Below are 55,465 nucleotides of genomic sequence, written 5' to 3'. Positions count from 1 at the left end.
TGGTCGCGGCCGAGACGCCCGGCCGCGTCGTCGACGCGGGCTCGGCCGACGTCCACAGCGTCGTCGTACACGAGCCCGTGGGGGTCTGTGCGCTGATCACTCCCTGGAACTACCCGCTCCTGCAGGCGAGTTGGAAGATCGCCCCGGCTCTCGCGGCCGGCAACACCTTCGTCGTCAAGCCGAGCGAGATCACCCCCCTCACCACGATCGCCCTCATCGACCTGCTCGCCGAGGCCGGCCTGCCCGCCGGTGTCGCCGGCATCGTCACCGGTCCCGGCCACTCGGTCGGCGCCCGGCTCGCCGAGCACCCCGACGTCGACCTGGTGTCCTTCACCGGCGGACTGGTCAGCGGCACCAAGGTCGCCCAGGCCGCCGCGCCCACCGTCAAGAAGGTCGCCCTCGAACTCGGCGGCAAGAACCCCAACGTCGTCTTCGCCGACGCCTGTGCGACCGAGGAGGGCTTCGACACCGCCGTCGACCAGGCCCTCAACGCGGCGTTCATCCACAGCGGCCAGGTCTGCTCGGCGGGCGGCCGGCTGATCGTCGAGGAGTCGCTGCGCGAGCGCTTCGTCGCCGAACTCGCCCGCCGGGCCGCGAAGATCCGCCTCGGCCGCGGCACCGAGGACGACGTCGAGTGCGGACCGCTCGTCTCCGCGCAGCAGCGCGCCAAGGTCGAGGACTACGTCGCCTCCGCGCTGGCGGAGGGCGCCGTGCTGCGGACCGGCGGCAAGCGCCCCGAGCCGACCCCGGCCCGCCCCGCCGGCGGCTACTTCTACGAGCCGACCGTCCTCGACCAGTGCCACCGCGAGATGCGGGTCGTACGCGAGGAGGTCTTCGGGCCGGTGCTGACGGTGGAGACCTTCCGCACCGAGGACGAGGCCGTCGCCCTCGCCAACGACACCGAGTACGGACTCGCCGGCGCCGTCTGGACCGCCGACGCCGGACGCGCCCGCCGCGTCGCCGGCCGGCTGCGTCACGGCACCGTCTGGATCAACGACTTCCACCCCTACCTCCCCCAGGCGGAGTGGGGCGGCTTCGGCAAGAGCGGAGTGGGCCGCGAACTCGGCCCCGCCGGACTGGCCGAGTACCGCGAGACCAAGCACGTCTACCAGAACCTGGCGCCGAAGCCGGTGCGCTGGTTCGCGGGCTGACGCCGGCCCGCGATCCCGCAACCGAACGACCACCGGCCCCCACCTGGAGTCACACCCATGCCCGAGAACCACCACACCTACGACTACGTCGTCATCGGCGGCGGTACGGCGGGCTCCGTCATCGCCTCCCGCCTCACCGAGAACCCCGACGTCACCGTCGCCGTCATCGAGGGCGGCCCCAGCGACGTCGGCCGTGAGGACGTGCTGACGCTGCGCCGCTGGATGGGCCTGCTCGGCGGCGAACTCGACTACGACTACCCGACCACCGAGCAGCCCCGCGGCAACTCGCACATCCGGCACAGCCGCGCCCGCGTCCTGGGCGGCTGCTCGTCCCACAACACGCTCATCGCCTTCAAGCCGCTGCCCTCCGACTGGGAGGAATGGGAGCAGGCGGGCGCCAAGGGCTGGGGCCCGGTGCAGATGGAGGCGTACTACGCGCGGCTGAAGAACAACATCGTCCCGGTCGACGAGAAGGACCGCAACGCCATCGCCCGCGACTTCGTCGACGCGGCGCAGAAGGCGCTCGGCGTCCCCCGCGTCGAGGGCTTCAACAACAAGCCCTTCGACGACGGCGCCGGCTTCTTCGACCTCGCCTACCACCCCGAGAACAACAAGCGGTCGTCCGCGTCGGTGGCGTATCTGCACCCCGTGATGGACGAGCGCCCCAACCTGACGATCCTGCTGGAGACCTGGGCCCACCGGCTGGAGCTGGACGGCACCCGCGCCGAGGGCGTGCACGTGCGCACCAAGGACGGCGAGGATCTGCTCGTACGGGCCCGCCGCGAGGTCGTCCTGTGCGCCGGCGCCGTGGACTCCCCGCGGCTGCTGCTGCACTCCGGCATCGGCCCCCGCGCCGACCTGGAGGCGCTGGGCATCCCGGTCGTGCACGACCTGCCGGGCGTCGGCGAGAACCTGCTCGACCACCCCGAGTCGGTGATCGTCTGGGAGACCGACGGCCCGATCCCGGAGAACTCCGCGATGGACAGCGACGCCGGCCTGTTCGTGCGCCGCGACCCCGACCACGCCGGCCCGGACCTGATGTTCCACTTCTACCAGGTCCCCTTCACCGACAACCCGGAGCGGCTGGGCTACGAGAAGCCCGAGTTCGGCGTCTCGATGACCCCGAACATCCCCAAGCCCAGGAGCCGCGGCCGGCTGTACCTGACGAGCGCCGACCCGTCGGTCAAGCCCGCCCTGGACTTCGGCTACTTCACCGACGAGGACGACTACGACGCCCGGACGCTGGTCGACGGCATCCGCATCGCCCGCGAGATCGCGAAGACCGAGCCGCTGGCCGGCTGGCTCAAGCGCGAGGTCGCCCCCGGGCCGCACATCACGGGCGACGAGGAACTGAGCGAGTACGCCCGCAAGGTGGCGCACACCGTGTACCACCCGGCGGGCACCTGCAAGATGGGCGCGGCCGACGATGAACTGGCCGTTGTGGACCCGGAGTTGAGGATTCGAGGCCTGGACGGCATCCGTATCGCGGACGCCTCGGTCTTCCCGACGATGACCGCCGTGAACCCGATGATCGGGGTGCTCATGGTCGGGGAGAGGGCCGTCGACCTGATCGGAGGTGGTGCGTGATGAGTACGACCCTGGACACGACGACCAAGGAGACGGCCGTGGCGGAACCGGTCTTCTCCGTCGACGGCCTGTGGAAGGTCTTCGGCCCGAGGGCCGACCGGATTCCGGCCGACCCCGAACTGACCGCCCTCGACCCCGCCGAGCTGCGCGCCCGCACCGGCTGCACGGCCGCCGTCCGCGACGTCTCCTTCGACGTGCGCAAGGGCGAGGTCTTCGTGGTCATGGGCCTGTCGGGCTCCGGCAAGTCCACGCTGGTGCGCTGCCTGACCCGGCTCATCGAGCCGACGGCCGGCACGATCTCCATCGACGGCGAGGACGTCCGCGCCATGGACAGGTCCCGCCTGCGCGAACTGCGCCGCCACCGGGCCGCGATGGTCTTCCAGCACTTCGGCCTGCTGCCGCACCGCACGGTCATCGACAACGTGGCGTACGGCCTGGAGATCCAGGGCGTCGCCAAGGCCGAGCGCCGCGAGCGCGCCGCCGAGGTCGTCACCAAGGTCGGCCTGGAGGGCATGGAGCAGCGCCGCCCCGGCCAGCTCTCCGGCGGTCAGCGGCAACGCGTCGGCCTGGCCCGGGCGCTGGCGGTGGACCCGGAGGTCCTGCTGTTCGACGAGCCGTTCAGCGCCCTCGACCCGCTGATCCGGCGGGACATGCAGGAGGAGGTGATCCGACTGCACCGCGAGGAGGGCCGCACGATGGTCTTCATCACCCACGACCTGAGCGAGGCCCTCAAGCTCGGCGACCGCATCGCCCTGATGCGCGACGGCCGCGTGGTGCAGCTGGGCACCCCCGAGCAGATCGTGGGCAGCCCGGCCGACGACTACGTCCGCGAGTTCGTCCGGGACGTCTCCCGCGAGCAGGTCATGACGGTGCGCACCGCCATGCGCCCCGGTGACTGCGGCGGCCGCGAGCACCCCGGGGCCCTGGCGCCCGGCGAGCTCGTCGCCGACGCGATCAAGGTCGTCGCCCGCAGCGGCAAGCCGGCCTGCGTCGTGGACGACGGGCGCTGCATCGGTGTCGTCGACCACGAAAGGCTCCTCGGTGTCGTCGCCGGAACGGAGCCGCGGAAGGAGGCGGCGTGATGGCGACCCTCACCACGTCCGCCCCCCGGGTTGCCGTGCCCGCCGTCCTGAAACACCGGGCGGTGCACAAACTGCTGCTCCTGGCGCTGGCCGCGGCGGTCCTCGTGCCGCTCGCCGACGCCCGCTGGGCCAGCGGCAGTTGGCCCGCCGCCCTCACCGTCGACCTCACCACGCCGCTGACCCACGTCAGCGACTGGATCATCGACAACCGCGACAGCCACCCGCTGTTCCTGTACGGCTTCGGCTACGTCAGCAACGCGGTCGTCATCTCCGTACGCGCCGTCTACCTGGTCCTGCTGGCCGCGGGCTGGGCCGGCGTCACCGCGATCGGCGCCCTCGTGGCCTGGCGGGTCGCCGGCGTGCGGCTGGCCCTCGGCACCGCGGCGGCGTTCCTCGCCTGCGGTCTGCTCGGCATGTGGATCCCGACGATGCAGACGCTCGCCCTGATGGTGGTGGCCGTCCTCGCGTCGGTGCTCGTCGGCGTGCTGCTGGGCCTGGGCGCCGGGCTCTCCGACCGCCTGGACCGCGCCCTGCGCCCGGTCCTGGACACCATGCAGGTCCTGCCCGCCTTCGCCTACCTGCTGCCCGTCGTGCTGGTCTTCGGCATCGGCGTGCCCGCGGCCGTCCTGGCCACCGTCGTCTACGCCGCCCCGCCGATGGCCCGCCTCACCTCCCTCGGCCTGCGCGGCGCCGACAAGGAGGTCCTCGAAGCCGTCGACTCGCTCGGCGCCACCGGTCGCCAGCGGCTGCTGACCGCGCGCCTGCCGCTGGCCCGCAAGGAACTCCTCCTCGGCCTCAACCAGACGATCATGATGGCCCTGTCCATGGCGGTCATCGCGTCCGTCATCGGCGCCGCCGGCCTCGGTGACCGCGTCTACCAGGCGCTGGCGTCCGTCGACGTCGGCGCGGCCCTCGCCGCCGGCATCCCGATCGTGCTGCTGGCCGTCGTCCTGGACCGCGTCACCAGCGCGGCGGGCGAACACGCCGGCGAGGAGCGCGAGAACACCCGGAGCCGCTGGCTGTACGCGGCGGTCGCCGCCGTCGCCGTCGCGCTCGCCGGACGTCTCGCGGGCCGTCTGGACTGGCCCGGCTCCTGGACGCTGAACATCGCCGCCCCGGTGAACCGGGCCGTCGACTGGATGACCGCGCACCTCTACTCGGGCGTGCCCGTCGTGGGCGGCACCGCCGACTGGGCCGGCCACTTCACCACCTGGGTCCTCGACCCGATCCGCGGCGGCCTGCAGTGGCTGCCCTGGTGGTCCGTGCTGCTCGTGGTCGCCGCCCTGGCCTGGCTGATCGGCACCTGGCGCACCGCCCTGACCGCCGTCCTCGCCATGGCCGCCATCGGTGTCCTGGGTGTGTGGAAGCCGTCCCTGGACACCCTCTCCCAGGTGCTGGCGGCCGTCGCCGTCACGCTGGCGATCGGCTTCGCGACCGGCATCGCGGCGGCCCGCAGCGACCGCTTCGAGCGCCTGCTCAGGCCGGTCCTGGACGTCTTCCAGACGATGCCGCAGTTCGTGTACCTCATCCCGGTCGTGGCCCTGTTCGGGGTGGGCCGCGCGCCCGCCGTCGCGGCGGCCGTCGTCTACGCGCTGCCCGCCGTCGTCCGCATCACCACGCAGGGGCTGCGGCAGGTCGACCCGGCCGCCCTGGAGTCGGCCCGCTCGCTCGGCGCGACCCCCGCCCAGCAGCTGCGCCAGGTCCAGCTCCCGCTCGCCCGGCCCGCGTTGCTGCTCGCCGTCAACCAGGGCGTGGTCCTCGTCCTCGCCGTCGTCATCATCGGCGGCCTGGTCGGCGGAGGCGCGCTCGGCTACGACGTCGTGTTCGGCCTCGCCCAGGGCGACCTGGCGACCGGACTGGTGGCGGGGGCGGCGATCGTCTGCCTGGGGCTGATGCTCGACCGGGTGACCCAGCCGACCGAACGCCGCGCGAAGAAGGGAGCGTGACATGCGACTCCGCATCACCACGACCGCCGCGGTCGCCTCGCTGGCGCTGCTCACCGGCTGCGGCGCCGCCGACATGACCAAGCAGGCGTCCCCCTTCGCCAACGCCGGGGGCACCAAGAGCGTGACCCTGTCCGTGCAGTCCTGGGTCGGCGCGCAGGCCAACGTCGCCGTCGCCCAGTACCTGCTGGAGCACAAGCTGGGCTACCGCGTCGACACCGTCCAGGTCGACGAGGTCCCCGCCTGGGACGCGCTCAGCCAGGGCCGGGTCGACGCGATCCTGGAGGACTGGGGCCACCCCGACCAGGAGAAGCGGTACGTCGACGACAAGAAGACCATCGCCCGCGCCGGCGGCCTCGGCGTGACCGGCCACATCGGCTGGTACGTGCCGACCTACCTGGTCAAGCAGCACCCCGACATCACGAACTGGAAGAACCTCGACAAGTACTCGTCGCTGTTCCGCACCGCGGAGAGCGGCGGCAAGGGCCAGCTGATGGACGGCTCCCCGTCCTACGTCACCAACGACAAGGCGCTGGTGAAGAACCTGAAGCTGAACTACCAGGTGGTGTTCGCCGGGTCCGAGGCGGCGCAGATCACGCAGATGAAGCAGTTCGCCAAGGAGAAGAAGCCCTTCCTGACGTACTGGTACGCCCCGCAGTGGCTGTTCAAGAAGGTCCCGATGACCGAGGTGAAGCTGCCCCCGTACAAGGAGGGCTGCGACGCGGACCCGGCGAAAGTCGCCTGCGCCTACCCGCACACCCCGCTGCAGAAGTACCTCAACGCGGGCTTCGCGAAGAACGGCGGGAAGGCGGCGGCCTTCCTGAAGAAGTTCAAGTGGACGACCGAGGACCAGAACGAGGTCTCCCTGATGATCGCCGACCAGAAGCTGTCGCCGGAGCAGGCCGCGAAGAAGTGGGTGGACGGCCACGCCTCCACCTGGAAGGCATGGCTGTCCTGATCACACCCGCTTCCTCAGCTCACCGGCCATCCCCCGCAGCGCCAGCGCCGCCCAGCGCTGCAGCCCCGGTCCGAACGTGACGCGGGTGGCCCCGAGTTCACCGAGTTCGGTGGGCGCGGGGCCGCCCTCCGGCTTGCCGTACACGTTGATCGGCCCCTGGATGCCGGACCGCAGCAGGGGCAGTACGCCCGTCGGGGCGCCGATCGGATAGACGCAGTCGGCGCCCGCGGCGACGTACAACGCGGCCCGCTCGATGGCCCGTTCGGGATCGCCGTCACCGTGGGCGAAGATGTCGATCCGGGCGTTGACGAACAGCCGGTCACCTGCCGCGTACCGCACCTCGGCCAGCCACTCGGCGTGCGCGTGCGGGTCCTTGAGGGCGCCCCCGGCGGAGTCCTCCAGGTTGCAGCCCACGGCCCCCGCCTCCAGCAGCCGCTCCACCAGCTCCTTCGGCGCCAGCCCGTACCCGTCCTCGACGTCGGCCGACACGGGCACGTCCACGGCCCGGCAGACCCGTGCCACCGCGGCGAACATCTCGTCGGCCGGCGTGGCCCCGTCCGCGTACCCGAGGGACGCGGCGATCCCCGCGCTGGGCGTGGCGAGCGCCGGGAACCCGGCCTCCACGAAGACCCTCGCGCTGACCGCGTCCCAGGGCCCGGGCAGGACCAGCGGGTCGCCCGGCAGACGTCCCCTGTGCAGCGCGCGGAACGCTTCCACCTTGCTCACGGCGTGTTTCCCCCCGGCGGGATCCGGCGCGCGACCATCACCCGGTTCCAGTTGTTGATGGCGACGACCAGGGCGACGAGATGGGCGAGCCCGGCGTCGTCGAAGTGCCGGGCGGCGGCGTCGTACACCTCGTCGGGCACGAAGCCTCCCCCAGAGCCGAAAGCCTGGGAGGTGCCCCCAGTCAGGACGGTCACCGCCTCCGTCAGCGCGAGCGCGGCCCGCTCCCGCTCGTCGAAGACGTCGTCCCCGGCCTCCTCCCAGGCGGCCAGCAGGTCCAGCTGCTTCTCCGGCACGCCGTGCCTGCGGGCGAGGGTGAGGTGCATGTCCAGGCAGAAGGCGCAGTGGTTGAGCTGCGAGGCCCGGATGACGACCAGCTCGGCCAGGGCGGGGTCGCCGAGGCCCCTCTTCGCGGCGGCGCTCAGGGCCGACATGGCCTTGCCCACCGCCGGGTTCAACAGCTCCGTCCTGGCGCTCACTTGTACTGCCCCGGCTGGTAGTGGCCGACCTCGCCCCGGCAGGTGACGCCGAAACGGTTCCAGGCGTTGATCACCGCGATCGCGGCGATCAGCCGGGCCAGTTCCGCCTCCTCGAAGTGCTTGGCCGCCCTGTCGTACACCGCGTCGGGCACGAAGCCGTCCGTCAGGACGGTCACCGCCTCCGTCAGCTCCAGGGCCGCGAGCTCCCTCTCGGTGTAGAAGTGCGCGGACTCCTCCCACGCGCTGAGCTGGATGATCCGCTCGACGCTCTCCCCGGCGGCCAGCGCGTCCTTGGTGTGCATGTCGAGGCAGCGGGCGCAGTGGTTGATCTGCGAGGCGCGGATCTTCACCAGTTCCAGCAGCCGCGCGTCGAGGCCCTCCCGGGCCGCCGCGTCCAGCCGGAGCATGGCCTTGAAGACGTCCGGGGCGAGCGCGGCCCAGTCCAGACGTGGGGTGTGCTCGGGCGCGTAGGCCGCTGTGTCCTCGTGTGTGGTCATGCCCTCGACCCTAGGAGCGAGGCAGCCCAGGAGTATGGTCCAGTTCCATGCCGAAACCTTGGGCCACTCTGGGCGTGGACCTCCACCTGGAACCGGCCGGACCGGGGGTGCGCCGGGGCCTGACCGATGCCCTGCGCGAGGCCGTACGCACCGGCCGGCTGGCCCCCGGCACCCGGCTGCCCTCCTCCCGCGCGCTCGCCGCCGACCTGGGCATCGCCCGCAACACGGTCGCCGAGGCCTACACCGACCTGGTCGCGGAGGGCTGGCTGACCGCACGGCAGGGCTCGGGCACCCGCGTCGCCGAGCGAACGGTCGTACCCCCCACCGATGCCGCACCCCGGCACCGCCCCCGCTCCGGCCCCGCCCACAGCCTCGTCCCCGGCACCCCCGACCTCGGCTCGTTCCCCCGCGCGCAGTGGCTCAAGGCGGCCCGCCGCGCCCTCGCCACGGCACCGAACCGGGCACTCGGCTACGGCGACCCCCGCGGCCGCGTCGAACTGCGCACCGCCCTCGCCGGCTACCTGGCCCGCGCCCGGGGCGTACGCGCCGACCCCGAACGCATCCTGGTCTGCGCCGGCATCTCGCACGGCCTGCGCGTCCTGGGCGCGGTGCTGCGGGCGCGCGGCGCGAGCACGATCGCCGTGGAGTCGTACGGCCTCGACGCGCACTGGGACCTGCTCGCGGACGCCGGCCTGCGGACCGTGCCGCTGCCCTTCGACGAACGGGGCACCGATCCGGGGGAGTTGACCGACGAGTCCGCCGTGCTGCTCACCCCCGCCCACCAGTTCCCGATGGGCGGCACCCTGCACCGCGACCGGCGGGCGGCCGTCGTCGACTGGGCGCGCCGCACCGGCGGCGTGGTCGTCGAGGACGACTACGACGGCGAGTTCCGCTACGACCGCCAGCCCGTCGGCGCCCTGCAGGGCCTCGACCCCGACCACGTCGTCTACGCGGGCACGGCCAGCAAGGCCCTCGCCCCCGGCCTGCGACTGGCCTGGCTGGTGCTGCCGCCGGACCTCGCGCGGGAGGCGGCGCGCGCGAAGGGGCACATCGACACCTGCGGGGCGCTGGACCAGCTGACCCTCGCCGAGTTCATCGACTCCGGCGCCTACGACCGTCACGTGCGCGCCGCCCGGCTGCGCTACCGGCGCCGCCGTGACGCCCTCGTGGCGGAAGTCGCGCGCCGCGCCCCGCACGTCCACGCCACCGGCATCGCGGCCGGCCTGCACGTGGTGCTCCGCCTCCCGCACGGCACCGAGCAGCCGACGCTGCGCGCGGCGGACTGGCGGGGCCTCGCCCTGCACGGGCTGCGGCGCTACCGGCACCCGGCGGCGACCGTCGAACAGCCCGACGCCCTCGTCGTCGGGTACGGAACCCCGCCCGACCACGCCTGGTCGGGAGCCCTGGACGCCCTGTGCTCCGCGCTTCCGGAACACCCCGCCGATGAATGACCCGAAGGGTGCGCCCCGGCCGTCATCGCACCGGCTCCTCGCTGGCCGTCCGCACCCGGCGCACCGCCGTCTCCTGGCGCTGCTCCCGTATCCGCTCCACGGTGTGCTCGCGCAGGGCCCGCATCCGGGCCGCGGTTTCCAGCAGCATCTCGTCGTACTCGGCGGCCGGGTCGGAGTCGAGGACGATCGCGCTCCCGGCTCCGAGGTGCATCAGCCCGTCGGCGAACACCGCGGTACGGGTGACGATGTTGAGATCGGCGCCCCCGCCGCACCCCAGGTAGCCGAGCGCCCCGGAGTAGACACCGCGGGCCTCGGTCTCCAGCGTGTCGATGATCTCCATGGTTCGCGGCTTCGGCGCCCCGGTCATCGACCCGCCGGGGAAGCAGGCCCGCACGCAGTCCACCGCGTCCGTGCCGTCCCTCAGCCGCCCCTCCACGGTGGAGACGAGCTGGTGCACGGACGCGTACGTCTCGGTGGCCATCAGCCGGGGCACCCGCACCGACCCGGTGCGGCACACCCGGCCCAGGTCGTTGCGGACCACGTCCACGATCACCAGGTTCTCGGCCCGCGTCTTGGGGTCCGTGGCCAGCGCGTCCCGCAGCGCGGCGTCCTCCTCGGGGCCTTCGCCGCGCGGCGCGGTGCCCTTGACGGGCCGGGCCTCGGCCACCCCGTCCCGGGTGATCCGCAGGAACCGCTCCGGGGAGGAGCCGGCGACGTCGACGTCCCCGAAGCGCAGGAACGCGGCGTAGGGCGCCGGGTCGACCCGGCGCAGCACCCGGTAGAACTCGTAGGCGTCGGGCGGCGCGGGTAAGCGGGCCGCGTCGGTCAGGCAGATCTCGTAGCTGGTCCCCGCCCGCAACTCCCGTCGGCAGTCCTCGATGTCGGCGAGGTACCTCGCCCGGTCGCGTGCCAGCCACGGCTCCGCGGCGCCGAGGTCGGGCCCGGGCGTCGCGGACGTGCGCCGCGGCGGCCGTACGGTCTCGGTGGCGACGAAGCTCAGCTGGGCCAGCGCGCCCTCCAGCCAGTCCTCGGCCTCCCGCGCGCCCTGCGGGGTGTCCTCGGCGAGACAGACCGCGTAGGTGAACCTCTTGAGGTGGTCCACGGCGATCAGCCGGTCCGCGAACAGCCAGCACGCGTCCGGTGTTCCGGACGAGTGCCGGCTCGGGGAACCGCAGTCGGCCTTCGTCTCGTAGCCGAAGTAGCCGACATAGCCCCCGGTGAAGTCGAACGGCAGCCCGCCCGCGTCCACCCGGCGGCTCGTCAACTGCCGTTTCAGATAGTCGAAGACGCTCGCCGTGACCTTCCGGGTGGGCCGTCCGGGCCGCTCGATCTCGCACCGCCCGGCGTCGACGTCGTAGCGCACGAACTCCGCGAGCGGACCGCTGTCGTCCCCGAAGAACGAGAACCGCGACAGCCCCTCCTCGACGAGCGCGCTGTCCAGCCAGAACGCCCGCCGTGACGCCCCGTACATCCGGATGAACGCGGCCTCCGCGTCCACCGCCCCGGCGATCCGGCGGCTGTGCACGCGGTAGGCGGGACTCGCCCTGCGGGGGCGCGGGGCGGGCGGCGCGGGGGCGGGGATCGCCGCCGCGGCCGGGGTGACCGCGGTGTTCTTCGTACGCGGCCTGCGGGCCCGTACCGCGGTCATGTTGCGGAAGTTGACCAGCATCCGGTGGCCGTACTCGGTGAGCACCGACTCCGGGTGGAACTGCACTCCCCACAGGGGCCGGCTGCGGTGCCGCAGACCCATCAGCACACCGTCCTCGGACCACGCGGTGGCCTCGAGCGTCTCCGGCAGCGGCTCCCGCACGGCCAGCGAGTGGTAGCGGACGGCGGTGAAGTCCTGCGGCACCCCCTCGAACAGGTCCCGTCCGTCGTGCCTGACTCTGGACAGATGCCCGTGCCGGGGTCGCGGCGCGGGCGCCACCACGCCCCGCTCCCCGAGCGCGATGCCCTGGTGCCCCAGGGAGATCCCGAGCACGGGGACCACCGACTCGGCGAGCGCGACGGCGCTGAACCCGAAGTCGCGCGGCCCGGCCGGGTGCCCGGGCCCCGGCGACACCACCACGTTGTCGAATTCCGCGAGGCGGGCGGCCGGATCGGGGATCGAGTCGGTGGCGTCGTTCGGGACCACAACCGGTTCCTCGCCGTTGACCTCGGCGATCAGCTGGAACAGGTTGTAGGTGTACGAGCCGTGATTGTCGATGAGCAGGGTCTTCACCCGCCCACCTCCCTTGGTTCGGTCCGGACCTTATGCGGTCCGTCTTCTGTGCCGTCCGCGCAACGCTGGAGCGGTGGATCCAGCCATTTCTTGAAGAAAAGCTGCAGCTGGGGGCGTCAGAAATGACGAGCAGATCGAACAGCTGTACCGGCGGAAATGCCGTGCTCATGTCGATGAACCGGAGTTTCCATTTCGGTACTGGTCACGCCGTCCAGTACGGGTGAACTTCACGGATCGTTCAAATAGCGAACGAGATTTTTTCGGCTGTCCGTATCGTGACTTTTTATCGGCCTTGCAAATAAGCGGCCGCATTCTTCGTTTTCACGCGGTCTCCGTCCGCGTCTCCGCGGGCGCCTCGCCGAACCGGGCGAGCGCCAGTGCCGCCGCCACCGCCACGGCGAACCCCAGCACCGCCAGCCAGGTCAGCCCCTCCCGGGTGCGGTCGCCGAGCCACACCACGCCCACCGCCGCCGGCCAGAGGGTCTCGCCGATGACCATCCCGGCGGTGGCCGTGGTGACCGAGCCGCGCTGCAGCGCCGAGGTGAGCAGCAGGAAGGCCGCGCCGCCGCCGATCAGCAGGGCGTACGTCGCCGGATTGGCGAGGAGGGCCGACGGCGCGAGCGAGTCGATCAGCCGCACCGCCACCTCGACCACCCCGAACCCGAACCCGGCCCCCAGCCCCAGCACCAGATCCCGCCCGCGACCCGTCCACCGTCCGCCCACCAGCCCGAGCGCCAGCACCGCCACCGCGATCACCAGCACCGCCCACTTCAGGGCCATGGAGCCCTGGCGGTCGCCCTCCGCGCCCGACGCCAGGCCCAGCATCGCCAGCCCGGCGCACACCATGCCGACGGCACCCCACTCCAGCCCGCTCAGCCGCACGTGCAGCAGCCGGGCCGCGACCACCCCCGTCACCGCCAGGCTCGACGCCAGTGCCGCCGCCACCGCGTAGATCGGGATGGACCGCAGGGCCACGATCTGCAGCAGGAAACCCAGCCCGTCCAGCGCGAGCCCGGCCAGATACCGCCACTGCCGCAACGCCCGCAGCAGCAGCGCGGCCTCCCCGCCGCCGCCCCCGGTCGCCTCCCGCGCGGCGACCGCCTGCAACACCGTGGCCGTACCGAAGCAGACCGCCGCCCCCAGGGCGCACACCATCCCAAAGATCACAAAGTGACTGTAGGGGAGGGCTACCACAGCGGGGAGGGCTCGTCGAGCGCTCTTACCTGTCTCTAGGCTGTCCGCCGAACCGACATCGCACGGTCACATCAACGGGGAGAGACGAACATGGCGGACGCACGCCGGACACTGCGCTCGGGCACGGTCGTACTGGGTGGCATGGGCCTTCTGGCCGCCGCGCTCACCGCGTGTTCCTCCGATCCGGACAAGCGCTGCGTGGACCGCGACAGCTACAACCTGGCCAAGGGCTACAAGGTCGTCGCCGACAAGAACTGCACCTCCTCCAAGTCCTCCGTCAACGGCGCCTGGTACTACGAGGGTGACAAGAAGGGCGGCTGGGTCGAGGGCGGTTCCTTCACCAAGCCCCGCAAGTCCTCCGGCGGTTCGGGCCACGGCGTCTCCCGCGGCGGCTTCGGCGGCGGCAAGGGAAGCTCCGGCGGCTGAGGCACCCATGCGGCGACACACCATCACCCCCCGCCCGGGCTGGCAGCGGACCGTGGAGGAACAGGGCCTCGTCTACCCCCTCACCCGCCATCCCGACGGCTCCCTTCGGCCCTACTGGGACGAGAGCGCCTACTACTCCTTCACCCTCGACGAGGTCGAGGCCCTGGAGGAGGTCGTCGAGGAACTCCACCGCATGTGCCTCGCCGCGGCGGAGCACATCGTCACCGAGGGCCGCCTGCCGGAGCTGGGCATCACCGACCCCCGCGTGGCCGAGGCGGTCACCGAGGCCTGGCGGCGGCGCGCCGAACTCCCCTCCGTCTACGGCCGTTTCGACCTGCGCTACGACGGCACGGGCCCGGCGAAACTCCTGGAGTACAACGCCGACACCCCCACCTCCCTGGTCGAGGCCGCGTCCCCCCAGTGGTTCTGGATGGAGGAGCGCTTCCCGGGCGCCGACCAGTGGAACTCCCTCCACGAACGCCTCGTCGCCGCCTGGAAGAGGCAGGCCGCGCTCCTCCCGCCCGGCAGCCCCCTGCACTTCGCGCACTCCTCGGACGACGAACTCGGCGAGGACCTGATGACGGTCGCCTACCTCAAGGAGACGGCCGAGCAGGCGGGCCTGGACACCGACTGGATCTCGATGGAGGAGATCGGCTGGGACCCCCTCTCCGGCCGCTTCGTCGACAACCGGCTCCGTTTCATCCGCAGCTGCTTCAAGCTCTACCCGTGGGAGTGGCTGACCACCGACGCCTTCGCCGGCCACGTCCTCGACACCCTCGACAACGGCGGCGGCACGGGCTCGACGATGTGGATCGAGCCCGCCTGGAAGATGCTGCTGAGCAACAAGGCGCTGCTGGCGATCCTGTGGGAGCTCTATCCGGGCCACCCCAACCTCCTCGCCGCCCACCTGGACGGCCCGCGCGAGTCGGCGGTGACGACCGGCTGGGTCGCCAAGCCGCTGCTGGGCCGCGAGGGCGCCGGCGTCACGATTCACGAGCCCGGCAGCGAGGCGGTCCCGCGCGAGGAGCCCTGCTGCTACCAGGAGCTGGCCCCGCTGCCCGTCTTCGACGGCAACCACGTCGTCCTCGGCGCCTGGGTCGTCGAGGACGAGGCGGCGGGCCTCGGCCTCCGCGAGTCGTCCGGACCGGTCACCGACGAGTACGCCCGCTTCCTGCCGCACGTGATCCTGTGACGCCGCCGCTCGCATGATGGACGGACCCCTGCGCCGTACGGCATCCCCGGTAGGGTGATCGGTGGGCCGTGACTGGCGCGCTGGGATGGGACCGACCATCGGGGAGCGGCCCGAGTCAGTGAGTGCCGTGCGCCTGGGCCGTACCGTGAACGCTGAAAGCCGACGTCCGGAGGTCCCTCATGTCAGCCGACTCCCTCTCCACCGAGTCCACCGCCTTCCGCGCCGCCCTCGACGTGATCCGAGCGGTCGAGCCCCGCGTGGCCGACGCCATCGGCCAGGAGGTCCACGACCAGCGCGAGATGCTCAAGCTGATCGCCTCCGAGAACTACGCCTCCCCGGCCACCCTGCTGGCGATGGGCAACTGGTTCAGCGACAAGTACGCCGAGGGCACCGTCGGCCGCCGCTTCTACGCCGGCTGCCGCAACGTCGACACCGTCGAGTCGCTGGCCGCCGAGCACGCCCGCGAGCTGTTCGGCGCCCGCCACGCCTACGTCCAGCCGCACTCCGGCATCGACGCCAACCTCGTCGCCTTCTGGGCCGTCCTCGCCGACCGCGTCGAGGCGCCCTTCCTGGAGAAGACCGGCGTCCGCCAGGTCAACGACCTCTCCGAGGCCGACTGGGCCGAGCTGCGCCAGGCCTTCGGCAACCAGCGCATGCTCGGCATGTCCCTGGACGCCGGCGGCCACCTCACCCACGGCTTCCGCCCGAACATCTCCGGCAAGATGTTCGACCAGCGCTCCTACGGCACCGACCCGGCCACCGGCCTGATCGACTACGAGGCGCTGCGCACGTCCGCCCGCGAGTTCAAGCCGCTGATCATCGTCGCGGGCTACTCGGCCTACCCCCGGCTGGTGAACTTCCGGATCATGCGCGAGATCGCCGACGAGGTCGGCGCGACGCTGATGGTCGACATGGCGCACTTCGCGGGCCTCGTCGCCGGCAAGGTCCTCACCGGCGACTTCGACCCGGTCCCGCACGCCCAGATCGTCACCACGACCACCCACAAGTCGCTGCGCGGCCCGCGCGGCGGCATGGTCCTGTGCGACGACTCGCTCAAGGACCAGGTCGACCGCGGCTGCCCGATGGTCCTCGGCGGCCCGCTCCCGCACGTCATGGCCGCCAAGGCCGTCGCCCTCGCCGAGGCGCGTCAGCCCTCCTTCCAGGACTACGCGCAGCGCATCGTGGACAACTCCCGCGCGCTGGCCGAGGGCCTGATGCGCCGGGGCGCGACCCTGGTGACCGGCGGCACCGACAACCACCTCAACCTGATCGACGTCGCCACCTCCTACGGCCTCACCGGCCGCCAGGCCGAGGCCGCGCTCCTCGACTCCGGCATCGTCACCAACCGCAACGCCATCCCGGCCGACCCGAACGGCGCCTGGTACACCTCCGGCATCCGCATCGGCACCCCCGCCCTGACCACCCGCGGTCTGGGCACGGCCGAGATGGACGAGGTCGCGGGTCTGATCGACCGCGTGCTGACCACGGCCGAGCCGGGCACCACCAAGTCGGGCGCCCCCTCCAAGGCCTCCCACGTCCTCGACGAGAAGGTGTCCGAGGAGATCGCCCAGCGCGCCACGGACCTGGTGGCGGGCTTCCCGCTGTACCCGGAGATCGACCTCGGCTGACGCCCCGGCGGCCGTCAGAGGTCGATCAGCTCCTGTCGTGGCTCCTCCCGCGGCGGTCCGGCTCCGCGCCGGGCCGCCGCGCGGCGCATCAGCACCGTGCCGCCGACGCCGGCCACCAGCCCGGCACCCAGCCCGGAGAGCGCCCACCGGACCGGGCTCCGGCCGGCAGCGGGTCCCTTCCCGGCGCTCCCCTCGCTCCCCGGCCCGCTCAGCACCTTCTCCCGCTCCAGTTCCACGAACACCGAACGCGGCGCCCGATGCGCCGGATGTCGTCGTCCCGTACCTCGGGCGCGGGATCGCTGCGGACCCAGGGCGTGCCGTCGGCCGCCACGAACAGCTGGTCCTGCCGCTCCACGGCCACGTCACCGCCCGGGGCCCGGTCGGTCTGCGGCCAGCCCCCGACGCCCGACAGCCCCCAGACCACGGTGACGTCCACCGGGGGGTAGTGCCCCTCGGTCCACGCCTCCGGCACCCGTTCCGTGCCCGTGAACGTCGGTGCCAGCAGCCGCCGCAGACACGCGAAGGCGGCATCGCCGGACCGCAGCACGGTCGACCGCCCGGTACCGCCCGCGACGACCATCGCCACGTCGGGGACGTCCCGGTCGCCGGACCCCGGGCCTCCCGCGTGGGCCGGGGCCGCGCCGCACAGCGCGAACACCGCCACCGTCGACACGAGAGCGCCGCACCCCGCCCTCGCACGTCCGCTCAGCCGCCGCATGGGCCGCCCCCCTCGCTGGTCCAGGGCCCGTCTCCCACCTTGTTACACCGTCGGGCACAGATCGGTTCCCACCTGTTTCCGGCCGGTTCCGGATCGGGGCCGCGGACCTGAGAGAATGGTGAGCATGGCCTCTGATCGACCCCGCGTGCTCTCCGGCATCCAGCCCACCGCCGGCTCGTTCCACCTCGGCAACTACCTCGGCGCCGTGCGCCAGTGGGTGGCCCTGCAGGAGAGCCACGACGCGTTCTACATGGTCGTCGACCTGCACGCGATCACGATCCCGCAGGACCCGGCGGAGCTGCGGGCCAACACCCGGCTCGCCGCCGCCCAGCTCCTCGCGGCCGGCCTCGACCCGGAGCGCTGCACGCTCTTCGTGCAGAGCCACGTCCCCGAGCACGCCCAGCTCGCCTGGGTCATGAACTGCCTCACCGGCTTCGGCGAGGCCTCCCGCATGACCCAGTTCAAGGACAAGTCCGCCAAGCAGGGCGCCGACCGGGCGAGCGTCGGCCTGTTCACGTACCCGATCCTCCAGGTCGCCGACATCCTGCTCTACCAGGCCCACGAGGTCCCGGTCGGCGAGGACCAGCGCCAGCACGTCGAGCTGACCCGCGACCTCGCCACGCGGTTCAACGGCCGCTTCGGCGAGACCTTCACGATCCCGAAGCCGTACATCCTCAAGGAGACGGCGAAGATCTACGACCTGCAGGACCCGTCGATCAAGATGAGCAAGTCGGCGTCCACGCCGAAGGGGCTCATCAACCTCCTCGACGACCCCAAGGCCACCGCCAAGAAGGTCAAGAGCGCCGTCACCGACACCGACACCGTCATCCGCTACGACGCCGAGAACAAGCCGGGCGTCAGCAACCTGCTCACCATCTACTCCACCCTCACCGGCAAGACGATCGCCGAGCTGGAGGCGGAGTACGAGGGCAAGATGTACGGCGCGCTCAAGACGGACCTCGCCGAGGTCATGGTCGAGTTCGTGACGCCCTTCCGGGAGCGCACCCAGCAGTACCTGGACGACTCGGAGACGCTGGACTCCATCCTCGCCAAGGGCGCGGAGAAGGCGCGCGCGGTCGCCGCGGAGACCCTCGCCCAGGCGTACGACAGGGTGGGCTTCCTGCCCGCCAAGCACTGACGTACACCGCCGAACACACGTACCACCGGGCAGAGCGCTGCACATCACTACGGTTGCGCCTGCCCGCGGCACAGCCGTGGCCGTACAGTCGATAGCCGACGGCCGACAGACCGAACCGTCACACGACGACAGGAGACGACGTGGGGACCGTAACGATCGGAGTGTCGATCGCGGTCCCGGAGCCACACGGCAGCCAGCTCCAGCAGCTGCGCGCGGGCTTCGGCGACGCCGCTGCTCACGGTATCCCCACGCATGTCACCCTGCTGCCGCCGACCGAGGTCGACGGCGGTGACCTGGCGGCCGTGGAGGCGCATCTGAGCGAGGTCGCCGCGAGCGGCCGCCCGTTCCCGATGCGCCTGTCCGGCACCGGCACCTTCCGGCCCCTGTCCCCGGTCGTCTACGTCCGGGTGGTCGAGGGCGCCGAGGAGTGCGCCTGGCTGCAGAAGCAGGTCCGGGACGCCTCCGGTCCCGTGCCGCGCGAACTGCAGTTCCCGTACCACCCGCATGTCACGGTCGCCCACGGCATCGACGACGAGGCGATGGACCGCGCCTTCGAGGAACTCGCCGACTACGCGGCCGACTGGCCGTGCACGGGGTTCGCCCTGTACGAGCAGGGCGCGGACGGCGTGTGGCGCAAGCTGCGGGAATTCGCCTTCGGCGGCACGGTCGTACCGCCGCAGGCCGGCCACGTCGAGCGCGGCACCATCGGCAGCCGTTAGCGGCCGGCCGCCGCCTCAGAGCGCCAGCCGTCGGAACAGCCCGCGCGGGACGTGCCTGAGGGCCGCCATCACCACGCGCAGCACGCCCGGCACCCACACCGTCTCCGAGCGCCGCCGCAGGCCGAGTTCGACGGCCGTCGCCACGCTCTCCGGCGTCGTCGCGAGCGGGGTCTCGGGCAGTCCCGCGGTCATCTTCGACCGGACGAACCCGGGGCGTACGACCATGACGTGCACGCCGGTGCCGTGCAGCGCGTCGCCCAGGCCCTGCGCGAAGGCGTCCAGACCGGCCTTGCTGGAGCCGTAGATGAAGTTGCTGCGGCGGGCCCGCTCGCCGGCCACGGAGGACAGCACCACCAGGGAGCCGTGCCCCTGGGCCTGCAGCGCGCGGGCGCTCACCAGCCCCGCCGAGACCGCGCCCGTGTAGTTGGTCTGCGCGACCCGCACCGCCGCGGCCGGTTCGCGCTCGTCGTTGGCCTGGTCGCCGAGGACGCCGAAGGCGAGCAGCACCATGTCGACGTCGCCGTCCGCGAAGACCTTGCCGAGCACCGTCTCGTGCGAGTCGGGATCGAGTGCGTCGAAGGCGACGGTGTGCACCTCGGGCCCCAGGGCGCGCAGTTCGGCGGCGGCCGCCTCCAGGGCGGGGGAGGGGCGTGCGGCGAGCCACACCACGCGCGTGCGGCGCGCGATCAGCCGGCGGGCGGTGGCGAGCGCGATCTCGGACGTACCGCCGAGGACGAGCAGGGACTGGGGCAGGCCAAAGGCGTCCTTCACGACTGCAGCTCCTAGAGGTCGAGACGGCGGGACAGGTCCGACACGAACACCCCGCGCGGGTCGACTTCCGCGCGCAGCGCCCGGAAGTCGTCGAGGCGCGGGTACATCGCGGCGAGGAGTTCGGGGCGCAGGCGGGAGTCCTTGGCCAGGTAGACGCGGCCGCCGGCCGCGGCGACCTCCTCGTCGAGCCGGTCCAGGAAGCGGCCGAGACCGGGCAGGGCGGCGGGGATGTCGAGGGCCAGCGTCCAGCCGGGCAGCGGGAAGGACAGCCAGCCCGGGTCGGCCGGGCCGAACCGCTTGAGGACGGCCAGGAAGGACGGGCAGCGCCGTTCGGCGATCCGGCGCACGATCCGGCGCAGGGTGTCCTCCTGGCCGTGTCCGACGACGAACTGGTACTGCACGAAGCCGCCGCGGCCGTAGACGCGGTTCCATTGGGGGACGCCGTCCAGGGGGTGGAAGAACGTGGAGATCCGCTGCAGCTCGCCGGTACGCGCGCGTGGCGCCCTGCGGTACCAGAGCTCGTTGAACAGGCCCACGGTGGTGCGGCTGAGCAGCCCCTCGGGCAGGAAGGTGGGCGCGGACGGGAACCGAGGGGTGCGGAACTCCAGCGCCCTAGTACGCGCGCGTGCCGGCAGCGCGTCGAGCGGGGCGTGGTCGCCGCGCGTCAGGACCGCGCGGCCCGTCGCGGCGCCGCGGGCCAGCAGGTCGATCCAGGCGACCGAGTAGCGGTAGTGGTGGTCGGTGCCCGTCAGACGTGCCATCAGGTCGTCCAGGTCGCTCGCGCGCTCGGTGTCGACCGACATCAGGGAGGTCTCGACGGGCAGCAGGCCGAGGGTGGCGGTCAGGATCACGCCGGTCAGTCCCATGCCGCCCGCGGTCGCGTCGAACAGCGGGGTGCCGCGGCCCACCGTGCGGATCTCGCCGTCGGCGGTGAGGAGTTCGATCGACAGGACGTGCCGGGAGAAGGAGCCGGACACGTGGTGGTTCTTGCCGTGGATGTCCGCCCCGATCGCGCCGCCGACCGTCACCTGACGGGTGCCGGGCGTCACCGGGACGAACCAGCCCAGCGGCAGCAGCACCTCCATCAGGCGGTGCAGGGACACGCCCGCGCCGCACAGCACGGTGCCGTCGTCGGCGTCGATGGCGTGGATGCGGTCCAGGCCCGTCATGTCGAACACCGCCCCGCCGGCGTTCTGCGCCGCGTCGCCGTACGCGCGTCCCAGGCCCCTCGGGATGCCCCCGCGGGCCCCGCACTCCCGGACGGCGGCCACGGCCTCCTCGTACGTCCGTGGGCGGATCAGACGGGCCGCGGTGGGAGCGGTCCGCCCCCATCCGGTGACGGTGGTGGTGACCGGTGCGGTGCTGGCAGACATGTCGGTGACCGTATCGCCCCTATATGCGCGGTCTGTTCCGGAACATCAATCTCCTCCCCGAAATGGGTGATTAATGGGATGTCATCCAATATTTCCGTAGCTCCGGTGGTGTCGGCGTGGACAGTGAGTCCACATGGACCTCCTGGACCACCGAATCCTCTCCGCCTGCCACGCGTACGGCGCCGACCCGCGCGTCGCCGGCGTCGCGCGCGCCCTCTCCCGGGCCGGTGAGCACGGTGCGCTGTGGCTCGTGACGGGCCTCGTCGGGGCCGCCGTGGACGGCGCGCGACGCGGCGCCTGGTTGCGCGGTGCGGCGCTCACCGGGGGAGCGCACCTCGTCAGCATGGGCGTGAAGAGGGTGGTACGGCGCCCGCGCCCGGCGCATGTCGAACACCTCGCGCCCACGTTCGGCCCGCACTCCTTCCCCAGCTCGCACGCGACCTCCGCCGCGGCCGCCGCCCTCGTCTACGGGGCCCTCGGCGCGTACGCCGTCCCGCCGCTCGCCGCCGCGATGTGCCTGTCCCGGCTGGTCGTCGGGGTTCACCACCCCTCGGACGTGGTGGCGGGCGCGGCACTCGGGGTGCTCACGGCCCGCCTGGGGTCGCGCTGGGTGGGAGGGGGCGCGCATGACTGAGGCAGCGCCCCTCACGAACGGCCAGCGCTCCCGCGAGACGGCGCTTCTCGAACAGCGCGCGCCCGAGCGCACCCCCGCGCCACCCCCGAAGCGCACCCCCGCCACCCTCCTCACCGGCCTGCTGAGAACCGCACGCCCCAAGCAGTGGGTCAAGAACCTCCTGGTCGTCGCCGCCCCCGCGGCCGCCGGGGAGCTCTTCACCCGCCCCGTGATCCCCCGACTCGCCGCCGTCTTCATCCTCTTCACGGCCTGCGCCGCCGCCGTGTACCTCGTCAACGACGCCCGGGACGCCGACGCCGACCGCGCCCACCCCGCCAAGCGCCACCGCCCGGTCGCGGCCGGCCAGGTCCCCGTGCCGCTCGCCTACGCCGTCGGCGGCCTCCTCGGCGTGCTCGCCCCGGCCGCCGCGGTCTGGCTGGTCTCACCGGCCGTCGCGGCACTGCTGACGGCCTACCTCGGCATGCAACTGGCGTACTGCGTCAGCCTCAAGCGCGTCCTGGTCGTGGACCTCGTGGTCGTCACGACCGGGTTCCTGATGCGGGCCGTGTCCGGGGGGCTGGCACTGGGCATCCCGCTGTCCCGCTGGTTCCTGATCACGACCGGTTTCGGCGCCCTGTTCATGGTGTCGGCCAAGCGCTACTCCGAAGCCGTCCAGATGGCCGGAAAGGCGGGCGCCACGCGCGCGTTGCTCACCGAGTACACCACCGGCTACCTGCGCTTCGTCTGGCAGCTGGCCGCGGGGGTCGCCGTCCTCGGCTACTGCATGTGGGCCCTGGAGGAGGGCGGCCTGCCGCACACCAGCGTGCTGCCCTGGCGCCAGCTCTCCATGGTCGCCTTCGTCCTCGCGGTCCTGCGGTACGCCGTCTTCGCCGACCGGGGCGCCGCCGGCGAACCCGAGGACGTCGTCCTGCGCGACCGCGCCCTCGCCGTCATCGGCCTGGTCTGGCTGGCGATGTACGGGCTGGCGGTGGCGAACTGGTAGACGGCCACCGCGAGTCCACCGGCACCCGCCGCCCAGGGGCTTTTCGGGGTACTCGCACATTGGTATCCCGAACGGAGGGCAGAGTCGGATCATGGACTGGCTGAAGAAGCTCCCCGTCGTCGGGCCGCTGGTGGCGAGCCTGATGGCCACGCACGCGTGGCGGTCGTTCGAGCGTCTGGACCGGGTGAAGTGGGCCCGGCTGGCCGCCGCGATGACGTTCACGAGTTTCGTCGCGCTGTTCCCGCTGCTCACCGTGGCCGCGGCGGCCGCCGCGGCCACGCTCAGCGAGAAGCAGCAGACGGATCTGCAGAACAAGATCGCCGAGCAGGTGCCCGGCATCTCCGACCAGCTCGACATCAACGGCCTGGTCCAGAACGCCGGCACCATCGGCCTCATCGCCGGCGCCGCCCTGCTGTTCACCGGCATCGGCTGGGCCGGCTCGACGCGCGAATGCCTCCGCGCGGTGTGGGAGCTGCCCGACCAGGAGGAGAACTACTTCCTGCGCAAGGCCAAGGACCTCGGCATCCTCATCGGCCTCGGCGGCGCCGTCCTGGCCACCCTCGCCGCCTCCACGGTCGCCTCGGCGATGGTCGGCTGGATCACCCGGCAGATCGGGCTGGAGAACGGCGGCTGGGGCGGGATCCTGCTGTACGTCGCCGCGTTCACGGTCGCCGTGTTCGCCGACTTCCTGCTGCTCCTGTACGTCCTGACGATGCTGCCCGGCGTCGAACCGCCGCGCCGCCGCCTGATCGTCGCGGCACTGACCGGCGCGGTCGGCTTCGAACTGCTGAAGGCGCTGCTGAGCGGCTACATGCAGGGCGTCGCCGCGAAGAGCATGTACGGCGCCTTCGGGGTCCCCGTCGCCCTCCTGCTGTGGATCAACTTCACCTCGAAGCTGGTCCTGTTCTGCGCCGCCTGGACGGCGACGCAGAGCCAGGAGCAGGAGGTGCGCGAGGAGGAACGCGAGGAACGGGCGGGGATCGTGCGCAAGGTCAGGGACGAGACCGGCGACGTACCAGATCGGGCAGCGGCCAGCGGCGGTTGACCAGGAACGCGGCGGCCGCGAGCAGCGCCAGCGCCCCGCCGGAGATCGCGAACGCGGTCCCCATGCCGCTGCCGGTGTGCCCGGCGGCCTTCGCCACCGGGGTGGCCGAGGCGTTGTTCCCGGCGCCGCCCGCCTGTCCGTCGGAGGCGTTGGCGCCCGGCTGGGCGCTCGCCCGGACCGCGCTCCTCGGCGGCACCAGCTCACCCACCGCGCGGGCCTTCCCGGCCGCCGCGAAACCCCAGTCGAAGAGCTTGGCGGTCTCCTTGTAGACCTCGTTGTGCTCTTCCTTCTCGGGGTGCATGACCGTCACCAGCAGCACCCTGCCGTCGCGCTCGGCGACCCCGGTGAAGGTCGCGCCGGCGTTGGTGGTGTTGCCGTTCTTGACGCCCGCGATGCCCTGGTAGACGGAGATGTCGGTGTCGCCGGCCAGCAGCCGGTTGGTGTTCTGGATCTCGAAGGGCTTTCGGACCGTCTTGCCCTTCTTGGTCTTCTTCGTCTCGCCCGGGAACTCCGCCCGCACGGTCGAGCAGTACTCGCGGAAGTCCTTCTTCTGCAGGCCGGAGCGGGCGAACAGCGTCAGGTCGTAGGCGGAGGAGACCTGCTTGGGGGCGTCGTAGCCGTCGGGGGTGACCACGTTCGTGTCGAGGGCCTGGAGCTCCTGGGCGTGCTCGTTCATCTCCTCGACGGTGTTGCCGACCCCGTCGTTCATCGCCGACAGCACGTGCACGGCGTCGTTGCCGGAGCGCAGGAAGACGCCGAGCCACAGGTCGTGGACGGTGTAGGTCTCGCCCTCCTTTATCCCGACCAGGCTGGAGCCGGCGCCCATGCCCGCCAGGTCCGCGGGCACCACCTTGTGCTTCTCGTCGCGCGGGAACTTCGGCAGCAGCGTGTCCGCGAACAGCATCTTCATCGTGGACGCCGGAGGCAGCCGCCAGTGCGCGTTGTGCGCGGCGAGGACCTCGCCGGACTCGGCGTCCGCGACGATCCACGAGCGCGCGGTGATGTCCTTGGGCAGCACGGGAGCGCCGTCGCCCAGATCGACCTGTGTGCCGGGCCGGCCGAGCCGGGTGCCGCCCACGGACGACATGCCCGCCGGCGGAGTGGCCGAAGGGCTCGTGGAGGGGCTGGGGGCCGCGAGGGCGACGGGCGCGGTCAACGCGAGCGACGACAGGGCGGCGGAGGTGACCAGCAGGGATCGCCTGACGGTCTTCTTGGGTGCGGGCACGGACGGAAACGTACAGGGCACCGGCCGTGATGTCCCGCCGCCCTCCCCACCCCGGGCGCGGGGCCGGAGTGGCGGCGGCGATACTGAACGCATGAAGCTCAGCCGCCCTGTCTCCTGGTTCCTGCTCGCCTTCGGGGTGTGGAGCTGGGTCATCTGGGTCACTTTCGTGAAAAATCTCATCAAGGACAGCAGTGGGCTCGCGTTCGACGACGGCCACCCGACGGCGTACTTCTGGGTGCATCTGACGCTGGCGGTCGTCTCCTTCGTATTGGGGACGGTCATCGGCGGCATCGGGTTGCGTGGACTGCGCGCATTGCGCCGCACTTCATAACCGGCCGAACGCCGACGAACCGGCAGGAACCGACACAACAGACTGCGGGGGTACACGGCACAGTGGTCATCGTCTTCGCTCTGCTCGCGCTCGGCGTCCTGGTGGGGGCCAACTGGTACCTGTGGCGCCGCCTGTTCCGCGACACGACCCGGGGCGCGGGCCCCGCGCGCCGGGCGGGGGCGGCGCTGATCGGGGCCGGTTGGGCGCTGGCGGTCGGCGCGATCGTGGCCGAGCGCGCCGGGGCGCCCTTCTGGCTCCAGCAGGTGCTGGCCTGGCCGGGTTTCCTGTGGCTGGCGCTCTCCGTCTACCTGCTGCTGGCGGTCGTGGCGGGCGAGGTCGTACGGCCGCTGCTGCGGCGGCTCCTGGAGCGGCGGGCGCACGCGTCGACCGCCGCCCCCGCGGACGCCGAGCCGGTGCCGGCGGGCGCCGTCGTGTCGCGGGCACCGGCGGCCGAAGGGGCGCGCGCATCGGACTCCGCGCCGGAGCGCGAGCCCGTACACCCCGGCGTGGAACACGAGACGCGACCCGAAGCCGATTCCGCCGTCCCCGATCCTTCCCGCCGCCTCTTCGTCTCACGGGTGGTGGCCGGTGCCGCCGCCGCGGCCGCCGTGGGGACCGTCGGCTACGGCACCTACGGTGTGCTGCGCGGGCCGCGCGTCAAGCGGGTCACCGTGCCGCTGGCCAAGCTGCCGCGCGCGGCGCACGGATACCGCATCGCGGTGGTCAGCGACATCCATCTGGGGCCGATCCTGGGCCGGGGGTTCGCGCAGCAGGTCGTCGACACGATCAACTCCACGCAGCCCGACATCGTCGCGGTCGTCGGCGACCTGGTCGACGGCAGCGTCAAGGACCTGGGACCGGCGGCCGCCCCGTTGCGGCAGCTGCGCGCGCCCTCCTACTTCGTCACCGGCAACCACGAGTACTTCTCGGGCGCCGAGCAGTGGGTCGAGGAGGTGCGCCGACTCGGGCTGCACCCGCTGGAGAACGCCCGCACCGAACTGCCGTACTTCGACCTGGCCGGCGTCAACGACATCGCGGGCGAGAGCGAGGGACAGGGCCCCGACTTCGGCAGGGCGCTCGGCGACCGGGACACGGCACGCGCGTGCGTGCTCCTCGCCCACCAGCCCGTCCAGATCCACGAGGCCGTCAGGCACCACGTCGACCTCCAGCTCTCCGGCCACACCCACGGCGGCCAGCTCTGGCCCGGCAACTTCATCGCGGCGGCCGCGAACCCCACCGTCGCGGGCCTGGAGCGCTACGGCGACACCCAGCTCTACGTCAGCCGGGGCGCCGGCGCCTGGGGCCCACCCACGCGCGTGGGCGCCCCGTCGGACATCACCGTGATCGAACTGGCCTCCACGCGCGCGTGAGCACGCCGGCCCGAGCGAAGAAACGGGCTTCCCGCCCCCACCCCGGAAACCCTGTGAGCGCGCTGTGAAATATGGCCGAAACCGCTGGCAGTAACGTCTTTCTCAACTCGTCGAACTCCTCTTCCCCGAGCTCGAAATCGTGTGATTAGGTGAGCCGCGCCACTAGGGGAGTGGCATGTGTGCTGGGGCCTTCGGGCCTGGGGAGGGCCAACCGATGCGTTCGGTTCGCATGCGGGTACTCGCGACGCTGCTCGTACTGGCGGTCGCGGGGATCGGCGGCTGGCAGCTGCTGCCGTCGCAGGACGACAACGGAAAGACGATCACGGTCGGCACGACGGACTCCGTCACGTCGCTCGACCCCGCCGGCGCCTACGACGCCGGCTCCTGGGCCCTGTTCAGCAACGTCTTCCAGTCGCTGCTGACCTTCGAGGCGGGCGGCGCGGCACCCGTCCCGGACGCCGCCCAGAGCTGCTCCTTCGTCGGCAGCGACCTGAAGACATACCGCTGCACGCTGCGCAAGGGACTCACGTTCCCCAGCGGCCGCGAGATGACCGCCGAGGACGTCAAGTACTCCTTCGACCGCGTCAAGGCGATCAAGTCGGACGTCGGCCCGTCGTCCCTGCTGAGCACGCTCGGCTCGGTCGACGCCAGCGGCTCGACCGTCACCTTCCATCTCTCCTCGCCGGACGCCACGTTCCCGTTCAAGGTGGCCACCGGCGCCGGCTCGATCGTCGACCGGGAGAAGTACCCGGCGAAGGGCCTGCGCACCGACTCCGGCGTCGACGGCACCGGCCCGTACAAGCTGACGGCGTATACGAAGGGCAAGAAGGCGGTCCTCACCCCCAACGGCGCCTACAAGGGCGCCATCGACAAGACCGGCCGCCCCGTCGACCTGCGCTACTACACCGACGCGGACGCCCTGAACAGCGCGTGGAAGGCGAAGCAGGTCGACGTGGCCAGCCGTCAGCTGCCGCCCCAGGTCCTGTCCGGGCTGTCCGCCAGCGATCCCGACCAGCGCCTCTCCGAGTCCGACAGCTCCGAGACCCGCAACCTCTACCTCAACACCCGCGCCGGCTCGCCCCTGCACGACGTGCGAGTCCGCCAGGCGGTGGCCTGGCTGATCAACCGCGAGCAACTGGCCGCCACCGTCTACAAGGGGACCGTCGACCCGCTGTACTCGCTCATCCCGACGGGCCTGACCGGCCACACCACGTCGTTCTTCGACGCCTACCCCACGCAGAACGCCAAGAAGGCCAGGGCCCTGCTCATCGAGGCCGGCGTGACGCTGCCGGTGCGCTTCACCTACGGCTACGGCAAGAACAGCGGCTCCGCGGCGGCGGAGGCGGCGGACCTCAAGCGGCAGCTGGAGACGAGCGGCCTGTTCAAGGTGACCCTCAAGGGCTACGAGTGGACCGCCTTCCAGAAGCGGTGGGCGACCGGCAGGCTCGACGCCTACGCCGTCGGCTGGGTCGCCGACTACCCCGACCCGGACACCTTCGGCGCCACGCTCGTCGGCAGCGGCGCCACCATGAACACCGGCTACAGCAACAAGGCCGTCGACAACCTGATCCAGACCAGCCAGGAGTACGCCGACCGCGGCGACGCCACCTCCGACCTGCGCACGCTCCAGCAGGACATCGCCCACGACGTGCCGGTGATCCCGCTGTGGCAGGGCAAGGAGTACGTCCTCAGCAGCGAGGACGTCGGCGGCAGCCAGTACCTGGACGACGGCACGGGCGTCTACCGGCTGTGGAGCCTGAACTGGATCTGACGCGATGCCGTGTCCTGGACATTCGCCCGGAGCAGCCGGGTACTCACCCGAACACAGGACCATGTGACGGAGGTGTGCGTGGGGTGAGGAGCCGACGTGATGAGACGCAACTCCTTCCGGTTGCCCCGGCACCCGGCCTCCGTCGGACTCGCCCGGCGCCGGGTGCGGGACCACCTGGCCGACTGGGGACACGGGCCGGACGACCGGGCGCTGACCGACGCCGTACTGCTGGTGTCCGAACTGGCGACCAACGTCGTCCGCCACGGCCCCCTGCTGGAGCGGGAGTTCGAGGTGGCGGTGACCGCGCTCGCCGACGGCTCGTGTCTCATCGAGGTGTCCGACGAGGGGCAACTGGAGCCCCGATTACGCCTGGTCGGGGAGTCGTCGGAGTCCGGCCGCGGATTGCGCCTGGTGGAGAGCGTCGCGGCCGCCTGGGGCGTGTGGAGCCGCGGCCGTCACGGCAAGACGGTGTGGGCGCTCGTCCTCGCGGGCGCCGGAACACCGTGACTACGGCGTGGTGGAGGCCGCCCGCGCCGGCAGGGTGACCGTGACCGCGAGACCCTCCCCGGGCGCCGTGCGCACCGCCACCTCACCGCCGTGCGCGTGAACGACCCCCTGCACGATGGCCAGTCCGAGACCGCTGCCCGCGCCCCCGCCGGCCCGGAAGAACCGGTCGAAGACCCGCGCCGCGTCCTCGGAACACAGCCCCGGACCGTCGTCCGCGACACACAGCCGCACGACGCCGTCCTCCCGCTCCACCCCCAGCCGCACCGGCACCTCGGCCGGCGTGTGCGTGCGGACGTTGCCCACCAGATTGCCCAGCACCTGCCTGAGCCCCGACTCGTCGGCCCGCACCAGCACGGAGCCGTCGGCGGCCACCTCGACGGGCCGGTCCGGCTGCTGCGCCCGCAGGTCCTGGGCGGCGTCCCGCACCAGGCGGCTGACGTCGACGTTGCGGAAGCGCAGTTCGGGCTGCTGGTCCAGACGGGCCAGCGTGAGCAGCTCGTCCACCAGGCGCCCCATGCGGTCGGTCTCGGCGAGCACCCGCTCCCAGGCCCGCTTCCGCTCGTCCGGATCGCTGAGCATCCCCTTGTCGTACAGCTGCAGATAGCCGCGTATCGCCGACAGCGGGGTGCGCAGCTCGTGCGAGGCGTCGGCCACGAAACGGCGCAGCTGGGCCGCGCTGTCCTCACGGGTGCGGTACGCCGACTCCACCTGGTGCAGCATGGAGTTGAGGGCCAGCCGCAGCTGCTCGACCTCCTGGGTGGGATGGTGACTGGAGGGCACACGCCGGGTCAGGTCGCCCTCGGCGATGGCCGACGACGTCTCCACCATGTCCTCCAGCGGCCGCATCCGCCGCCGCACGCTGAACAGCGTCAGACAGGCCAGCAGGGCCAGGAGCAGCGTGCCGATGGTCAGGTCGAGTTTGAGGGCCTTCAGCATGCCCCGGTGCAGGGCGTCGGTGGAGCTGGCCAGCAGGATGTAGGTGCCGTCGGGCAGCCGGGTTGCCGTCACGCGGTACGGCGCGCCGTGCACCCTGACGTCCTGCGGCCGGGTGTGTTTCATCAGGGCGTGCGGGTCGCCTACCGCCCGGCTCAGACTGTGCTGTGCCTCGGTGGGCTTGAAGCCGAGGAGGCTGGCGACATGGCCGTCGGCGTCGACGGCGGCGTAGATCGTGTCCGGGGCCGCGCGCTCGTCGGTCTGCTGGGGGGCGAGCCGCTCGTGGACGAAGCCCAGCACGCTGAGCGAGTCGATCTGCCGCAGGGTCAGCTGCGAACCGCCCAGTGAGTCACGGGTCTTGGTCAGCTCGGTGTCGATCTGGCCGAGCAGGTAGTACCGCATGCCCATCAGGCTGACGGCGGTCGCCGCGACGATGCCGAGCGCGAGCAGCGCGACATTGGTCAGGGTGAGCTTGGCGCGCAGCGAGTGGACGCCGCGTTCGCAGTTCAGCCAGCGGGCCTTCATGCCAGCCCGTATCCCACGCCACGCCGCGTGGTGATCACCGGCGGCCCCAGGGCGTCCAGTTTCCGGCGCAGATAGCTGATGTAGGTCTCCACCACGGTGGACTCGGGCGGGGTGTGCTCGTACTGCCAGACGTGCCGCAGCAGTTGCTCCTTGGGCACGATCCGGCCGCCGTTGCGCACCAGGAACCGCAGCAGCGCGTACTCGGTGGGGGTGAGCTCGACGCTGCGGCCCGCGCGGTGCACGCTGTACGTCGTCTCGTCCAGCTCCAGGTCGCCGTAGCGCAGCGGCGGCCGCTGCGGCAGGATGTCGGCCGGCCGGGTGCGCCGCAGCACCGCCGTGATCCGGGCGACGACCTCGTCGATGTTGAACGGCTTGGTGATGTAGTCGTCGCCGAAGCCGAGGGCGCCGACGACCTCGGCGGGCGAGTCGCGCGCGGTGAGGAAGACCAGGGCCAGGTCGGGCCGGCGGTCGCGCAGTTCGCGGCCCAGCGCGCGCCCGTCCCCGTCCGGGAGCATGACGTCGAGCAGCGCCGCGTCCGGCCGGGTGCGCTCGACGAGCGCGAGGGCCTCGCGGACGGTGCCCGCGACCATCACCTCGAAGCGGTGGTAGCGAAGGGCGATGGCGAGGACGTCCGCGATGCTCGGCTCGTCCTCCACCACCAGCACGGTGCCTGGAGCCGTCGTCATGCCCCCAGTATCGGGCGGGCCACTGACAGTCGAGGCCCGAACCGTCTTTGGAATTCCTTGAGAGTCATGGCCGAATCCCACCACGCGCGCGTGGCGGTCCCGATCCTGTTGCCCAGGACCTGGGGGACCGACCGACGACCGGACGACGACGAAGGAGTTTTGATCGTGGCGGCATTGGCACGGTGGTGCTACCGGCACCGGCTGGTGGTCCTGTTGCTGTGGGTGGGGGCGCTGTTCGGCCTGGGCTTCTCGGCCTCGACGGCGGGAACGAACTACGCGAACGTCTTCTCCCTCCCCGACACGGACTCCAAGAGCGCGTACGACCTGATGCAGAAGGCCTTCCCGAACACCTCGGGCGACACCGACACCGTGGTGTGGAAGGTCGACCACGGCTCGGTGCGGGACAAGGCGGTCCAGGACCGCATCCGGCCGGCCCTCGACAGGATTGCGGGGATGACCGGCGTCGGCGCGGTCACCAGCCCCTACGCCGGCCCCCGGGGCGCGGCGCAGATCAGCCGCGACGGCACCATCGCCTACGCCCAGCTGACCTTCGCCAAGCGCGCCAACGAGGTGCCCAAGGACCTCGTCCAGAACGTCCTCGACACCGCGCAGGCGGCGAGGACGAGCGGTCTGCGGGTGGAGCTGGGTGGCCAGGCCATCCAGCGCGTCCAGGAGCCGCCCCAGGGCCTGTCGGAGATGGTCGGCATCGTCGCGGCGGCCGTCGTGCTGTTCCTGGCCTTCGGCTCGCTCTTCGCGATGCTGCTGCCGATCGCCATCGCCGTCTTCGGCGTCGGCATGGGCCTGTTCTCCACCCAACTGCTCAGCCACAGCACGGACATCCCCGACATCGCCCCGCTGCTCGCGTCCCTGATCGGCCTCGGCGTCGGCATCGACTACGCGCTCTTCATCGTCACCCGGCACCGGCGCGGCATCCTGCGCGGCATGGACCCCGAGGAAGCGGCCGTCACCGCCCTCAACACCTCCGGCCGCGCGGTGCTGTTCGCGGGCGGCACGGTCTGCATCGCGCTCGCCGGCATGCTCGTCACCCGGCTGCGGTTCCTGGACGGCGTGGTCATCGGCACCTCGCTGACGGTCGTCCTGAGCGTGCTGGCCGCCACGACCCTCCTGCCGGCCCTGCTCGGCTTCCTGGGCCCGCGCGTCCTCAGCCGCCGCCAGCGCCGCCGCCTCGCCGCCAACGGCCCCGAGCAGGAGCACGCGAGCGGGTTCGCCGCCCGCTGGTCGGCGAACGTCGAGAAGCGGCCCCGCAGGATCGCCGCGCTCGCCCTGATCGTCATGGCCGTCCTCGCCGTTCCCGTCCTCTCGCTCCGCCTGGGCGCCACCGACCAGGGCAACGACCAGGCGTCGACGACCACCAGGAAGGCCTACGACCTGCTGGCCGAGGGCTTCGGCCCCGGGTTCAACGGGCCCCTGCAGGTGGTCAGCGCCGGCGGCGACACGACCACACTGGTCAAGGACATCCGGGCGACCCCCGGAGTGGCGCAGGTGGCCGCGCTGCCGTCCGCGCGGGGCGTGACCGTGATCCAGGTCGTGCCGACGACGTCCCCGCAGTCCAAGCAGACCGACGACCTCATCGACACCCTGCGCGACCAGGTGATCCCGCGGGCCGGGGCCCAGGCGCACGTGGGCGGCGTGACGGCCGTGTCGAAGGACTTCGCGTCCGTGACGGGCGACCGGCTGCCGCTGTTCATCGCGACCATCATCGGCCTGGGCTTCCTGCTCCTGCTGGTCGCCTTCCGCTCCCTGGTCGTGCCGCTGACGGCGGCCCTGATGAACCTGATCGCCGCGGCGGCCTCCTTCGGCGTCCTGGTCGCGGTCTTCCAGTGGGGCTGGGGCCTGGACCTGCTGAACCTCGGCAAGGAGGGCCCGATCAACGCGTTCCTGCCGGTCATCATGCTGTCCCTGCTCTTCGGCCTCTCCATGGACTACCAGGTGTTCCTGGTGAGCCGCATGCACGAGGAGTGGGTGCACACGAGGGACAACGCGCGCGCGGTGCGCGTGGGCCTCGCGGAGACCAGCCGCGTCATCAACTCCGCCGCCCTGATCATGGTCTGCGTGTTCCTCGCCTTCGTCCTGAGCGGTGACTCGGGCGCGGCGATGGCGGGCGTGGGCCTCGCGGCGGCGGTCGCCCTCGACGCCTTCATCCTGCGTACGGCGCTGGTGCCGGCCGCGATGCACCTGCTGGGCGACTCCAACTGGTGGCTGCCGGCCTGGCTGGACAAGCGGCTGCCGCATCTGGCGGTGGAGCCGAAGGAGGAGGCGGAGGCGGTGGCCGGGGACGGGCCGGCCTCGGCGGTCCACGGCTTCGTCCGCACCGCCGACGGCGAGCCGGTGGACGGCGCCTCGGTGACGCTGCTGTCGAAGGGCGGACGCCAGCTGGACCGCGTGCGGTCACTGGCGGACGGCTCCTACATCCTGTCCGTACCGGGGCCGGGAACCTACCTGCTGACGGTCACGGCTCCGTCGTACGGGACGCGGGCGCAGCAGGTCGTGGTCGAGGCCGGGCCCCTGGTGTACGACGTCGAGCTCGCCGAGGGCGAGGTGGACGCGGTCAACTGACCGCGCTAGGACTTGCCGGGGGTGGGCAGCACCTTGGTCATCCCCGGCAGGAAGTCCGTGAACAGCTCGTGCACCTCCCGCACCAGCGGGCGCAGCACCCGGAAGCGGGCCAGCGACACACCCCGGGCCGTCAGCCGTGCCCCCCGTTCGGCCAGCCGGTAGCTGCGCTGCCGGCCCTCCGTCCGGTCGAAGATCCAGTACAGGACGAGGCCCATCTGGGAGAGCCACATCAACTCGGGCAGCACGTCGCGCAGTTCCTCCGGGACCTTCGTCTTCGTCGCCCCCGCCAGCACCTCCCGGTGGACGGAGATCGCCTCCTCGCGCGCGTGCTCCGACTCCGGGGAGAAGGGGCTGAGCGGGCTGTCCGGATCGGCGGCGTTCTTGAAGAACTGGACGGCGAACTCGTGGTACGGCGTCGCGATGTCCAGCCACAGCTTCAGCACGCCCGAGAGCCGCGCCTCCAGTTCGGTCTCCCGGTCCAGGACCTCCCGGATCGCCAGCCGGTGCTCGGCGGCGAGACGGTCGTAGAAGCCCTGGATCAGGTGCTCCTTGCCGGCGAAGTAGTAGTACGCGTTGCCCACGGAGACGCCGGCCTCCTGGGCGATGGCCCGCATCGTCGTCTTGTCGTAGCCGCGCTCCTGGAAGAGCCGCATGGCGGTCTCCAGGATCAGCGCGCGGGTCTGCTCGGACTTGGTGGTCGGCGCGGTGCCCTCGTCGGGGCTGTCGTTCTTCGCAGGCACGGACGAGAGCCTACGGGGTGGGGCAGGTGCCGTCGCCGCAGCCCGGGGCGGTGTGGGTCCAGCCGTGCGCCGGGTCGTAGGACCAGCCGTCCGTCCGCCCGTACGCCTGCCCGCCCCACCGCTCGCGGCTCCGCCCCCACTGCGAGCCCCGCCACTTCGCCGCGGCCAGCGCCGCCCCCTTGGCGAACGGCGCGCCCGCCGGGGTGCTGAGCCGGTGCGCGAGCGGCCGGTGCTCGCGCAGGGCCCACAGGGTGACGATCCAGGCGGCGGCGCCCCGGTAGACCTGACCGGCGTCGCCGACGACGGTGATGTCGTCGAGGGTGGCCCGGTGGTCGAGGCGCGGGTAGCGCCGCCGGGCCCGTTCCGAGTTCGCGGGCACGAGCTCCAGCGGCACCAGTTGCGGCTGCCGGTTCAGCCAGTCCCGCAGATAGGCGCAGAGCGAGCAGTCGGCGTCGTACAGGACGGTCAGCCGGCGGACCGGGGCCCGGCCCGCCGAGGTGCCGCTCATGCCCCGGCCTGGGGGGCGACCCAGTCCTGCGGGCCGACCGGCGGGACCTGCTCGCGCTCCATCACCCCGCGCCGCCGGATCTTGTTGAGGACGTAGACGTTGCCCAGGTGCATCACGCCGAGCACCAGCAGCACCACGCCCACCTTGGTCGACAGGGCCTCGAAGATCCCCCGGGTGTCCTCGATGGTCTGGTCGCCGCTCAGGTAGAGGGCGACGAAGCCGAGGTTGACGAGGTAGAAGCCGACCACCAGAAGGTGGTTCACGGCGTCGGCGAGCTGCTCGTTGCCGTGCAGTACGTCGGCCAGGAAGATCCGCCCGTTGCGGCTGAGCGTGCGGGCCACCCAGATGGTGAGCCCGACGCTGACCAGCAGGTAGATGACGTAGGCGATGACCGTACGGTCCATGCCCCACCCCTTCTTGAACGCGTTCAAAACGCTGACAGGAGTGAACTGTAGACCTCTTTTTGAACGCGTTCAACAGGGAACCAGGCGGAGTTGACCTCGCCGTGGCAGGGAAGCCGGAGTTGGCCTCACCGGTCCCGGGGCGGAGCCGCCCTCACGGCCTGCGGCCCAGCTCCGGCCGCTTGGTGTAGTCCGTGAAGCCGATGACGTTCCCCCAGGGATCGGCGATCTCCACGGTCCAGCCGGTGGCCGAGGAGAACGGCTCGTCCAGGGGCGCGATGCCAGCCCCGGCGAGCGCGCGCGCCGCCGCCCGGGCGTCCGGCACCTCCACCCACAGCCGCGGGGACGGCCACGGCGGCGGCCGGTGCCCCAGCCCCTCCTCCTGGCGCAGCAGGATGCCGGGCGTCTCGCCCCCGACCTTCAGCAGCGCGATCCCGGCCTCGTCGAACCGGAACCCCACCGCGAACCCGGCACGCCCGTAGAAGTCGACCGCCCCACCGAGGTCGCCGACGGGCAGCAGGACGTTGTCGAACCCGAGCAGTTCGTACGACTCGTCATCTGACATACCGTCACCATAGGTGTCTGTTCGCCCGGAACCCGTGATTGTCAGTGGCGGCTCGTACTGTCGTCGGCATGGCAATCGTGACGTTCGTCGACGAGACGACTGCGGGGGAGCGGGGAGCCGGCCGGCGGCTGGAGGTCGCCGAGGAGCGGCTCACCGTGCGTGAGCTGATCCGGCGCCGGGTCTTCCAGGAGGTCGCCGAGTACAACACGCACACGCCGGGGGTGTTCCAGGGCCTGGTGCAGCCTGCGGACACGGAGCGGGTGCCGAACGGGTACGCGCTGCGCACCCCGCGCCGGGTGGACCCCGAGGCCCAGGCCGAGCTGGCGCTCGAGGCCTTCGCCGGGAACGGCTTCCTGGTGCTGGTCGGCGACCGCCAGGTCACCGAGCCGGACGAGGAGATCGAGCTCGCGTCCGGCACCGAGGTCACGTTTCTCAAGCTGGTTCCGCTGGTGGGGGGATGACGGTGGGGGAGATCCAGAAGTACAAGGACATGGTCGGGCGGCTGGCCGCCGACGGCGAACTGGGGGAGCTGGCCGTCGAGATGCTCAGGGCCGCGGCCGCCAACAACGGCGCGTGGAACGGCCTGTGGGCCGGGGTCCTCGACCGGCTGCGCGCACTGCCGGAGGAGACGCGGGGAGCGCTCGCCGACGAACTCGTGGCGCTCTACCACTCGGTGAGCGAGGGCTCGGACGCCCGCGGGCACGCCCTGACGCTCGTCGGCATCCTGGCGCGCGGCCTGCCCGGGGACCGGCTCTCCACCGAGCGGCTCAAGGCGCTGGACGAACTCGGCCGGCAGCACGGCCACTGGTACGGCTCGCACTCCGCGGTCCTCGCCGAGGCCGAACTGGCCTGCGGCCGCCCCCTCGCCCCCGCCGTCGTCGCCTTCTACCGCCGGGCCGCCCTGGACTCCTACATCGACGGCGACGACCCGGTGGCCGTGCTGGCGAAGAAGCTCACCGTGCCCGTCCTCAACGTCGGCGAGCAGTGGGCGGAGCAGGCGATGAGCGACGCCGCCGGACCCGACTGGCAGGCCCTGCTCGCCCACCTGGTCACGGCCACCACCGCCAAGCCCAGCCCCAAGTGGGACCAGCGGGCCCACGCCCTCGTCGAGGCCGTCGGCGCCGAACGCGTCCGCGCCACCGCCCTGCCCTGGCTCGCCCTCGTAGGCCGCCCCCGGACCTTCCCTCTGGAAGAGGGGTATCCGACCGACCCCGTCAACCACACCTACGACCCCTACAACGCCAACGCCCTGCGGGGTCTGGCCTGGCTGCTCTGCCTCCTCCCGCCGCACCCCGACACCGCCCGCGCCCTGGGCGCCCTCGTCGAGACCTCGCTCAGGAAGGTCCCCGGCGTCGGCCCGCGCAACCCGAAGGTCGCCAACGCCGGTGTCCTCGCCCTGTCCCGCCTGGACGGCGAGGCCGCCCTCGCCGAACTGGCCCGGCTGGCGACCCGGGTGACCTACAAGCCCACGGCCAAGCTCGTCGACGCCGCACTGGAGAAGCGGGCCGCCGCCCTCGGGCTCGGCCGCGAGGAGATCGAGGAACTCGCCGTCCCCGCCTACGGGTTGACCGAGGTCGGCCGCACGGAGCGCCGGTTCGGGGACGTCACGGCCGTCCTCGAGGTCGAGGGCACCAGGTGCCTGCTGGGCTGGCGCAACGCCGGCGGCAGGACGGTGAAGACGGTTCCCGCGGCCGTCAGACGCGACCACCCCGACGAGCTCAAGGAGCTCAAGGCCGCCGTCAAGGACATCGACAAGATGCTCTCGGCGCAGAGCGAGCGGCTGGACCGCCAGTTCCTCGCCCGCCGCACCTGGTCCTACGCCACCTGGCGCGAGCGCTACCTGGACCACCCCCTGGTCGGCACCCTCGCCCGCCGCCTCCTGTGGACCGTCGACGGCACGACCGCGGGATACGCGGACGGCGCCCTGCGCACCCTCACCGACGATCCCGTGGGCGAAGGGGCGCAGGTCGCGCTCTGGCACCCCGTCGGGCACGAGCCCGCCGAGATCGTCGCCTGGCGGGACTGGCTGGAGCGGCACGGCATCACCCAGCCGTTCAAGCAGGCCCACCGCGAGGTCTACCTCCTCACGGACGCCGAACGCGCGACCGGCACGTACTCCAACCGCTTCGCGGCGCACATCCTGCGCCAGCACCAGTTCAACTCCCTGGCCGCGATCCGCGGCTGGCGCAACAGGCTGCGCCTGATGGTCGACGACGAGGCACCGCCGGCCACCCGAGAGCTGCCGCAGTGGGGACTGCGCGCCGAGTACTGGATCGAGGGCGACGGAGACAACAGCGACGACACCACCCAGGGATCCGGCAGCTTCCTGCGCCTGCGCACCGACCAGGTGCGCTTCTACCCGATCGACGCCCCGCAGAACTGGGCGCACTGCTGCGGCGGCGAGTACCGCATGTGGCTGCGGGACGGCGCCGCCCCCGTCGGCCCGCTCCCCCTCACCGACATCCCGCCCCTCGTGCTCTCCGAAGTCCTGCGGGACGTCGACCTGTTCGTCGGAGTGTCCAGCGTCGGCAACGACCCGACCTGGCCCCGGCGGCCGGTTCCGCGAGTACTGGTCGCGCTACGGCTTCGGCACGCTCAACCAGAGCGCCGAGACCCGCCGGGCCCTGCTCGAACGCCTCATACCCCGCCTCGCCATCGCCGACCGCTGCACCGTCGAGGGCCGCTTCCTGCACGTGAAGGGCGAACGCCACACATACAAGATCCACATGGGCTCGGGCAACATCCTGATGACCCCCGACGACCAGTACCTGTGCATCGTCCCGAAGCACGCCCCGGCCACCCCACAGACCGGCTACCTGCCGTACGAGGGGGACCGGATGCTGGGCGTGATCCTCAGCAAGGCACTGATGCTGGCCGACGACCTGAAGATCACGGACCCGACGATCCTGAGCCAGTTGTAGGCGTTCCGGCTACGCGTCCCTGACGATCCTCAGCGCCAGGGCCGACCGCGTCTCGCCCAGTTCGGCGGTGATGCGTTCGGACCGGGCGGCGTCGGTCGTCACCAGAGGGGGCACGGGCGTGACCCGGAGCAGGAGGCCGCGGCGCAGGTGGGTCGGCGGGTGCTGCGCGTCGACGCTGTGGCCGTGCCGCTCGCCGACCCGGCGGATGCGCTCGTACTCGGCCTCCGGGATCGAATCCATGTGGTCGGCCAGGGCTTCCCACAGCCCTTCGGCGTCCTCGGCGGTGATCCGCCCCGGCCCGCGCATCCGACGGCCGTTGACCTCGCGCGACAGGGTGGTGTCGATCGAGTCGGTGACGAGGAGGCGGTCCATCAGCCCCACCGCGGCCTCGGTGGACGCCGCACGGGCGGCCGCCGCGTCGGCGAGGTACTCGCTGCGCTGGGAGTCCCGCGCGGTCAGCAGTTCCAGCAGCGCCAGCAGGCCCATGACCAGCCGGCGCGGCACCAGGTACACGAGGTTGACGAGCGCCTCCGTGAAGGTGGGCCGCGGGGTCGGGGCGAGGTAGTAGTGCCATGTCCCCAGGGACCTGTAGGCGGTCCCCACGACCCTGCCGTGGCGGGTGTCCCCGTTGGTGAAGTGGCCGAGTTCATGCCCCAGAAGGGCGGTCCGCTGCTGCCAGGTCAGGACCTCCCACAGCGGCAGGCCCAGCGTCAGCAGCCGGCGGCGCAGGCCGAGCTGGGTCACGCTCGCGTTGGCCCGGGTGTCGACGACCACCGTGTCCACGCCCCGGGTGCCCACGGCGGCGGCGACCTCGTCGATCAGGGCGTACAGCTCGGGCGCGTCGTTGCGGGACAGGACCCGAGCGTCGGAGGGCAGCCGGTTCAGCCTCGGCCGGAGCGGCCAGGCCAGCGCCAGCAGGAGCAGGCCGCCCACGACGCCCAGGCCGCCCCAGCCCGTGACCAGCAACCACAGCCCGCTCAGGACCAGGGCGGCGGTCACCGCGTGCACCCCGAGGGAAATCGCGTAGGCGACGACGCCCGCCTTCGTACGACGTCCCGGGCGCTGCTGTGCCTCGGCGGCGCCGAGGTCGGCGTAGAGCTGCTCACCGTACTGCTGAGCCAGCCGCCTGCGCAGCCGCCGCAGCCGGCCCTTGTCCTCGGCCGCGCCGTCCGGCCGGCCGCCCGGCTCCAGGTTCCAGTCGCAGGCCGCACACCACACGGTGAACCGGCGATCCGCGCGGATCTCCGTCCCGCACTGCGGGCATGGCCGCACCGTCAGTTCCTCGGCAGCACGCATCGACGCGCTCCCCCCTCCCGTCAGCCGCTCCCCAGAGGCTGCTGTGTACATGTCGGGAGAAGCTGATCACGTCGGCGAGCAGCAGTAAAGCGTTGCGTGCAGGCCGTTCGAGGGCCGTACGAGAAGCGCGTACGACGAAGGCCCCGCCCCGGCGTGAAACCGGGAGCGGGGCCCACGTCACCGCGGGGGTGCGGAGGTCAGAAGCGGCGCGTGATCAGCGCTCGCTTCACCTCCTGGATCGCCTTCGTGACCTCGATACCGCGCGGGCAGGCGTCCGTGCAGTTGAAGGTCGTGCGGCAGCGCCACACGCCGTCGCGGTCGTTGAGGATCTCCAGGCGCTGCTCGCCCGCCTCGTCACGCGAGTCGAAGATGAAGCGGTGCGCGTTGACGATGGCGGCCGGGCCGAAGTACTGGCCGTCGTTCCAGAAGACCGGGCAGGACGACGTGCAGGCCGCGCAGAGGATGCACTTGGTGGTGTCGTCGAAGCGCTCGCGGTCCTCGGCCGTCTGCAGCCGCTCGCGCGTGGGCTCGTTCGTGTCCTTCGTGATGAGGAAGGGCATGACGTCCCGGTACGCCTGGAAGAACGGCTCCATGTCGACCACGAGGTCCTTCAGGACCGTGAGGCCCTTGATGGGCTCGACCGTGATCGGCTTCTCGGGGTTGATGTCCTTGATGAGGGTCTTGCAGGCAAGACGGTTCTTGCCGTTGATCCTCATCGCGTCCGAGCCGCAGATCCCGTGGGCGCAGGAGCGGCGGAAGGTCAGCGTGCCGTCCAGGTCCCACTTGATCTTGTGGAGGCCGTCGAGGACGCGCTCCTTCGGGTCGATCTCCAGCTGGAAGTCTTCCCAGACCGCCTCCGCCGAGACCTCGGAGTTGAAGCGGCGGATGCGGAAGGTGACCGTGATGTACGGGGAGTCGGCGAAACCGGGCTCGGGCCGGCCGGCCGCGTCCGCCTTGTCCAGGGTCGGGGTTGCCATCAGTACTTACGCTCCATCGGCTGGTAGCGGGTCTGGACGACCGGCTTGTAGTCGAGACGGATGGACTCGGTGCCGTCGTCGCCCACCTCGCGGTACGCCATGGTGTGGCGCATGAAGTTGACGTCGTCGCGGTTGGGGTAGTCCTCGCGGTAGTGACCGCCGCGGGACTCCTTGCGGGCCAGCGCGGAGACGGCCATGACCTCGGCCAGGTCGAGCAGGTTGCCCAGCTCGATGGCCTCCAGCAGGTCGGTGTTGAACCGCTTGCCCTTGTCCTGGATCGAGACGTTCTTGTAGCGCTCGCGCAGCTCGGCGATCTTCTCGACGGCCGTCTTGATCGTCTGCTCGGTGCGGAACACCATGACGTTGGCGTCCATGGTCTCCTGCAGCTCCCTGCGGAGCACGGACACCCGCTCGGTGCCGGTGGAGGAGCGCAGCGACTCGACCTGGTCGATCACCAGCTCCGCCGGGTTCTCCGGCAGCTCGACGAAGTCGGCCTTCTGGCTGTACTCCGCCGCGGCGATGCCGGCCCGGCGGCCGAAGACGTTGATGTCCAGCAGCGAGTTCGTGCCCAGGCGGTTGGCGCCGTGCACGGACACGCAGGCGACCTCGCCCGCCGCGTACAGACCCGGGACGACGGTGGTGTTGTCGGCCAGGACCTCACCCTCGACGTTCGTCGGGATGCCGCCCATGGCGTAGTGCGCGGTCGGCTGGATCGGGATCGGGTCCGTGTAGGGCTCGATGCCGAGGTAGGTGCGCGCGAACTCCGTGATGTCGGGCAGCTTGGCGTCCAGCTGCTCCGGCGGCAGGTGCGTGAGGTCGAGGTAGACGTGGTCGCCCTCGGGACCGCAGCCGCGGCCCTCGCGGATCTCCGTGTAGATGGAGCGCGAGACGACGTCACGGGACGCGAGGTCCTTCATGACCGGCGCGTACTTCTCCATGAAGCGCTCGCCGTCCTTGTTGCGGAGGATGCCGCCCTCACCGCGGGCGCCCTCCGTCAGCAGGATGCCCATGCGCCAGATGCCGGTCGGGTGGAACTGGAAGAACTCCATGTCCTCCAGCGGGATGCCCCGGCGGTAGACCGCCGCCTGGCCGTCACCGGTCAGGGTGTGCGCGTTCGACGTCACCTTGAAGAACTTGCCGCAGCCGCCGGACGCGTAGATCACGGCCTTCGCCTGGAAGACGTGGATCTCGCCGGTCGCCAGCTCGTACGCGACGACACCGGCCGAGCGCTTGACGCCGTCGACCTCGGTGATCAGCTGGTCCAGGACGTAGAACTCGTTGAAGAACTCCACGCCCTCCTTGACGCAGTTCTGGTACAGCGTCTGGAGGATCATGTGGCCGGTGCGGTCCGCGGCGTAGCAGGACCGGCGGACCGGGGCCTCGCCGTGGTTGCGGCTGTGGCCGCCGAAGCGGCGCTGGTCGATGGTGCCGTTCGGGGTGCGGTTGAACGGCAGGCCCATCTTCTCCAGGTCGAGGACGGAGTCGATGGCCTCCTTCGCCAGGATCTCGGCGGCGTCCTGGTCGACCAGGTAGTCACCGCCCTTGACCGTGTCGAAGGTGTGCCACTCCCAGTTGTCCTCCTCCACGTTCGCCAGCGCGGCGGCCATGCCGCCCTGCGCGGCGCCCGTGTGGGAGCGGGTGGGGTAGAGCTTGGTCAGCACGGCGGTGCGGCTGCGCTTCGTCGACTCGATGGCGGCGCGCATACCGGCGCCACCGGCGCCGACGATGACGGTGTCGTACTTGTGGATCTTCATGATTCTCGCAGCCCCGTGCCTAGCGGATGTTCGGGTCGAAGGTGAAGATCACCAGCGTGCCCAGCAGGATGGTGAACACCGTGGCGGTGTAGAGCAGGCCCTTGAGCCACAGCCGGGTGTTCGCGCGCTCCGCGTAGTCGTTGATGACCGTACGCAGGCCGTTGGCGCCGTGCAGCATCGCGAGCCAGAGCATCAGCAGGTCCCAGACCTGCCAGAACGGCGAGGCCCAGCGGCCGGCCACGAAGGCGAAGCCGATCTTGGAGACGCCGCCGTCCAGGACGAGCTGGATCAGCAGGTGTCCCAGGACCAGGACGACCAGCACGATGCCGGACAGCCGCATGAACAGCCAGCCGTACATCTCGAAGTTGCCCCGGGTGGACTTCGGGGACTTCTTGGTGCGCTTGCGCGGGGCCTCGATGAGGGGTGCCGGGTTGTCGACGTTGTAGAGGGACTCGCCCTCGACGGGGCCGACGCCGGAAGGGGTGGATTCGGTGGTGGCCATGGGTGTCAGCTCCCGAAGAGTTCACGAGCGGCGTGGCCGAGGACGGGGTAGATCGCCCCGATCATCAGCACGACCCAGACGCCCACGACGGACCAGAGCATCTGCTTCTGGTAGCGCGGGCCCTTCGACCAGAAGTCGACGGCGATGACGCGCAGGCCGTTGAGCGCGTGGAAGAGGATGGCGGCGACGAGGCCGTACTCCAGCACAGCGACGATCGGGGTCTTGTACGTGGCCACGACCTTGTCGTAGGCCTCGGGAGACACACGGACGAGAGCGGTGTCCAGCACGTGAACGAACAGGAAGAAGAAGATGAGGACGCCGGTGACTCGGTGAGCCACCCAGGACCACATTCCTTCCCGGCCGCGGTACAGCGTTCCAGCCGGCACGGAAGTCCCTCCGGGAGCGGGGATTGGGGCCGCGCCGGCTTTGCCTGTCGGTCGGGCCCGGCCGGGTACGGTCCACCGGCCCCCAGCATCCTAACGACGGTTGTCTGCGGCGCTTACGCCGGGCCTACCGGTGTGATCAAAGTGGCACGCGGATGGGTGAGCCGTGTGACGTCTGGGGTGGGTTGTTCGGTTATCTGCCGGGTACGGCGCCGTCGGGACGGGCCGCGCAGCTCCCCGCGCCCCTGAAGCGGGCCGCCAGGCGCTGCTTCGCCAGGCGGCGGAGTTCTTCTGCCGCGACGACCCGTTCGTCCTCCGGATCGTTCGTCAAACGTGACCGGATTCCCTCCAGGACGTGGTCCAGGGCCTCGGTCGGGGGGACGCCGTCCAGGCAGATCACGAACGCGTGTCCGAATTTCGACTCGTAGGCGGCGTGGGCGGCGCTCATCGCCATATGGGCCGCCGAGTACGCCCCGTCGGGCAGCGTCGGCAGCGCCTCGGCCGCCAGCGCCTCCGCCAGGTCGCCCGGGGACAGGTCGTACGCGGCCTCGTCCGACGCGGCCAGCAGGGACGCGACGTCCGGGTAGGGGCGGTGGACCGAGACACGGTCCGCCCAGCGGTGGCTGCGCAGGCAGTCCAGAAGGACTTTCCGGGCCTCCTCGACAGGGGCCGAGTTGAAGGTGTCGAGGACAGCGGGCAGTGTCGGTATGGCCGGTCGGCCTGGAAGGTGTGTGGGCGTCACGTGTGTTTCGACAGAGGAAAGAGTGAGGGATGTTGCGTCACGTTATCGAGGACGCTCGTGATGTGTCCGACGGATGCCCGAATTTCACCCGCAGGGGAGAGGTTCGGAACGCACGGTGGACGCATTCGGCCGTCCGAGGGACTTAGGTTGGCGCTGTGAGTCAGCACAGGCGCCGGCGTCCGGCGAGGAATGTGAAGACGGGGATCGTGGTCGGTGCGGCCGTGGCCGTGACGGTCGGCGCCGGTGTGAGCCTGGGGCTGTGGGCCTCCGGGGACAACGGCGGCGGATCGGCGCAGGAGCAGGCGAGCTCCTCCAGCGGGACGTCGGACGGTACGGCGAGCGCCGGGCGCGGGACGAGTCCGACGCCGAGCCCGACCCGCTCGTATCCCCTCTCGCAGGCGCCCCGCACCATACCCGCGGTCCGCTCCCACACGGCCGCCCACGGGCCGGGCTGGCGTCCGGCGCGCGGTGAGCGGGTGGTGGTCGCCGACCCGAAGCTCGCCGACGAGGGCCGCCTGATCGCCTCCGAGCTGGGGCTGACGTACGCCGGTGAGCAGAAGGACGTGCGGGCCGGGGATCTGCGGCTGGCGGTGAACGGCGGCGCGGGCGCGAACCCGGAGTCGTACACCATGACCGTGCGCGGCGGGACGGTGAGCATCAGCGGGCCCACGGACGCCGGAGTCTTCTACGGCACCCGGACGCTGAAGCAGGAGGTGCACGGCGGGGGGACGGCGCCCGAGGGGGTCGTGAAGGACCAGCCGGCCAAGGCCGTGCGCGGCTTCATGCTCGACATAGCGCGCAAGAACTTCACCGCCAAGTGGATCGAGGACCGGGTCCGCGAGCTGGGGGACCTGAAGTTCAACGAGCTCGGGCTGCACTTCTCCGACGACCAGGGCTTCCGTGTCGAGTCCGACACCCACCCCGAGGTCGTCTCGCAGCAGCATCTGACCAAGGCAGAGGTGAAGCGGATCGTCGCGCTCGCGCAGAGCCGGCACATCACCGTCGTCCCCGAGATCGACTCGCCCGGGCACCTGGGTGCCGTCATCGCCGCCCACCCCGATCTGCAACTGCGCAACGCCAGTGGGGTGGCGGCGCGCGGCGCCGTCGACATCTCGAAGCCTGCGGCGGCCAAGATCGTCGACGACCTGCTGAACGAGTACGCCGGCCTCTTCCCGGGCGGGCAGTGGAACCTGGGCGGCGACGAGTACCAGGCGCTGATGGTGTCGAACCCGCAGGCCTCCTATCCGCAGCTGGCCGCCGCGGCGCGGCAGAAGTACGGCTCCGGCGGGACGGTCTCCGACCTGACGACCGCGTGGCTCAACGACCGCGCCGCCACCGTGCGGGCCCACGGCAGGACCATGCGGGCCTGGAACGACGGGTTCCTCGCCGCGAGCTCGGTGCAGCCCGCCAAGGACCTGCGGGTCGGGTACTGGACCGGCAAGGAGTACGGGGCGCGCCAGCCGGTGGCCTATCTGAGCGCGGGCCGCAAGCTCGTCAACTACAACGACGAGTTCCTCTACTACGTCCTCGGTCAGCCGAACAACTTCGTCTACCCGACCGGGCAGCGGATCTACGAGCAGTGGACGCCGCGGGTCGTCCGGGGCACGGTGTCCGTGCCGGCCCGCTACGACGCGCAGATCCTCGGCGGCACCTTCGCCGTGTGGTGCGACCTGTCGGGCTCGCAGACGCAGGCCCAGGTCGCGGCCGGGATCCGGATGCCGCTGCGGGCCACCGTCCAGAAACTGTGGGACCCGGGACGGCCCGCGCTGTCCTGGGCACAGTTCAAGGCGCTCGCCGGCCGGCTGGGCTGATCCCGGATCCACGGCCGCCTGTTGTCCCATACGGCTGCGAACGACCGTACGAATGTGGTGTATTCGGCGCGAGCCGAAGCCGAGAAGCCGTGGGGGCGGGACATGGGCTACTGGGGGTACTACGTCGTGGGGCGCGGCGAGCGGCCGCTCGCCGAGTTCGACGCGCTGGCCGGCGTGAAGGAAGGCATGGAGCTGCGGGCCGAGGCGGCCGGCGGCTGGCAGGTCTGGGAGTTCCCGAGCGGGGACGGCGAGGTGGGGAACATGAACGTCCTCGCCGCGCAGACCGGCGCGCCCGCGCTGTTCGGATACGTGATGAACAGCGACTGCGTGGTCGTCGAGGCGGCGGCGCCCGAGAGCGGGGCCTGGACCACGTGCCTGGCCCGGTCCGCGATGGCCCGGCACCTCGGCGTGGAGGAGGGGCTCACGCTGGAGGACTACTTCCTGGATGCGCGCGACGCCGCCGAGCGGGCCGTCGCCTGGGCCGCGGAGGCGGGCTGCGACGCCGACGCCGAGGCACTCGCCGAGGTGCTGACCGCCGACCCCGGTCCCGCCTCGCTCTCGACTCCTCGCGAGCGGGGGGACTCCCTGGCCGAAAACCTCTTCTTCCGGATGCTCGACCGCCTCGGCGTGGTGCCGCTGTGACACTCCCGAGCCGTCGCACGCAGTAAGGGGAAGTGCGGGCTCCGTTAAGGAAGGTGCCCGGTGAAGCCGTGCGAGACCTGCAGGGGGCCCGCAGAGGGAGGCGTGGATGAGCCTGGTGGAGTTGATCGCTCAGGCCGACGAGCGCGGACTGGCAGCCAGTGGGTTGGCTTGTTTGGACCGGTGCGTGCCGCTCCTGGGCGGCGACGACGAGGTGCTGCGCCCCCTGTGGGCGAGCCTCTCCGACGCCGGTGACGCCGCCGACTGGGGTGAACTGCTGGAACAGGTGCGCGGGAAGCTCGCCGGGACCGAGGAGTACGCCGGATCCCCGGAGGACGAGGCGGCGCTGCTGGCCCGCCGGATGCTGGCGGCCGCGCCGGTCGACCCGTCGGCGGCGGAGGTGCGGGTGTGGGCCGACGCGTGTTCCGTCGCCGCGCTGCAGATACACCGGCTGCTCGATCCCCTGGAGGACGAGCATGCTTCCGTCGACGCCCGGCGGGAAGGGCGTACCGAGGGCATGTCACCGCTGGTCGCCGCCGAGTTGCGGCGGCAGGTGACCGTGCTCGAGGTGCTCGCGGGGCACGGCGCGGCCGGGCTGCGGCGGGCGCTGGAGGTGTCCGTCGAGGGGCGGCGGGTGCTGCGGGCGGTCGTGTCGCGGAGGGCGCGCCAGAGGTGAGGCCTTGTCAGCGCAGCAGGCACTTCACCACCGCGTCGCCGTACTGCGCGGTCCGGCTGTAGAACGCCGTCAGGTCGCGGTGCGTCGCCGCGAAGAGGGTGTGGAGTTCGTCCTCCAGATCGCCGTCGAGGTGGTCCGGCAGCAGCTCCTCGCGGGCCGGCCGCCACAGCTCCTCGAAGTCGGCCGACGTCAGGAACATGGCCACCCGGCCCACCTGGGCTGCCGTCAGCATCAGGAACGGTGGGTTGTCGGGGACGGGATGGTTCACCGGTCTGCCGCCCAGGACCACCGGAGCACCGGCGTAGAGGAGGTCGTGGTCCAGGTAGCTGTTGTCCAGCACCTCTTCGCGGTGCCGGCCGATGCGTTCGCGTACGGCGTTCCAGTCGTCCTCGAACAGCCGTCGCATCCAGTTCGCGCTGTTGCGCAGTGCCGGGGGCGGCACCGCACGCAGATGGAAGTACATGCTCATCAGTCAGTTGAGCGCATACGGGTGCCCGGACGTCACTCCGGGGCAAACCTCCCAGGTGAGGGAGGTCTGTGACCGTCGTGCGGCGGAGGTGGGGCGGTCCTGCGCCGGTCTCGCGGGATCCCCCGATTCGGCGTGACGCACAACACGTCCGGCCCGCTCCTGTCTATGTGACTACCTTCCAGGAGACCAGGCCGAACGCGGCGACGAAGCCCGTCCGGTGGGCGGCGGACACGGTGGCGGCGATGCGGGAGGGGGCGCGGCTGCGCCTCGACTACTCGGCGCAGAGCCTGTGGCGCGTCGACCGGCTGATCGAGGAGATACGCCGGGAGGACGCGCCGTACGCCGCCGTGGACAAGACCCTGCGCGGCTTCGGGGCCTACGCCGGTGAGGTCGTCGTCCGCGAGACCGGCGCCGAGTGGTGGGCGAGCGGGGGCGAGCACTGGATCAGGACCCCGGACGGCCGGTTGTGGGACCCCATCGACGAGGCGCGGCGCTGCTTCTACGGCGACGGGTCGCTGCGCCTGCTGTGCCGGGAGGCGACGGCGGCGAAATCGCCGTAGGGGTCCCGAACCGGTGGACACGGCTACCTGACGTAGACCAGGCCGTCCGTCGTGACCGTCGGGCGGCCGCTGGTGCCGACCACCACGATCTTCACGGTGTGCTTGGCGGCGGCCGACCAGGTCTTGGTCCAGATCGCCTGGCGGTACAGGGTCGTCGACGCCTTCAGGTCGACCGTGGTGACCTTCACGCCGTCGACGTAGACGTACGCCTGCCCGGAACTGGACGCCCGGGAGACCACCCAGGACGCCGAGCGGCCGGTGAACGTCCAGGTCAGGCTCGCGCCCTTGGAACCGCTGGAGTACGACTTGCCGCCCAGGTAGCTCGTGGACGAACGGGCCGTCCAGCTGCCGGACCTGGTGGCCGAGGTCTCCTGCAGGATCACCGGCGTGTAGGACGCCGAGGAGGTGCGGGTGTTGCCCGCGAAGTCGTAGGCCTTCATCGACCAGGTGGACGCGGTGCCGGACGTGGCGGTGCGGCTGGAGGCGGTCGTCGTCGGACCGAACGTGGCCGTCGTCGGGGAGAGCAGGCTCACCGACTTCAGGGCCTGGCCGTCGGTGGCCTTCCAGCCGAGGGTGACCGGGACGGCGGTGGTGTTCACCGTGCCGGTGCGCAGGGAGATCTTCGGGGCGGTGGTGAAGGACGGCGCGGTGGTGTCGGTGGCGAAGTTCAGCGCGCCCGTCGTCACCGTCCTGCCGGACTGGTGCACGGCCCGCACGGCGACGGTGTGGGTGCCGGAGGCGAGGGTGGCGGCGGCCGACGTGGCCGTGCCGGAGGCGGTCGTGGCGACCTTGCCGTCCACCAGCAGCTCGAACCTGGAGATCAGCGAACCCGGCGTGGTCGTCGACCACTTCACGGTGACCGCGCCCTTGGTGTAGTACGTCGAGCCGGACAGGCCCGCGCCGGAGACCGAGGTGACCTTCAGGCCCTGCACCGGGCCGGCCGCCCAGGCGCGGACGGTCGGCAGCTGGGCGTAGAGGGAGTTGCCGGGGCACTGGGTGTTGTATCCGTCGCGGTGACCGGAGACGCGGTGGAAGGTGTAGGAGACGCCCGCGGTGAAACCGGTGCCGGAGTAGTTCGTCTGGGTCGCGCCCGCCTTGAGCTGCACGGTCGTCGCCGGGTCGGCGTGGTACTGGCCGAGCTTCCAGGCCGCGACGCGGGCGACCGAGGCCAGGGCCGCGTTCGTGGCGCCGGTGGTGGTGTAGTCGCCGAGGACGGCGATGCCGGCCGCCTCCCGGTTCCAGCCGTAGGTGTGCGCGCCGAGCACCGGCAGGTCCACGCCGCCCTTGCGGCCCTCGAAGACCGTGCCGCACTTGTCGACCAGGAAGTTGTAGCCGATGTCGTTCCAGCCGTTGGTCTGCGTGTGGTACGCGTAGATGCTCCGCACGATCGCCGCCGAGTCGGCGCACGAGTAGTCGTTCGTGCCGTCGGTGTGATGCACGAACACGGCCTTCACGTCGGCGTTGTACTCCGACGGCTGCGGACTGAGCGACTCGTCGGCACCCCAGCCGGCCCGCGAGACGATCGGCGGCGCCGGGACGGTCGACGGGGGAGCGGTGGGCGTCGTGGCCGACGGGCTCGCGGAGGCCGAAGCAGAGGCCGAGGCGGAAGCCGAAGGGGAGGCCGGTGCGGAGGCCGAGGCGGAGTCGGTCGGGGACACCGCGTCGGTCGGGGACGCCGGGTCGGTGGGCGTCGCGGAGTCGGTCGGCCAAGGGCTGTCGGTCGGTGAAGCGCTGTCGGTCGGAGAGGCACTGTCCGTCGGTGACGTGCCGTCGGTCGGGCTCGCCTCCGCCACGTACGCGGCCGGCTCGGCCTTCTGCTCGGCGGCCGTCGCCACACCGGGGTCGACCAGGCTGACCCGCAGGTCCTTGGGCAGGCCCGGCCCGGCGGTGCCGTCCTTGCGGACCACCTGGACCTGCACGCCGTCGGAGGGGCCGACCCACAGCGGCTCGGAGGCGCCGCGCGCGCCCGGCCTGGCCCGCGGGTCCTCCAGCGGATCGACGTTCGCCTCCAGGTCCCGCCAGCCGGTCCACTCGCCGGTCTCGACGCTGTGGGTGCGCACCTGGGCCGCCCCGTGCAGGCGCGCGCTCGCGCCCTGCCAGGAGACGCCCAGCATCGAGAACCGCTCGGTGCCGGTCCGCGGCAGCTCGCGCCCGCCGTCCGCGCCGCTCCTCAGCGCGAGGTCGTACACCCGCACCGGCCGCTTGGCCTGTCCGGCCGCGTCACCGGAGGACGGACTGGCGACGGCGTACGACACCACGCCCGCTCCGCCGAGGACCACGGCACCGAGCGTCAGCCACGCCCGTCGCCGCAGGTTCAGCGGTCTGTAGGCACGCGTACTACGAGGACTCAACTACCCCACCCCTAAAGAAGGTTCATGGCCTGTCACGCCTGTCACGGCAGACGGACACTGACCCAGCGCGGGGCTCTGGCCAAACATCACCGGCCGAAAAGGTTGTACGCGCCAGCCATTTTCTTTTGTGGCGATCGACACCCCCGAAACCCGTGATGTTCCGGGGGCGCCGGCCGCTGGGTCAGCCGGGAGCATCGATCTGGAGGGGGAACCGGCATGGCAGAGGACCGCGCGCGCGAACCACGTGCCGAGGAGATGCGGGCCCGTGCGGCCGCCTTCGTCGCCCACGCGACCGCGCGCAACCGGCTGCCGCTGGACTACTCCGAGCGCAGCCTGCGGGTCGTCGACTTCCTGGCCGACGGCCTGCGCAAGGGTGGCGCCGATCCGGACCGGGCCCGGGGCACGCTGACCGCCCTCGGTGCCTACGTCGGCGAGGTGCTCGTCCGGCGCGCCGGCGCGGTCTGGGTGGACTGCGACGCGTCCCAGCGGGCGTGCTTCGGCCAGCCGGTGGCGGTCCGCATGCCGGACGGGCGGGTCTGGAACCCCCTCGGCAAGGTCCGCAACCGCTTCGAGACGGGCGCCCCCGAGGAATCGCTCCAGCTCTTCTACCTGAGACTGCACGGGCGGGCGCGGCGGGTCGCCGCCTGAGCGCACCACCTCCACCCGGGCTCGACACGCCCGGGAAGACCGATGTGCTGTGACACTTCTGTGACGCGTGGCGCTGTTGACCGTGAAGGCGTGCGCACGGACGGAGGTGGCGCACGGCCCGGGCCCGGCAGGGCCCGCTTCGCACTCGTACGAACGAGGACAGTTGTTGGGCCAGGGACGGGAACCCCGCCGCGTACAGGCGTACGACGCGGAGCTGGGCGCGGCCGTCGCGCGGGCCCAGGAAGGCGACGAGGCCGCGTTCGCGGTCGCGTACCGGGTCGTGCAGCCCGGACTGCTCGGCTACCTCCGCGGGATCGTCGGCGACGACGCCGAGGACGTGGCCTCCGACGCCTGGCTGGAGATCGCCCGGGATCTCGGCAGGTTCCAGGGCGACGGCCAGGGCTTCCGCGGCTGGACGGCGACCATCGCCCGGCACCGCGCCCTGGACCATCTGCGACGGCAGAAGGTACGGCCCCGGTCCTCGGCGCTGGAACAGGACGTACTGGAGCTGCCCGGCCGGCACACCACCCATGACCAGGCCCTGGAGGCGCTCTCCACCGAGCGCGCGCTGGACCTCGTCCGCAGCCTGCCCCGGGACCAGGCGGAGGCCGTGCTGCTGCGGGTCGTCGTCGGCCTCGACGGGCCCGCCGCGGCCCGCGTTCTGGGCAAGCGCCCCGGCGCCGTGCGCACCGCCGCGCACCGGGGCCTGAAGCGCCTGGCCGCCCGGCTGGGCGACACGGGTGTGACGAATGAGGACCCCCGGACGCTGGGTGAGTCGAAATGAACGGCAGCCGAGGCGGACACGTCAACAACGGCGTGGGAGCCGGCGCGGGCCGGGACACGGAGGGCGGCACGGCCGCCGAGGGCAGCGGGACGGACGACGACCGCCGGCTGCCGGACAGCAGTGGGTCGTCGGACACGGATGGATACGGACATGGGTGAACGGCAGGGCGACGGCAGCGGGCGCGGCCGTCGGCACGTGCACCCGGGCGACGCGGTGCCGGGCTCCGAGGAGTGGGCCGGCGGCCCGCGGCTGGAGTCGCTGCTCGTCGGCGCCATGCGCTCCGGCGCCCTCGACACCGAGGCCGAGCAGCGTGCCGTGGCCGCGTTCCGGGAGGCCCGTGACGCGGGCGCGCACCGGGCGCGGACCCGGCGCCGGGACGACTGGCGGCCCAGCGGGCAGCGACGCACGCGCCGATCCCTGAAGGCGACCCTCGCCCTGTTCCTGGGCGGCCTCACCCTCAGCGGCGCCGCCTACGCGGCGATCGGCACCGCCGGTTCCTCCCACGCCCACCACGACGACCGGCGGCAGGGCCTGCCGTCCGCCACGTCGGACGCGCCCGCGGCCACCCACTCCGACGGCTCCGCCACGCCCGGCGCGGCCGGCGGCTCGCACCACCCGGAGACGGCGAAGGACATCGACGCCCACTGCCGGGCCTACGAGAACGTGGGCGGCAACGGCAAGGCGCTCGCCTCGACCGCCTGGCAGCGGCTGATCGCGGACGCGGGCGGCGAGCGGAACGTCGCCGCGTACTGCGCCCAGCGGCTGGGCCGGGACACGGCCACGGGCAAGCCCGGCAGGACGGCGACGCCGAAGACCTCGAAGAAGACCACCGGGACCGGCTCCCAGAACTCCGGCGGCTCGGCCAACTCCGGGGGTTCCGGCAACTCCGGCGGGTCGGGCAACTCCGGGAGCACCGGGAACACGGCGGCCGACGGCAACGCCGCGAAGAACAACTGACCTCACCGGCCCGCGACATCGGGCCCGCCCCACCCGCCGGCACCGGCCTCGGCACCGAAGCAACGGCCGGGGCCGCCACCCCCCACAGGAGAGGCCCCGGCCGTCGCGCGGTCGGGCCGCGCGGCCCGTACTCCCTACAGCGCCGTGAGTGCGGTTTCTGTCACACCCCGCATGCGTTCCGCCGCATCACAAGGTGGTTGCACCTTGTACGGACATGGACGAGCAGCGGTTTCAGGTCGTAACGTGCCTTTCGCGCCGGACTCGGATGTCGGATGATCGCCCCTCGACGGCGGCCTCGACGCCGTGACCAACGGCCGACCCTTCGACTGAGGAACAAACGGGTGCTGGGGGACGACGCGGAGCTGACCGCCGCGGTGCTTGCGGCACAGGACGGGGACGAGACCGCGTTCCGGACTGTGTACCGAACCGTGCACCCACGCCTGCTCGGCTACGTCCGCACCCTCGTCGGCGACCCGGACGCGGAGGACGTCGCCTCCGAGGCCTGGCTGCAGATCGCCCGTGACCTGGACCGGTTCACCGGGGACGCGGACCGTTTCCGCGGCTGGGCGGCCCGGATCGCCCGCAACCGCGCCCTGGACCACATACGGATGCGCGGCCGGCGTCCCGCCATCGGCGGTGACGAGACGGAGCTGACCGGCAAGCCCGCCGAGTCCGACACCGCGGGTGAGGCCATGGAGGCCCTGGCCACCGACCACACCCTCTCCCTGATCGCCCGGCTGCCGCAGGACCAGGCCGAGGCCGTCGTGCTGCGCGTGGTCGTCGGCCTCGACGCCAAGACCGCGGCCGAGACGCTCGGCAAGCGCCCGGGCGCCGTGCGCACGGCGGCGCACCGGGGCCTGAAGCGGCTCGCCGAGCTGCTCGGCCAGGATCCGGAATCGGCCGGCGGCCTCGACGGAATGCCGCCCCAGCGAGAACCGCGCGGCCGCGCGGTGACGTCCGCGAGTGTGACGCATATGCGCGCGCGGACGCAGAAGGACTTGTGATGGCCGACGAGCAGTACACGTGGCTGGACCGTGCGACAGCGGAGGCTCTGCTGCGCGGCGAGTCACTGGAAGCTGTCGACGCCGCCGCCCGTGACCAGGCCGAACGGCTCGCGAAGACCCTTGAGGCGCTCACCGCCGAACCCCCGCCGACCAGCGCGGAACTCCCCGGTGAGGCCGCCGCGCTGGCCGCTTTCCGCGCGGCGCGCCAGGAGGCGCCCGCCGAGCGGTCCGCCGCCGGCCACCGCGCCGGCGCCCATGCCGCCGACGCCGGGCTCGTCCGGATCGGCGGGCCCGTCCCCGACGGCCGGCGCGCCCGCCGGGGCCGGTCCGCACGCTTCGCCCTGACGGCCGTACTGGCGACCGGCATGGTCGGCGGAGTGGCCTACGCGGTGACAAGCGGAGTCGTACCGACGCCGTTCGGCGGCGAGCCCCGTCCGGCCACCTCGGTCACGGCCCCCGCGTCCCCCAGCCCCCTGGTCTCGTCGTCCTCGCACGGTCTGGCGGGCAAGCCCTCGCCGGACGGCTCCACCGGCGGCGCCGACCCGACGACGCCGGGGAACACGCCCGGCGACCGGCCGTCGGCCACGCCCGGCGCCGAGAACGGCGGCTGGTGGCGACGGCAGGCCCCGTCGGCCTGCCGCGACGCGCTGCGCGGCAGGGAACTGACGGGTGACCGCAGGCAGGCGCTGGAGAACGCGGCCGGCGGCTACTCGCCCGACCGCGTTCTGAAGTACTGCAGGAACGTCCTCGCCGGCACCCCCGGCGCGGCCGGCGACGGCAAGAGCCACGGCGGCGGCAAGGACGACGGCGGCGACGGCGGCAAGGACAAGGGCCACGGCAAGGACAAGGGCAACGGCAAGGGCAACGGCAAGGGCAACGGCAAGGGCAAGAGCGGCTCGGGCAAGGGCAACGGGCACGGGGGTGGCCGGGGCGGTGACGA

General features: G+C 72.0%; 55 protein-coding genes and 1 riboswitch (2 of these 56 running past the window's edge). Of the genes, 31 read left to right on the top strand and 24 right to left on the bottom strand.

Annotated features, from left to right (window positions below; all coding sequences use genetic code 11):
* The 5 genes in view from ACIGDI_RS12535 to ACIGDI_RS12515 are tightly spaced (at most 57 nt apart) and all read left to right on the top strand, a layout consistent with a single transcriptional unit that may run on beyond the window.
* A protein-coding gene (locus ACIGDI_RS12535) for an aldehyde dehydrogenase family protein (protein WP_399894517.1) crosses the window boundary here: on the top strand, positions 1-1,151 show its 3' portion. The gene continues 379 nt to the left of window position 1, outside the view; only the last 1,151 of its 1,530 coding nucleotides appear in the window; its start codon lies off the left edge, out of view; the stop codon is at positions 1,149-1,151.
* Between the two features lie 57 nt (positions 1,152-1,208).
* Positions 1,209-2,738, top strand: a complete 1,530-nt coding sequence (locus ACIGDI_RS12530) for a GMC family oxidoreductase (RefSeq protein ID WP_399894514.1) — start codon at positions 1,209-1,211, stop codon at positions 2,736-2,738.
* Complete coding sequence (locus ACIGDI_RS12525; RefSeq protein WP_399894511.1) at positions 2,738-3,820, top strand: glycine betaine/L-proline ABC transporter ATP-binding protein; 1,083 nt, start codon at positions 2,738-2,740, stop codon at positions 3,818-3,820. The genes ACIGDI_RS12530 and ACIGDI_RS12525 overlap by 1 nt, the downstream gene beginning before the upstream one ends.
* Positions 3,820-5,766: an ABC transporter permease gene (locus ACIGDI_RS12520; protein WP_399894507.1), complete on the top strand. Its 1,947-nt coding sequence runs from the start codon at positions 3,820-3,822 to the stop codon at positions 5,764-5,766. Before ACIGDI_RS12525 ends, ACIGDI_RS12520 begins: the two co-directional genes overlap by 1 nt.
* A 1-nt stretch (position 5,767) precedes the next feature.
* Positions 5,768-6,721 carry an ABC transporter substrate-binding protein gene (locus ACIGDI_RS12515; RefSeq protein ID WP_399894504.1) on the top strand — a complete coding sequence of 318 codons (954 nt, stop codon included), beginning with the start codon at positions 5,768-5,770 and terminating at the stop codon, positions 6,719-6,721.
* On the opposite strand, the gene ACIGDI_RS12510 is transcribed toward ACIGDI_RS12515, so the two are convergent.
* The 3 genes from ACIGDI_RS12510 to ACIGDI_RS12500 are packed head-to-tail and all read right to left on the bottom strand — an operon-like array spanning position 6,722 to position 8,420.
* A complete protein-coding gene (locus ACIGDI_RS12510) occupies positions 6,722-7,447 on the bottom strand; it encodes an isocitrate lyase/phosphoenolpyruvate mutase family protein (RefSeq protein ID WP_399894501.1) in 726 nt (241 codons plus the stop codon).
* The gene (locus ACIGDI_RS12505) at positions 7,444-7,923 is read right to left on the bottom strand and encodes a carboxymuconolactone decarboxylase family protein (RefSeq protein ID WP_399894498.1); all 480 of its coding nucleotides are present in this window, start codon (positions 7,921-7,923) and stop codon (positions 7,444-7,446) included. Before ACIGDI_RS12505 ends, ACIGDI_RS12510 begins: the two co-directional genes overlap by 4 nt.
* Positions 7,920-8,420: a carboxymuconolactone decarboxylase family protein gene (locus ACIGDI_RS12500; RefSeq protein WP_399894495.1), complete on the bottom strand. Its 501-nt coding sequence runs from the start codon at positions 8,418-8,420 to the stop codon at positions 7,920-7,922. Before ACIGDI_RS12500 ends, ACIGDI_RS12505 begins: the two co-directional genes overlap by 4 nt.
* A 47-nt stretch (positions 8,421-8,467) precedes the next feature.
* On the opposite strand from ACIGDI_RS12500, the gene ACIGDI_RS12495 reads away from it, so the two are divergent.
* Positions 8,468-9,871: a PLP-dependent aminotransferase family protein gene (locus ACIGDI_RS12495; protein WP_399894493.1), complete on the top strand. Its 1,404-nt coding sequence runs from the start codon at positions 8,468-8,470 to the stop codon at positions 9,869-9,871.
* Positions 9,872-9,893: 22 nt separating this feature from the next.
* Here the strand turns inward: ACIGDI_RS12495 and ACIGDI_RS12490 are convergent, their stop codons facing one another.
* Together ACIGDI_RS12490 and ACIGDI_RS12485 are read right to left on the bottom strand one after the other, a co-directional pair.
* Complete coding sequence (locus ACIGDI_RS12490) at positions 9,894-12,092, bottom strand: chorismate-binding protein (RefSeq protein WP_399894490.1); 2,199 nt, start codon at positions 12,090-12,092, stop codon at positions 9,894-9,896.
* Positions 12,093-12,413: 321 nt separating this feature from the next.
* Positions 12,414-13,247: a DMT family transporter gene (locus ACIGDI_RS12485; protein ID WP_399895272.1), complete on the bottom strand. Its 834-nt coding sequence runs from the start codon at positions 13,245-13,247 to the stop codon at positions 12,414-12,416.
* 129 nt (positions 13,248-13,376) lie between these two features.
* On the opposite strand from ACIGDI_RS12485, the gene ACIGDI_RS12480 reads away from it, so the two are divergent.
* The 3 genes from ACIGDI_RS12480 to ACIGDI_RS12470 all read left to right on the top strand — a co-directional run bounded on the left by ACIGDI_RS12480 (position 13,377) and on the right by ACIGDI_RS12470 (position 16,532).
* Positions 13,377-13,712, top strand: a complete 336-nt coding sequence (locus ACIGDI_RS12480) for a hypothetical protein (RefSeq protein WP_399894487.1) — start codon at positions 13,377-13,379, stop codon at positions 13,710-13,712.
* A 7-nt stretch (positions 13,713-13,719) separates the two neighbouring features.
* Entirely contained in the window at positions 13,720-14,904 is a 1,185-nt protein-coding gene (locus ACIGDI_RS12475; RefSeq protein ID WP_399894484.1) for a glutathionylspermidine synthase family protein, read from the top strand.
* A 58-nt stretch (positions 14,905-14,962) separates the two neighbouring features.
* Positions 14,963-15,050: riboswitch (ZMP/ZTP riboswitch) on the top strand.
* A 33-nt stretch (positions 15,051-15,083) separates the two neighbouring features.
* Entirely contained in the window at positions 15,084-16,532 is a 1,449-nt protein-coding gene (locus ACIGDI_RS12470; protein WP_399894481.1) for a glycine hydroxymethyltransferase, read from the top strand.
* A gap of 14 nt (positions 16,533-16,546) precedes the next feature.
* Here ACIGDI_RS12470 and ACIGDI_RS12465 read toward each other — a convergent pair whose 3' ends face one another.
* Positions 16,547-16,768: a hypothetical protein gene (locus ACIGDI_RS12465; RefSeq protein WP_399894478.1), complete on the bottom strand. Its 222-nt coding sequence runs from the start codon at positions 16,766-16,768 to the stop codon at positions 16,547-16,549.
* A complete protein-coding gene (locus tag ACIGDI_RS12460; protein ID WP_399894475.1) occupies positions 16,741-17,205 on the bottom strand; it encodes a hypothetical protein in 465 nt (154 codons plus the stop codon). Before ACIGDI_RS12460 ends, ACIGDI_RS12465 begins: the two co-directional genes overlap by 28 nt.
* A 169-nt stretch (positions 17,206-17,374) precedes the next feature.
* Here ACIGDI_RS12460 and trpS point away from each other — a divergent pair, with 169 nt between their 5' ends.
* Positions 17,375-18,388: a tryptophan--tRNA ligase gene (gene trpS, locus ACIGDI_RS12455; protein ID WP_399894472.1), complete on the top strand. Its 1,014-nt coding sequence runs from the start codon at positions 17,375-17,377 to the stop codon at positions 18,386-18,388.
* A 140-nt stretch (positions 18,389-18,528) separates the two neighbouring features.
* Positions 18,529-19,107 (top strand): 2'-5' RNA ligase family protein, encoded by a 579-nt coding sequence (locus ACIGDI_RS12450; RefSeq protein WP_399894469.1) that lies wholly within the window; start codon positions 18,529-18,531, stop codon positions 19,105-19,107.
* 15 nt (positions 19,108-19,122) lie between these two features.
* Here the strand turns inward: ACIGDI_RS12450 and ACIGDI_RS12445 are convergent, their stop codons facing one another.
* Both ACIGDI_RS12445 and ACIGDI_RS12440 read right to left on the bottom strand, forming a co-directional pair.
* Positions 19,123-19,878, bottom strand: coding sequence for a decaprenylphospho-beta-D-erythro-pentofuranosid-2-ulose 2-reductase (locus ACIGDI_RS12445; protein ID WP_399894465.1), 756 nt, complete (start codon positions 19,876-19,878; stop codon positions 19,123-19,125).
* Between the two features lie 11 nt (positions 19,879-19,889).
* Complete coding sequence (locus tag ACIGDI_RS12440; RefSeq protein ID WP_399894462.1) at positions 19,890-21,251, bottom strand: FAD-binding protein; 1,362 nt, start codon at positions 21,249-21,251, stop codon at positions 19,890-19,892.
* A gap of 133 nt (positions 21,252-21,384) precedes the next feature.
* Between ACIGDI_RS12440 and ACIGDI_RS12435 the strand changes: the two genes are divergently transcribed.
* From ACIGDI_RS12435 to ACIGDI_RS12425, 3 genes are all read left to right on the top strand, one after another.
* A complete protein-coding gene (locus ACIGDI_RS12435) occupies positions 21,385-21,885 on the top strand; it encodes a phosphatase PAP2 family protein (protein ID WP_399894459.1) in 501 nt (166 codons plus the stop codon).
* Positions 21,878-22,867, top strand: coding sequence for a decaprenyl-phosphate phosphoribosyltransferase (locus tag ACIGDI_RS12430; protein WP_399894456.1), 990 nt, complete (start codon positions 21,878-21,880; stop codon positions 22,865-22,867). The genes ACIGDI_RS12435 and ACIGDI_RS12430 overlap by 8 nt, the downstream gene beginning before the upstream one ends.
* A 91-nt stretch (positions 22,868-22,958) precedes the next feature.
* The gene (locus tag ACIGDI_RS12425; RefSeq protein WP_399894453.1) at positions 22,959-23,912 is read left to right on the top strand and encodes a YihY/virulence factor BrkB family protein; all 954 of its coding nucleotides are present in this window, start codon (positions 22,959-22,961) and stop codon (positions 23,910-23,912) included.
* Here ACIGDI_RS12425 and ACIGDI_RS12420 read toward each other — a convergent pair.
* Entirely contained in the window at positions 23,860-25,137 is a 1,278-nt protein-coding gene (locus ACIGDI_RS12420) for a D-alanyl-D-alanine carboxypeptidase family protein (RefSeq protein WP_399894450.1), read from the bottom strand. The two genes, ACIGDI_RS12425 and ACIGDI_RS12420, sit on opposite strands and share 53 nt — an antisense overlap.
* Before the next feature lie 91 nt (positions 25,138-25,228).
* Here ACIGDI_RS12420 and ACIGDI_RS12415 point away from each other — a divergent pair, with 91 nt between their 5' ends.
* From ACIGDI_RS12415 to ACIGDI_RS12400, 4 genes are all read left to right on the top strand, one after another.
* Positions 25,229-25,468 (top strand): SCO4848 family membrane protein, encoded by a 240-nt coding sequence (locus ACIGDI_RS12415; protein ID WP_351803046.1) that lies wholly within the window; start codon positions 25,229-25,231, stop codon positions 25,466-25,468.
* 62 nt (positions 25,469-25,530) lie between these two features.
* Positions 25,531-26,838, top strand: a complete 1,308-nt coding sequence (locus tag ACIGDI_RS12410) for a metallophosphoesterase (RefSeq protein ID WP_399894446.1) — start codon at positions 25,531-25,533, stop codon at positions 26,836-26,838.
* 214 nt (positions 26,839-27,052) lie between these two features.
* Entirely contained in the window at positions 27,053-28,609 is a 1,557-nt protein-coding gene (locus ACIGDI_RS12405; RefSeq protein ID WP_399894443.1) for an ABC transporter substrate-binding protein, read from the top strand.
* 96 nt (positions 28,610-28,705) lie between these two features.
* A complete protein-coding gene (locus ACIGDI_RS12400; protein ID WP_399894440.1) occupies positions 28,706-29,116 on the top strand; it encodes an ATP-binding protein in 411 nt (136 codons plus the stop codon).
* Here ACIGDI_RS12400 and ACIGDI_RS12395 read toward each other — a convergent pair whose 3' ends face one another.
* Positions 29,117-30,574, bottom strand: a complete 1,458-nt coding sequence (locus ACIGDI_RS12395) for a sensor histidine kinase (RefSeq protein ID WP_399894438.1) — start codon at positions 30,572-30,574, stop codon at positions 29,117-29,119. It abuts the gene before it with no gap.
* Positions 30,571-31,260, bottom strand: a complete 690-nt coding sequence (locus ACIGDI_RS12390; RefSeq protein ID WP_399894435.1) for a response regulator transcription factor — start codon at positions 31,258-31,260, stop codon at positions 30,571-30,573. The genes ACIGDI_RS12395 and ACIGDI_RS12390 overlap by 4 nt, the downstream gene beginning before the upstream one ends.
* Before the next feature lie 174 nt (positions 31,261-31,434).
* On the opposite strand from ACIGDI_RS12390, the gene ACIGDI_RS12385 reads away from it, so the two are divergent.
* Positions 31,435-33,837 carry an MMPL family transporter gene (locus ACIGDI_RS12385; RefSeq protein ID WP_399895269.1) on the top strand — a complete coding sequence of 801 codons (2,403 nt, stop codon included), beginning with the start codon at positions 31,435-31,437 and terminating at the stop codon, positions 33,835-33,837.
* 5 nt (positions 33,838-33,842) lie between these two features.
* Here the strand turns inward: ACIGDI_RS12385 and ACIGDI_RS12380 are convergent, their stop codons facing one another.
* The 4 genes from ACIGDI_RS12380 to ACIGDI_RS12365 all read right to left on the bottom strand — a co-directional run bounded on the left by ACIGDI_RS12380 (position 33,843) and on the right by ACIGDI_RS12365 (position 36,051).
* A complete protein-coding gene (locus ACIGDI_RS12380) occupies positions 33,843-34,577 on the bottom strand; it encodes a TetR family transcriptional regulator (RefSeq protein WP_399894432.1) in 735 nt (244 codons plus the stop codon).
* A gap of 10 nt (positions 34,578-34,587) precedes the next feature.
* A complete protein-coding gene (locus ACIGDI_RS12375; protein ID WP_399894429.1) occupies positions 34,588-35,085 on the bottom strand; it encodes a thiol-disulfide oxidoreductase DCC family protein in 498 nt (165 codons plus the stop codon).
* A complete protein-coding gene (locus ACIGDI_RS12370) occupies positions 35,082-35,489 on the bottom strand; it encodes a hypothetical protein (protein ID WP_399894426.1) in 408 nt (135 codons plus the stop codon). Before ACIGDI_RS12370 ends, ACIGDI_RS12375 begins: the two co-directional genes overlap by 4 nt.
* A gap of 151 nt (positions 35,490-35,640) precedes the next feature.
* On the bottom strand, positions 35,641-36,051 hold the full coding sequence (locus ACIGDI_RS12365; protein WP_272175346.1) for a VOC family protein: 411 nt from the start codon (positions 36,049-36,051) through the stop codon (positions 35,641-35,643).
* Positions 36,052-36,119: 68 nt separating this feature from the next.
* Here ACIGDI_RS12365 and ACIGDI_RS12360 point away from each other — a divergent pair, with 68 nt between their 5' ends.
* Positions 36,120-36,512: a hypothetical protein gene (locus ACIGDI_RS12360; RefSeq protein ID WP_399894422.1), complete on the top strand. Its 393-nt coding sequence runs from the start codon at positions 36,120-36,122 to the stop codon at positions 36,510-36,512.
* Positions 36,509-38,995, top strand: a complete 2,487-nt coding sequence (locus ACIGDI_RS12355) for a DUF4132 domain-containing protein (protein ID WP_399894418.1) — start codon at positions 36,509-36,511, stop codon at positions 38,993-38,995. Before ACIGDI_RS12360 ends, ACIGDI_RS12355 begins: the two co-directional genes overlap by 4 nt.
* On the opposite strand, the gene ACIGDI_RS12350 is transcribed toward ACIGDI_RS12355, so the two are convergent.
* From ACIGDI_RS12350 to ACIGDI_RS12325, 6 genes are all read right to left on the bottom strand, one after another.
* Positions 38,982-40,268 carry a M48 family metallopeptidase gene (locus ACIGDI_RS12350; RefSeq protein WP_399894415.1) on the bottom strand — a complete coding sequence of 429 codons (1,287 nt, stop codon included), beginning with the start codon at positions 40,266-40,268 and terminating at the stop codon, positions 38,982-38,984. The two genes, ACIGDI_RS12355 and ACIGDI_RS12350, sit on opposite strands and share 14 nt — an antisense overlap.
* Before the next feature lie 197 nt (positions 40,269-40,465).
* Entirely contained in the window at positions 40,466-41,245 is a 780-nt protein-coding gene (locus ACIGDI_RS12345; RefSeq protein WP_399894412.1) for a succinate dehydrogenase iron-sulfur subunit, read from the bottom strand.
* On the bottom strand, positions 41,245-42,999 hold the full coding sequence (gene sdhA, locus ACIGDI_RS12340; RefSeq protein WP_399894409.1) for a succinate dehydrogenase flavoprotein subunit: 1,755 nt from the start codon (positions 42,997-42,999) through the stop codon (positions 41,245-41,247). The genes ACIGDI_RS12345 and sdhA overlap by 1 nt, the downstream gene beginning before the upstream one ends.
* 19 nt (positions 43,000-43,018) lie before the next feature.
* Positions 43,019-43,501, bottom strand: a complete 483-nt coding sequence (locus ACIGDI_RS12335) for a succinate dehydrogenase hydrophobic membrane anchor subunit (protein ID WP_200701761.1) — start codon at positions 43,499-43,501, stop codon at positions 43,019-43,021.
* A 5-nt stretch (positions 43,502-43,506) separates the two neighbouring features.
* Complete coding sequence (gene sdhC, locus ACIGDI_RS12330; RefSeq protein WP_200701760.1) at positions 43,507-43,887, bottom strand: succinate dehydrogenase, cytochrome b556 subunit; 381 nt, start codon at positions 43,885-43,887, stop codon at positions 43,507-43,509.
* A 190-nt stretch (positions 43,888-44,077) separates the two neighbouring features.
* Positions 44,078-44,626, bottom strand: a complete 549-nt coding sequence (locus ACIGDI_RS12325) for a 2-oxo-4-hydroxy-4-carboxy-5-ureidoimidazoline decarboxylase (RefSeq protein WP_399894405.1) — start codon at positions 44,624-44,626, stop codon at positions 44,078-44,080.
* Positions 44,627-44,781: 155 nt separating this feature from the next.
* Between ACIGDI_RS12325 and ACIGDI_RS12320 the strand changes: the two genes are divergently transcribed.
* From ACIGDI_RS12320 to ACIGDI_RS12310, 3 genes are all read left to right on the top strand, one after another.
* Positions 44,782-46,437, top strand: coding sequence for a glycoside hydrolase family 20 protein (locus ACIGDI_RS12320; protein WP_399894402.1), 1,656 nt, complete (start codon positions 44,782-44,784; stop codon positions 46,435-46,437).
* Positions 46,438-46,539: 102 nt separating this feature from the next.
* Entirely contained in the window at positions 46,540-47,079 is a 540-nt protein-coding gene (locus tag ACIGDI_RS12315; RefSeq protein ID WP_399895266.1) for a hypothetical protein, read from the top strand.
* 106 nt (positions 47,080-47,185) lie between these two features.
* Positions 47,186-47,752, top strand: a complete 567-nt coding sequence (locus ACIGDI_RS12310; protein ID WP_399894399.1) for a hypothetical protein — start codon at positions 47,186-47,188, stop codon at positions 47,750-47,752.
* A 7-nt stretch (positions 47,753-47,759) separates the two neighbouring features.
* Here the strand turns inward: ACIGDI_RS12310 and ACIGDI_RS12305 are convergent, their stop codons facing one another.
* On the bottom strand, positions 47,760-48,221 hold the full coding sequence (locus ACIGDI_RS12305) for a DUF1877 family protein (RefSeq protein ID WP_399894396.1): 462 nt from the start codon (positions 48,219-48,221) through the stop codon (positions 47,760-47,762).
* Between the two features lie 167 nt (positions 48,222-48,388).
* Here ACIGDI_RS12305 and ACIGDI_RS12300 point away from each other — a divergent pair, with 167 nt between their 5' ends.
* Positions 48,389-48,781 carry a hypothetical protein gene (locus ACIGDI_RS12300; protein ID WP_399894393.1) on the top strand — a complete coding sequence of 131 codons (393 nt, stop codon included), beginning with the start codon at positions 48,389-48,391 and terminating at the stop codon, positions 48,779-48,781.
* Between the two features lie 23 nt (positions 48,782-48,804).
* Here the strand turns inward: ACIGDI_RS12300 and ACIGDI_RS12295 are convergent, their stop codons facing one another.
* Positions 48,805-51,093 (bottom strand): N-acetylmuramoyl-L-alanine amidase, encoded by a 2,289-nt coding sequence (locus tag ACIGDI_RS12295; RefSeq protein WP_399895263.1) that lies wholly within the window; start codon positions 51,091-51,093, stop codon positions 48,805-48,807.
* A 255-nt stretch (positions 51,094-51,348) separates the two neighbouring features.
* Here ACIGDI_RS12295 and ACIGDI_RS12290 point away from each other — a divergent pair, with 255 nt between their 5' ends.
* From ACIGDI_RS12290 to ACIGDI_RS12265, 6 genes are all read left to right on the top strand, one after another.
* The gene (locus ACIGDI_RS12290; protein WP_399894390.1) at positions 51,349-51,780 is read left to right on the top strand and encodes a hypothetical protein; all 432 of its coding nucleotides are present in this window, start codon (positions 51,349-51,351) and stop codon (positions 51,778-51,780) included.
* A gap of 166 nt (positions 51,781-51,946) precedes the next feature.
* Entirely contained in the window at positions 51,947-52,564 is a 618-nt protein-coding gene (locus ACIGDI_RS12285; protein ID WP_399894387.1) for an RNA polymerase sigma factor, read from the top strand.
* Entirely contained in the window at positions 52,561-52,722 is a 162-nt protein-coding gene (locus ACIGDI_RS12280) for a hypothetical protein (RefSeq protein WP_399894383.1), read from the top strand. The genes ACIGDI_RS12285 and ACIGDI_RS12280 overlap by 4 nt, the downstream gene beginning before the upstream one ends.
* Positions 52,715-53,521, top strand: a complete 807-nt coding sequence (locus tag ACIGDI_RS12275; protein WP_399894380.1) for a hypothetical protein — start codon at positions 52,715-52,717, stop codon at positions 53,519-53,521. Before ACIGDI_RS12280 ends, ACIGDI_RS12275 begins: the two co-directional genes overlap by 8 nt.
* Positions 53,522-53,862: 341 nt before the next feature.
* Positions 53,863-54,525: an RNA polymerase sigma factor gene (locus ACIGDI_RS12270; protein ID WP_200701750.1), complete on the top strand. Its 663-nt coding sequence runs from the start codon at positions 53,863-53,865 to the stop codon at positions 54,523-54,525.
* Positions 54,525-55,465, top strand: partial view of a hypothetical protein gene (locus ACIGDI_RS12265; protein WP_399894377.1) — the 5' portion only. The gene runs 169 nt beyond the window's last position; only the first 941 of its 1,110 coding nucleotides appear in the window; its start codon is at positions 54,525-54,527; its stop codon lies off the right edge, out of view. Before ACIGDI_RS12270 ends, ACIGDI_RS12265 begins: the two co-directional genes overlap by 1 nt.

It is taken from the genome of Streptomyces sp. NPDC085900 (genome assembly GCF_044540925.1).
Taxonomy (GTDB): domain Bacteria; phylum Actinomycetota; class Actinomycetes; order Streptomycetales; family Streptomycetaceae; genus Streptomyces; species Streptomyces gilvifuscus.
Note: the sequence above shows the minus strand (reverse complement) of the source record. Positions and strands in the feature narration are given on the sequence as shown.

Bases quoted from the DNA above. Each gene is read 5' to 3' on its own strand.
- ACIGDI_RS12405 (WP_399894443.1), top strand. From the start codon at position 27,053: ATGCGTTCGGTTCGCATGCGGGTACTCGCGACGCTGCTCGTACTGGCG.
- ACIGDI_RS12370 (WP_399894426.1), bottom strand. From the start codon at position 35,489: ATGGACCGTACGGTCATCGCCTACGTCATCTACCTGCTGGTCAGCGTC.
- ACIGDI_RS12355 (WP_399894418.1), top strand. From the start codon at position 36,509: ATGACGGTGGGGGAGATCCAGAAGTACAAGGACATGGTCGGGCGGCTG.
- ACIGDI_RS12365 (WP_272175346.1), bottom strand. From the start codon at position 36,051: ATGTCAGATGACGAGTCGTACGAACTGCTCGGGTTCGACAACGTCCTG.
- ACIGDI_RS12315 (WP_399895266.1), top strand. From the start codon at position 46,540: ATGGGCTACTGGGGGTACTACGTCGTGGGGCGCGGCGAGCGGCCGCTC.
- ACIGDI_RS12345 (WP_399894412.1), bottom strand. From the start codon at position 41,245: ATGGCAACCCCGACCCTGGACAAGGCGGACGCGGCCGGCCGGCCCGAG.
- ACIGDI_RS12500 (WP_399894495.1), bottom strand. From the start codon at position 8,420: ATGACCACACACGAGGACACAGCGGCCTACGCGCCCGAGCACACCCCA.
- ACIGDI_RS12350 (WP_399894415.1), bottom strand. From the start codon at position 40,268: ATGCGTGCTGCCGAGGAACTGACGGTGCGGCCATGCCCGCAGTGCGGG.
- ACIGDI_RS12480 (WP_399894487.1), top strand. From the start codon at position 13,377: ATGGCGGACGCACGCCGGACACTGCGCTCGGGCACGGTCGTACTGGGT.
- ACIGDI_RS12475 (WP_399894484.1), top strand. From the start codon at position 13,720: ATGCGGCGACACACCATCACCCCCCGCCCGGGCTGGCAGCGGACCGTG.
- ACIGDI_RS12415 (WP_351803046.1), top strand. From the start codon at position 25,229: ATGAAGCTCAGCCGCCCTGTCTCCTGGTTCCTGCTCGCCTTCGGGGTG.
- ACIGDI_RS12305 (WP_399894396.1), bottom strand. From the start codon at position 48,221: ATGAGCATGTACTTCCATCTGCGTGCGGTGCCGCCCCCGGCACTGCGC.
- ACIGDI_RS12430 (WP_399894456.1), top strand. From the start codon at position 21,878: ATGACTGAGGCAGCGCCCCTCACGAACGGCCAGCGCTCCCGCGAGACG.
- ACIGDI_RS12515 (WP_399894504.1), top strand. From the start codon at position 5,768: ATGCGACTCCGCATCACCACGACCGCCGCGGTCGCCTCGCTGGCGCTG.
- ACIGDI_RS12470 (WP_399894481.1), top strand. From the start codon at position 15,084: ATGTCAGCCGACTCCCTCTCCACCGAGTCCACCGCCTTCCGCGCCGCC.
- ACIGDI_RS12335 (WP_200701761.1), bottom strand. From the start codon at position 43,501: ATGGCCACCACCGAATCCACCCCTTCCGGCGTCGGCCCCGTCGAGGGC.
- ACIGDI_RS12530 (WP_399894514.1), top strand. From the start codon at position 1,209: ATGCCCGAGAACCACCACACCTACGACTACGTCGTCATCGGCGGCGGT.
- ACIGDI_RS12375 (WP_399894429.1), bottom strand. From the start codon at position 35,085: ATGAGCGGCACCTCGGCGGGCCGGGCCCCGGTCCGCCGGCTGACCGTC.
- ACIGDI_RS12425 (WP_399894453.1), top strand. From the start codon at position 22,959: ATGGACTGGCTGAAGAAGCTCCCCGTCGTCGGGCCGCTGGTGGCGAGC.
- ACIGDI_RS12485 (WP_399895272.1), bottom strand. From the start codon at position 13,247: ATGGTGTGCGCCCTGGGGGCGGCGGTCTGCTTCGGTACGGCCACGGTG.
- ACIGDI_RS12360 (WP_399894422.1), top strand. From the start codon at position 36,120: ATGGCAATCGTGACGTTCGTCGACGAGACGACTGCGGGGGAGCGGGGA.
- trpS (WP_399894472.1), top strand. From the start codon at position 17,375: ATGGCCTCTGATCGACCCCGCGTGCTCTCCGGCATCCAGCCCACCGCC.
- ACIGDI_RS12520 (WP_399894507.1), top strand. From the start codon at position 3,820: ATGGCGACCCTCACCACGTCCGCCCCCCGGGTTGCCGTGCCCGCCGTC.
- ACIGDI_RS12435 (WP_399894459.1), top strand. From the start codon at position 21,385: ATGGACCTCCTGGACCACCGAATCCTCTCCGCCTGCCACGCGTACGGC.
- ACIGDI_RS12290 (WP_399894390.1), top strand. From the start codon at position 51,349: ATGGCAGAGGACCGCGCGCGCGAACCACGTGCCGAGGAGATGCGGGCC.
- ACIGDI_RS12440 (WP_399894462.1), bottom strand. From the start codon at position 21,251: ATGTCTGCCAGCACCGCACCGGTCACCACCACCGTCACCGGATGGGGG.
- ACIGDI_RS12310 (WP_399894399.1), top strand. From the start codon at position 47,186: ATGAGCCTGGTGGAGTTGATCGCTCAGGCCGACGAGCGCGGACTGGCA.
- ACIGDI_RS12280 (WP_399894383.1), top strand. From the start codon at position 52,561: ATGAACGGCAGCCGAGGCGGACACGTCAACAACGGCGTGGGAGCCGGC.
- ACIGDI_RS12395 (WP_399894438.1), bottom strand. From the start codon at position 30,574: ATGAAGGCCCGCTGGCTGAACTGCGAACGCGGCGTCCACTCGCTGCGC.
- ACIGDI_RS12525 (WP_399894511.1), top strand. From the start codon at position 2,738: ATGAGTACGACCCTGGACACGACGACCAAGGAGACGGCCGTGGCGGAA.
- ACIGDI_RS12495 (WP_399894493.1), top strand. From the start codon at position 8,468: ATGCCGAAACCTTGGGCCACTCTGGGCGTGGACCTCCACCTGGAACCG.
- ACIGDI_RS12275 (WP_399894380.1), top strand. From the start codon at position 52,715: ATGGGTGAACGGCAGGGCGACGGCAGCGGGCGCGGCCGTCGGCACGTG.
- ACIGDI_RS12390 (WP_399894435.1), bottom strand. From the start codon at position 31,260: ATGACGACGGCTCCAGGCACCGTGCTGGTGGTGGAGGACGAGCCGAGC.
- sdhA (WP_399894409.1), bottom strand. From the start codon at position 42,999: ATGAAGATCCACAAGTACGACACCGTCATCGTCGGCGCCGGTGGCGCC.